This window comes from Aquaspirillum sp. LM1 (genome assembly GCF_002002905.1).
Classification (GTDB): Bacteria; Pseudomonadota; Gammaproteobacteria; order Burkholderiales; family Aquaspirillaceae; genus Rivihabitans.
On sequence record NZ_CP019509.1, the window covers coordinates 1,718,001 to 1,775,671 of the forward strand.

The following is a 57,671-nucleotide window of genomic DNA, read 5'->3' on the forward strand; positions in this document are numbered from 1 at the left end:
GGTTGTTCTGGTTTTGCGCGTGCATGGGGGGGATATTCACAGCCTGTGCGGCATCCCACCATTCGCCAGGGTTTGTGACGGTTCCATCGGGTTGGGTGACAGCCAAATCCAGGATTTTTTCATATGGCAGCAGCAATGCCGCCGCTCGCCATGTATTACCCTGCTTGATCGGGCGCAAAATCAGCGGGCTGGCCAAGCGTTCGCACACAACAGGCGACATGATGCTCTGGCCGGGGGTTTGCACGTATTTGACAGGCTGTAAAGAGAAATCAGACGGGTCTTGTCTGTCTTTGAAATGAAAAATAATCGGCATGCCAAATGCTGCACGCGGAAAGACATTACCTGCTGTATGTTCGGGAGCGTGATAGTTGTGATGGCGGCCTGTCAGGCGACGAATAGCATCTGCCTCTGGCCAATGGCTGCGGCCAGGATAGCGTGTCTCGCCCCTGTTGCGCCCTGGCTTGCCTTGCCGAAAATCACGCAAGGCTTTAATACCCAAGTTCCAAGCTTGCTGTGCATCATGCTTTTGGGTTCTATTTAAAATAAATTGACAGCCAGCCGCTTTTATTTCTTCATCAGTCACCACCGGTAGGCCAGACACCGATACCGCCCCAAACCCGCGCCGGGTTCGCGCTCCTACACCGCCAAAACTGGCCCACCAACGCACGGCGTCTGTTACCTCCTGTTTTTGCGTATCAGAGAGGGACAGACAGCAACCCATGCGCAAGACCCAAGGGGTGGGGCAATCATTTATCTTGACTTCATCTACCTTCCCACCGCCTAAAGCATAGGAATTAATATTTCCCGCCTCTGTGAGTTTTAGTGGTTTATCGTGCTTTACCTCCACCCACACTTGGCTTGCCTGCGGCGGCGTGCCCAAACCGCCCCACAGGGCGAATTCTTCCTCGCGCATCTTTTCAGTATTATTTTTCAGCCGCTTGCTGGCCAGCAGCCGCCACCAAAAGCGCAGTTGGCCGCGAATGGCGCTGGCGCGAATGGGCATGCGCTGATCCACCTGGCCGGCAACCACCCCGCCGCCAAATAACGGCGTCACCAGCTGGCATTCGTAACTTTCCCAGTGAATTGGCTCAGCGTCGCGGGCCTCTTGACTGTCCAGCCATGTTGTCTTGTTTTGGACTTCTTCCAGCGAAGCCACACGCAAGGCCGGTGGGGGGCTGGGCTCGGCACTGGAAATCGGGGGCAAACGGCGAAGCGGCATACAGGCCACCTTTGAAATAACAGGAATTCCGGTTGAAAAAAATCAATCCAGCCATTCGGCGTGCAGGCAGCCAAAGCCAAAGGTGGTTTTGCCGCCCAGTTGCAGCACCTCGCCCAGCGCCAGCAGGCCGCTGAGCGGGGCAAGCTCGCCGTGCAGCTCCAGCAGGCCGGTGAGGCCGCCAAACACCATATGCTGCTGGCTGCGCGAAGAGCGGCGGGCGATGTTGCGCCAGCTAAGCTGCGCCTGGCCCAGTTGCAGTGCGTCGGCGGCCTGGCGCTGGGCGGCCAGCTCGGCTTCGCTCAGCGGAAAAGGCTCGCCTGCCGCATCGCACAGCTGGCCCAGCCGGGTGTGCAGGCGGCGCACCAGCTGAGGGGCGTTCAACGACAGGCACAGTTGATTGTTATCTTTGATGCGCAGCGGGCTGCGCAAATGCAGACGCAGGCCGCGCGCCGGGCGGCGGCGGCTAAGCCAGTGCGCCGCCGGCAGCGTCTGCGGCCAGGCGGTCAGCCCATGGCTGGCTTGCCAGAACGGCGCAGGCGCGCCGGCCACGCTGGCGCTTTCCACCCGAAACAAGCCGCGCCCCTGGCCCAGCCCCAGCGCGCCCAGCGCGGCAAACGCCTGCACGCACAGCTGGGCGTGGGCGCTGGCCGGGCCAAACAGGGTAAAGCCCAGCGCAAACGGCTGCCCCGGCAACACGGGCGCTGTTGGCGTGTGCAGCGCATACAAACGCCCCAGACGCGCCTGCTCGGCAAACAGCAAATCAAACAAGGCCGGCAACTGGCGCTTGAGCGCCACCCCAAAGCCACTGCGCCACAGCGGGCCGGCAAAGTCATCCAGCCGCAAGCTGTCGGACACGCAACCCAACTGCACCGGCAAACAGTGTAAGCCGGTTTCTGCTGGGGCGGCGCTGGGTAAGAAGCGCATCGGTTTTTACCTGGTTGATGTGTCTGCACGCCTCGTGGCGTGCGGGAGAGGAGGGCTGCTTATGCATCGTACATTGATGGTGTTGGCATGACAAGCGGCCAGCAAAAGAAACTGTGGCGGGTAGACGGTGATAAGCGGACGAGAGGGAAGGCGATCGGGATGGCGGTGGAAGAGGGTCTGGATGTGATTGGCGTGGCGTGTTAGCGGATTTTTTATGTAAACAGGTTTATATGGGCAAGGAAAAACCAGGCGGTGGTGAGCGGGCCTGGTTGAAAGGACTAATCCCTTAGAGATCAGGGAAACCACTAGGGACGCGCTGATTTATTCAGAAAAACCGTTTTTGCCAAAAACAAAACCCAGCAAAATCAACACCCTGGATTCCCGCCTTCGCGGGAATGACGATTTTTTCAGCGTATCCCTAGAGCCATGGTTTTTCGTATGACCTGATTGCTTCTGGGTCTTAATCCCTTAGAGATCAGGGAAACCACTAGAGATCGTCGAGCGCATTAAGGCGGACGTTTCAACGTCTTAATCCCTTAGAGATCAGGGAAACCACTAGAGGGCATCATTTGCTTTGATGTAAATTCATTTACTGTCTTAATCCCTTAGAGATCAGGGAAACCACTAGAGGGCAACGAGAGACTAAAGGTAGCGTTAAAAACGTCTTAATCCCTTAGAGATCAGGGAAACCACTAGAGAAACGATTTTGTACGGGCACAGAACCAACTGAAGTCTTAATCCCTTAGAGATCAGGGAAACCACTAGAGTCTAAGAGTAATTTATAAATGTCAGCATAATGAGTCTTAATCCCTTAGAGATCAGGGAAACCACTAGAGAAAAATGCCCGGAGTGCAACAGCTCAGGCGTTGCGTCTTAATCCCTTAGAGATCAGGGAAACCACTAGAGAGCACCCCCTGTTTTTCCCTCACAAAATCAAAGCCTTGCAAGGGGCGTTCCCAACTTTTCGCCCACTCCGGCGAGATGTCTCTCCAGACCAGGCAAAAAGCGCCCTCATGATAGCGCTGGCCATGCTGTTTGCCTAGCAAAAAATTGGCGCTGGCCGGTTTTGTTGCCTGTTGCCCCAGTTGATCAGCCACGGTCGTCGATATCTTCGGCGTGCAGTTCCAGCGTGGGCAGGTAATGCGCTGGGGTGGCGTGTGGCTGGTATTCATAAATGGTCACGCCCAGCAGCAGGCGGCGCAGGTGTTGGCCCAGGCAGAAGGCCAGGGTGATGGGGGCGGCGATGAAAAGGTGCAGGTGGGGGCGTGGGGTGGCGGCGCTGGCGCGTTGGTGCAGTTCGCTGGCCAGTTGCCAGGCCAGGGCGCTGGCGTGGGGGCCGTGTTGTACGGCGATGGGGGAAGGCTCGGGCAGGTGGGCGTGAATCAGCCGGCTGATCGGCGGCGTGGGGGTGGTGTCCAGGTGCTGGCGCACGCTGGCGTCGATGCGGTGGGAGACCGACAGCGCCACCGCCCAGTGCGGGGCGGTGGGCTGGCGCGGGGTGTCGCTGTATTGCAGGCGCGGGGTGTCGGCGGGCAGTGTGGTGAGCTGGATGGGCCAGGCGCTTTCCGGGCCGTTGGCCGGGCGTTGTTCCAGCTCGATGGCGACGCCGGCTTGCCCGTGCAGCAGGGCACCGGCGGCAAAGCCGATGGCGTAGCCGGCATCCAGCCGCAGGCGCAGCGGATGGGGCGAGCCAGGCGGCACGGCGGGCAGCACGGTGTGGCGGATAAAGTGGCGCAGGGTGGGCCACCAGCCGGGCCGGGCGTTGGCCGGGGCGGCGTGTCGATCCAGCACGCACACCTGGGGGAGCGCCGCGTCGGCCGGGTGGCGCTCGGGGGGATGGCTTTGAATGACAAAGCGATACGGCCCCTGGTTGGCGATCACCCCATGCAGGTGGCGCAGCAGCTCGGCCACTTCGGCGCACAGGGCGTCTTGTGTTGGCTTGGCCAGCTGCACGCCTTGCCGGCGCGATAGCGCGGCGATGTCGGCGGGCAGCGGGTGGCTGCCTAGCTCGGCGGCCCCCGGCAGCCGCACCGGCACGACTGGCAGATACACGCGGCGCAGGGCGTGCGTCAGCTCGTGGCGCACCCAGTCCAGCTCGCCGTCCGCTTGATTGGCGCGGCGGTCTAATTCCTCGCCCCAGCCAGGGCCAATCAACGCCAGCACGGCGTCCACCTGGTTCAGCGCCTGGTCAATTTGCTGGTCAAACGGCAGGCCGGGCTGACAGGCGCGCACATCAAGAAACACCGAACCCGGCCCATGCTGGGCGCTCCATTGCTGGTCGATGACGTCGGCCAGCTGCACGCTGAACGGGTCGGCGCGGCGGTAAGAAATCAGCAGACGCGGCATGGTGGGCTCCGGGTGGCGTGGGAATGGGCCATTTTCTCATGAATTTCGCATAACTTGTGTGTGACAGGGGCTGGCAGCGCGGTGATGCAGGGCAATTGCATCACCGCTGGCCGACATCCTCTCCCGCCCTCCCCCGCTTGAAGGCGGGGGATTCCTACGCGCACCGGGTCAAGGCAAGGCCATCTCCTGCCAGCCCAGGCCAGCCAGCACCTGCATGAAATCTGCGCTGGGTGGGCAATGCAGCGCCAGCGGCGCGCCGCTGACCGGGTGGGGCACGGTTAGCGCGGTGCAGGCCAGCAGCAGGCGGGATACGCCAAACGTCTCGGCAAACCAGCGGTTATGCCGGCCTTTGCCGTGGGTGGCGTCGCCGATGATCGGGTGGCTGATATGCTTGAGATGGCGGCGCAGCTGATGGCGGCGGCCCGTGTGCGGCTGCAGCGCCACCAGCGCATAGCGGCTGGTGGGATAGCGGTCAATTGCCACCGGCAGCGTGACCGTGGCCAGCCGCTGGTAGTGGGTCAAGGCCTGCTGTGCCGGGGCGGGGGCATCGCGGGCGGGTTTGCCGTCGTCGTCCTGCCGGGTGAGTGGGTGGTCAATGTCGCCGGACTCTGCCGGCCAGCCGCGCACCACGGCCAGATAGCGCTTGTCCACCTGCTGGTGTTCAAACGCCTGCGACAGCGCCCGCCCGGCTTCTGGTGTCAGGCCAAACAGCAAAATACCCGACGTGCCCTTGTCCAGCCGATGCACCGCGTACACATGCCGGCCCAGCTGGTTGCGCACGGTCTGCACGGCAAACCGGGTTTCATGGCGGTCAATCATCGAACGGTGTACCAGCAGGCCGGATGGCTTATGCACTGCCACCAGATGCGCGTCCTGATAAACAATCGGCAGGGGTGGGTCGGGTTCGGCAAGGTTGGGAGAAAACATGGCGGCAGTCATCTTGTGCGAGGGGGGGTCAGGGGGCCAGGCGCTGTTTGCCCCATCCGCCCTGACCATCGGGCAGATACAGCACACGGTCGTGCAGGCGGCTGGGCCGGCCCTGCCAGAACTCCATCCGGTCTGGGGTGACGGCAAAGCCGCCCCAGTGTGGCGGGCGCGGCACGTCAATCAGGTATTGCGCGGCAAACTGGGCAAAGCGCGCCATGATGACCCCCTTGCCGCTGATGGGCTGGCTTTGCTCCGATGCCCACGCCCCCACCCGGCTTTTATATGGGCGGCTGGCAAAGTAATGGTCTGACGTGGCCTCATCCACCCGGCTGACTGTCCCTTCGATATTGACCTGACGTTCCAGCTCTGGCCAGAAAAACGTCAGGGCAATGTATGGCGTGCTGCCCAGATGGCGGCCCTTGCGGCTGTGATAATTGGTGTAAAACACCAGCTGCTGGTTGTCTACCCCCTTGAGCAGCACCACCCGTGCGGCAGGCCGCCCCTCGGGTGACACGGTGGACACCAGCATGGCGGTGGGCTCGGGCACTTCGGCGGCAATGGCGTCGTCCAGCCAGCGGGTGAACTGATCCACCGGGTGCGCCAGGCAGTCGTCCGGGTCGAGGGTCTGGCTGGCGTAGTCTTTACGGATATCGGCGAGGTTTTTCATCTTGGCTTCCATCATTCTGGCTGCCCGCATCGGACGCCGGCAGCGAGGCACAAGGATACGGGGGGTGATAGCCAGCGGCAAGGCGGGCGTGGGCAAGCGGCCATTCTGTCCCGCGTTGTCCCGCCTTCCTGGCTGAATTACAATGTGCTGCCCGGTGGTTTCAGGCATGCTGGGGCCTGAGTGGCCGCTGCGGTGCTCGGGAACCCTGGGCTGGCCGCCAGGGTCTGCCTGCGCAGGGCCGGCTGTTTTCCGGTAACTTTACCTGCCCGTGGGCGGATGCTCACGCGGCGACAGGCGCTATGACCTCATTCGAAACCCTGATCGGGCTGCGTTATCTGCGCGCCAAGCGGCGCAACAGTTTCATTTCGTTCATTTCCCTGATTTCCATTGTCGGCATTGCCCTTGGGGTGGCCGCGCTGATTATTGTGCTGTCGGTGATGAACGGCTTTCAAAAGGAAATCCGTGGGCGGATTCTTGGCGTGGCCTCGCACCTGGAAATCTCCGGGGTGAACAACCGGCTGGCCGACTGGCGCGGGGCCATGGCGGTGGCGCGGCAGGATCCGCGCGTGCTGGCCAGTGCGCCGTTTGTGTCGGCGCAGGGTTTGTTGTCTGCCGGGGCCAATGTGCGCGGCGTGCTGGTGCGCGGCGTGCTGCCGGCGCAGGAAAACACCGTGGTAGACGTGGGCCGGCAGATGATTACCGGCCAGCTGACCGACCTGCAACCCGGCGGCTACGGCATTGTGCTGGGGGTGGAGCTGGCGCGGCAGCTGGGCGTGGGGCGGGGCGACAAGGTGACGCTGATTACCCCGCAGGGGCAGATCACCCCGGCGGGGATGATGCCCAGGCTGAAGCAGTTCACCGTGGTGGGCGTGTTCAAGGTAGACATGTTTGAATACGATTCCTCGCTGGCGATGATTCAGCTGAAAGACGCGCAAACACTGTTCCGCCTGGACGACGCCGTGTCTGGCGTGCGGCTGAAGCTGACCGACCTGATGCAGGCACCGCAGGTTAAGCGCGCGCTGCTGCCCAAGCTGACCTACGACATGTACGTGAGCGACTGGACTGAACAGCACGCCAATTATTTCCGGGCGGTGCAAATCGAAAAACGCATGATGTTCATCATCCTCACCCTGATTGTGGCGGTGGCGGCATTCAATCTGGTGTCCACGCTGATCATGACGGTCACCGACAAGCAGGCCGATATTGCCATTCTGCGCACGCTGGGGGCCACGCCGCGCTCGATCATGCAGATTTTTGTCATTCAGGGCGCGCTGTCCGGGCTGATTGGCACGCTCAGTGGCGTAGGGGGCGGCGTGCTGGTGGCGCTGAACCTGGGCACGCTGGTGCCGGCGCTGGAGCGGCTGATTGGCGCGCAGATTTTTTCGTCGGAGGTGTATCTGATCGACAAACTGCCTTCTGATGTGCTGCTGTCCGATGTGCTGACCATCACGGTGATTTCTCTGGTGCTGGCCTTGCTGGCCACCCTGTATCCCAGCTGGCGGGCGGCACGTACCCAGCCGGCGGAGGCGCTGCGTCATGAATAAGCCCACTCCGGTATTGTCGGCCCGCCATCTGAGCCGCACCTATCAGGAAGGCCCGCTCAAGGTGGCGGTGCTGACCGACGTAAACCTGGACATCCAGCCCGGCGAACGGATGGCCATCATCGGCGCGTCCGGCTCGGGCAAGAGCACGCTGCTGCATCTGCTGGGCGGGCTGGATACCCCCAGCAGCGGCGAAATCTGGCTGCAGGGCCAGCAGCTGTCGGCGCTGGGCGAGGCGGCGCGCGGGGCGCTGCGCAATCAGGCGCTGGGCTTTGTTTACCAGTTTCATCACCTGCTGGCCGAATTCACCGCGCTGGAAAACGTAATGATGCCGCTGCTGATCCGCCGCCTGCCCGCCAGACAGGCCAGCGAACAGGCCGGGGCCATGCTGGAGCGGGTGGGCCTGGCAGCCCGCCTGCAGCATAAACCGGGCGAATTGTCTGGCGGCGAGCGTCAGCGCTGCGCACTGGCGCGGGCGCTGGTCACTTCGCCGGCCTGCGTGCTGGCCGACGAACCCACCGGCAACCTTGACCACACCACTGCCCGGCGGGTGTTTGAACTGATGCTGGAGCTGAACGCCAGCCTGAACACCAGCCTGGTGATTGTCACCCACGACCGCGACATGGCCCGGCAAACCGGGCGTGTGCTCACCCTGACCGCCGGGGTGCTGACTGAACAGGATGAAACGGCATGAGTGCGCTGAATCCCCGCCAGCTGAGCTTTGAACAATTGCTGGATTCGCTGGCGCAGCCGCAAGCCCAGCTCGACCTGGCGTTTGGCATGGCGCTCAGCGCGCTGGCCTGGTGGCTGGCCCGGCTGCTGTTTCGCCGCTATTTTCGTCAGCACCCGGAGCGGCTGGAGCAGTTTGCTCCCTATGTGCTGCAACGGCTGAGCTGGCCGCTGCTGGCCGCCGCCGGGCTGGGCGTGACCCACCTGCTGCATCGCCATCTGGGCGAGCCCAGCGGCTGGATGCTGATTCAAACCGCCGTCATGGGCTGGATGGCGCTCACCCGGCTGCTGGCCGCCGGGGTGAAGCAGCTGCTGCCGGCAGGCAAGCTGGAGCGCGGCACCGAGCAACTGGTGGCGTGGAGCTTGTGGGTTGGGTATATCAGCTGGGGGTTTGGCATTGACGACTTCCTGGTGGAATGGATGGATTCGATTGCCTTCCATGTGGGCAAAACCAAGCTGTCGGTGTGGATGCTGGTCAATGGCATTTTCTGGCTGATTGGCATTGTGCTGCTGTCGATGTGGGCGTCGCGGCTGATCGAGCGCCGGGTGCTGGGCTTCAATCACCTGGACATGAACTTCCGCATTGTGCTGGTCAACCTGTCGCGCACCCTGCTGGTGGTGGTGGGCGTGCTGGTGGCCCTGCCGGTGGTGGGCATCGACCTGACGGTGTTGTCAGTATTTGGCGGCGCGCTGGGCGTGGGCCTGGGTTTTGGCCTGCAAAAAATTGCCAGCAATTACGTCTCCGGCTTTATTATTTTGCTGGAACGCTCGATTCGCATTGGCGACCGGGTCAGCATCGAAAACCGGGTGGGCTACATCAGCCAGATTACCGCCCGCTATACCGTGCTCAAGGCCGCCGATGGCTCGGAAGCGCTGGTACCTAACGACACGCTGATTGCCAACACCGTGGTGAACCAGTCGTATACCGATTCGTCGATCTGGCTGTCGATTCCGGTGCAGGTGGCCTACGGCAGCGACCTGGAGCAGGCCTTGCAGGTGCTGCGCGACGCCGCCGCCGCCGTGCCACGGGTGCAGGCTACCCCGGCCCCGGCGGCGTTTGTGGCGGCGTTTGCCGAAAACGGCATCAATCTGGAGCTGGGCGTCTGGTGCGCCGACCCGGAAAACGGCCTGCTCAGCCTGCGTTCGGCAGTCAATCTGGAAATCTGGCACCGCTTTGCCGCAGCCGGCATTGCCATGCCGTTTCCGCAGCGTGAAGTGCGCATTCTCAACCCCTCACAGGCCGGGGCCGGCCATGTCCCGCCCGAGCCAGGAGCGCCCCAGCCATGAACCCGCGCAGTGTGGTGATTGTGGACGATGACGAGGCAGTGCGTGACGCCCTGTCCTGGCTGTTCAGCTCGAAAGGGCTGCACACCGAGTGTTTTGCCTCTGGCGAAGCATTGCTGGCGGCTTTCGACCTGGAGCGCATGGGCTGCCTGGTGCTGGATGTGCGCATGGCCCCGCTCACCGGCCTGGTGCTGTTTGAACAACTGCGCGCCGCCCACCCCTACTGCCCGCCGGCCATCTTTTTGACCGGTCACGCCGACGTGCCGCTGGCGGTGGCCGCGCTGAAAATGGGCGCGGCGGATTTTTTGGAAAAACCCTTCGACGACGCCATCCTGATCGAGCGGGTGGAAGCCGCGCTGGCGCGCGATGCCGCCGCCCGCGACAGCCTGGCCAGCCGCAGCCACCTGCAGGCGCAGCTGCGCCAGCTTACCGAGCGCGAACGCGAAGTGATGGCGCTGATTCTGGAAGGCAAGCTGAACAAGCAGATTGCCGAAGCGCTGGACATCAGCATCAAGACGGTAGAAGTCCACCGCGCCCGCGTGCTGGACAAAATGGCGGTCAAATCCGCCGTGGAACTGGCCGGGCGGCTGTCGCGCCTGCAGCAGGAGCCCTAAGCCATGGGCAACAAACAACCTGTTTCCGTACTGGTGGTGATTCACACCGCCGACCTGAACGTACTGCTGCTGGAACGCGCCGACTATCCTGGCTCGTGGCAGTCGGTCACCGGCAGCCGCGAAGGCGAGGAAACCCCGCTGCAAACCGCCCAGCGCGAAGTGCTGGAAGAAACCGGCCTGGACACCCGCCAGCACCCGCTATGCGACTGGCAGCAGCAAAACCGCTACGAAATCTACCCCAAATGGCGGCACCGCTACCCGGATGGCGTCACCCACAACACCGAGCACGTGCTCAGCCTGCTGCTGCCCACCGCGCAGCCGGTGCGTCTGGCCGAGAGCGAGCATCTGCGTTACTGCTGGCTGCCCTGGCAGGATGCCGCCGCCAAGGTGTTTTCTCCTTCCAACGCCGATGCCATCCGCTGCCTGCCCGAGCGCCTGGCCCGGCTTCGCCCCCAGCCCGCCTGATGACCGCCCACGCCCTGCACATTGCCACCTATAACATGCACAAGGGCTTGAGCCCGCTCAACACCCGCCTGCGCCTGCCCGACATTGCCCGCAGCCTGAAAACCCTGTCGGCGGACGTGGTGTTCCTGCAGGAAGTGCAAGGCCGCCACAGCGCCCACGCCCAGCGCTTTGCCAACTGGCCCGCCGAAAGCCAGCACCATTACCTGGCCCGCCAGTTGCAGGCCAAGGCCACCTACGGGCTGAACTGCACCTACGAACACGGCCATCACGGCAATGCCATCCTGTCGCGCATTCCGGTGGCGCAATGGTGCAACCGGGATATTTCGGTCAACCGCTTTGAATGCCGGGGCGTGCTGCACTGCGACCTCACCCCGCCCGGCTGGGCCATGCCGCTGACCGCGCTGTGCGTTCACCTCAACCTGCTGGCGCGCGACCGCAAAAAACAGTTTCTCGCCCTGCGCGACTATATCAACCACGCCGTACCCGCCGGCAATGCGCTGATTCTGGCCGGCGACTTTAACGACTGGCGTGCCCAGGCCAACCAGCTGCTGGCCAGCGAGCTGGGGCTGATCGAAGTGTTCCACAGCCTGCACGGTGCCCACGCGCGCAGCTACCCGGCACGGCTGCCGCTGCTGACCCTCGACCGGATTTATGTGCGCGGCGTGCGCGTGCAGCGTGCCGAAGTCCACCACGGCGCGCCGTGGGCGCAGTTGTCCGACCACCTGCCGCTGACCGCCACCCTGCTGCCGGAGCACTGAAGACGATGGGCCGTCTGCTGCGCCACAATGCGGTGACCCTGCTGTGCGACGGCGCAGAATTTTTTCCGGCGCTGCTGGCCTGCATCCACGCCGCCCAGCGGCAAATCCACCTGGAAACCTATATTTTTCGCATCGACGCCACCGGCCAGCGCATTGCCCAGGCGCTGATGGCCGCCGCCGGGCGCGGGGTGGAAGTCAACCTATTGCTGGACGGCTTTGGCAGCGCCAGTTTCCCCCTCGACTGGCAGGCGCGTCTGCGCCACGCCGGGGTGCATCTGCAGTTTTTTCGTCCGGAAGTCATGCGCTGGTGGCCACGCCGCAGCCGCCTGCGCCGCCTGCACCGCAAACTGGCGGTGATCGATGCCCACACCGCCTTTGTCGGCGGCATCAACCTGCACGACGACCGCGACAACGCCGGCCCCAACGACGCCCCGCGCTACGACTACGCCGTGCGTGTATGCGGCCCGGTGGTGGCCGACATCTACCACACCATGCGCCAGCTGTGGCTGCGCACCACCCATGGCCCACTGGCCCGGCTGCTGCCCGGCACCAACAGCGAGCTGCGCCCCGACACCCGCCCCGCCGGCATGTACTCGGCCCGGCTGGTGGTACGCGACAACACCCGCCACCGGTTGTCGATCGAGCAAAGCTATTTGCGCCAGATTCACCGCGCCCAGCAGGAAATCCTGATTGCCAACGCCTACTTTCTGCCCGGCCTGCGCCTGCGCCACGCACTGTGCGACGCCGCCCGCCGGGGGGTAAAAGTGAAAATCCTGCTGCAAGGCAAGGTGGACCACGCCATCCTGCATTACGCCACCCGCATGCTGTACCAGGATTTTCTCACTAGCGGCATCGAGCTGTACGAATACCAGGCCGGCTATATGCACGCCAAAGTGGCAGTGATCGACCGCCATTGGGCCATGGTGGGCTCGTCCAATATCGACCCATTCAGCCTGCTGCTGGCGCGTGAAGCCAATCTGCAAATCAAGCACCCGGATTTTGCCAAACCGCTGCGCCGGCATATGCTGGACAAGATCGAACGCCACAGCCGCCAGGTGGATCGGCAGCGCCTGGCACAAGCCCCGCTGCCGCAACGCGCACTGGTGTGGCTGTGCTACGGGCTGGTGCGGGCGGGGATTAGCATATCGGGGTATGGCGGTGGGTATTATCAGGAGTAATGGGGCGTTACGGTAATATTGGAAAAGGTACATAAAAAAAGCCGATGCGGAAGCGTCGGCTTTTTTATTTGGGTTTGAATCTCTTTGAGGTCAGGGAAACTACTTGAGTTTGGCCGGGCGTTCAGCATCAACTTCAGCGCGTCTTAATCCCTTAGAGATCAGGGAAACTACTTGAGAGGAAACTCTCCGAATACAATCGTTGAAGAAAAGTCTTAATCCCTTAGAGATCAGGGAAACTACTTGAGAGCACCCCCCTGTTTTTCTCTTGCAAAATCAGTATCTTGCAAGGGGTGTTCCCAACTTTTTCCGCCAGCCGGGGAGATGTCTCTCCAGCGGGGGAAAAAGTTGGGGCTATGATACGCCATGGCATGCTGTCTGGCTAGGGGGATTTGATCGATTGTCGGGACGGGCGGAGGGCATGGCGTGGCCCATGCACCGCCGCCCAATCGGGCTGTATTTTACCGGGTTACCGCGCGGGTCGGTGATGGCGGTTGCCATGCGCGGTGTGCTGGTTGGTAAAATAATGGGCGCACGGCTCATGGCACTGGTTCACGAGCAGGCAAGGATGGCTTTTATCTTACAATCCAATTCACTGCCTGTCGGCAAATTGGCCCCGGCAATAAATCTGGCAGCAAATTCTTCGAGGGACGCGCAGATTACTTCAGAAAAATTGTGCTTGTCAAAAGCAAAATCCATAAAAATCAACACCCTGGATTCCCGCCTTCGCGGGAATGACGATTTTTTCAGCGTATCCCTAGTAGCCAGTCACCATGATCTGAATCGACTGACAGGCGACTCGACCGTTTTCGGCATGAGTTTCATCTGACGTGTCGTTCCCGCGCAGGCGGGAACCCAGACCGCACCACAGTGTGCGCGGTGGGCATGGCGCAGGTAGCGCTGATGAGCGCTCACCCCGCTGTGCGCTGTGGACACGCCTGGATTCCCGCCTGCGCGGGAATGACGCGGTGGGGCGCGGCGAGTGGTTCGTCGTGGAACGTGAGCCATCGTGTTTCAACGTGACTGGCTACTAGCGCAAGACTGCTGTAGCGTGCGCCAACCCTTGGCAGGCTGGCACATGGCCGGTTATCAATCCCAGCTCAACGCCCCACCGCTCTGATATTCCGTCACCCGCGTTTCAAAGAAATTCTTCTCTTTCTTCAAATCGATCATCTCGCTCATCCACGGGAACGGGTTATTTTCTCCTGGGAACAGCTCGTTCAGCCCGATCTGGGTCATGCGGCGGTTGCAGATAAAGCGCAGGTATTCCTTGAACATCGGCGCATTCAGGCCCAGCACGCCGCGTGGCATGGTGTCTTCGGCGTAGGCGTATTCCAGGTCAACGGCGTGGCGGAACAGCTCGGTGATTTCGGCCTTGAAGGCTTCGGTCCACAGTTGCGGGTTTTCCAGCTTGATGGTGTTGATCAGGTCGATGCCAAAATTGCAGTGCATGGATTCGTCGCGCAGGATGTACTGGTACTGCTCGGCGGCACCGGTCATCTTGTTCTGACGGCCCAGGGCGAGGATTTGCACAAAGCCGACGTAGAAAAACAGGCCTTCCATGATGCAGGCAAACACGATCAGCGATTTCAGCAGCTGCTGGTCGGTTTCCAGCGTGCCGGTTTTGAATTCCGGGTTGGTCAGTGCGTCGATAAACGGAATGAGAAATTCATCTTTATCACGGATCGACTGCACTTCGTGGTAAGCATTGAACACTTCGCCTTCATCCAGGCCCAGGCTTTCCACAATATATTGGTAGGCGTGGGTGTGGATGGCTTCTTCAAATGCCTGGCGCAGCAGAAACTGGCGGCATTCCGGCGCGGTGATCTGGCGGTAGGTGCCCAGCACGATATTGTTGGCGGCCAGGCTGTCGGCGGTGACAAAAAAGCCCAGGTTGCGCTTGACCAGCCGGCGTTCGTCGTCGGTCAGGCCGTTGGGGCTTTTCCACAGTTCGATGTCGCGCTGCATATTCACTTCCTGCGGCATCCAGTGGTTGGCGCAGGTGGCCAGGTATTTTTCCCAGGCCCATTTGTATTTGAACGGCACCAGCTGGTTGACGTCGGTCTGGCCGTTGATGATGCGTTTGTCCACGGCGTTCACCCGGCCTGTGCCGTGGGCGGTCAATCCATTGGGGGTGGCGGTGGCGGAGGTGGCAAAGGCGTCATCAAAGCGCAGGTTCATGGTCAGGGGAGCTCCAGATAAAAAGTGTGGTATGTCGGTGATTCAGGTTTCGCGGTCGCCGCTGGGTGAGCGACGGGTCGATGGGTAAGCCGGCTGGGTGCAGTCGGCTTACCCATCGGCAGCGCACTGGGGCACGCTGCCGGAGGGCTGCGCCCGCGCGGCAGGCGCGCGGGTGAGCGGGTGCTTACTGGCAAGCCTCGCAATCCGGGTTGTCGATGCTGCAGAACTTGGCATCGGTGGCCGGCAGGTCGGCGTCGGTCTGGCTGGCCTGGTATTTCTCCGGGGCGGTGGCGGTCATGCCGCCGCTGATTGGCACGGCGTTGAGTTCGCCGCCACGGCCAGTGGATTTCTCGGCGCTGGATGCCGACAGGGTGCGCAGGTAGTAGGTGGTTTTCAGGCCACGTACCCAGGCGTGCTTGTACAGCTCATCCAGCTTCTTGCCCGAGGCACCGGCCATGTACAGGTTCAGGCTTTGCGCCTGGTCGATCCACTTTTGCCGGCGGCTGGCGGCTTCCACCAGCCAGCGCGGGTCGATTTCAAACGCGGTGGCGTAGATGTCGCGCAGGTCGGCCGGAATGCGGTCGATGCGGCTGACGTTGCCGTCAAAGTATTTCAGGTCGGCAATCATCACTTCGTCCCACAGGCCGGCGGTTTTCAGGTCGCGCACCAGGTAGTCGTTGACCACGGTGAACTCGCCGGACAGGTTGGATTTGACGAACAGGTTCTGGTAAGTGGGCTCAATGCTGGCCGACACGCCAATGATGTTGGCGATGGTGGCGGTGGGGGCAATGGCCACGCAGTTGGAGTTGCGCATGCCGTAGCTGGCAATGCGGCTGCGCAGCGCGGCCCAGTCCAGGGTTTCCGAGCGGTCCACGTCCAGATAGCCACCGCGCTCGGCAGCCAGCAGGTCGATGCTGTCCTGCGGCAGGATGCCACGATCCCACAGGCTGCCCTTGTACGACGGGTAGCGGCCACGTTCTTCGGCCAGTTCGGTGGAGGCCCAGTAGGCCTGATAGCAGACGGCTTCCATCGAGCGGTCGGCAAATTCCACGGCGGCAGGCGAGGCGTAAGGAATGCGCAGGGTGTGCAGGCAATCCTGGAAGCCCATGATGCCCATGCCCACCGGACGGTGTTTCAGGTTGGCGTTGCGGGCTTTTTTCACCGGGTAGAAGTTGATGTCAATCACGTTGTCGAGCATGCGCATGGCAGTGCGCACGGTGCGCGCCAGCTTGCCATGGTCAAGCTGACCATTGCTCAGGTGGTTGACCAGATTCACCGAACCCAGATTGCACACGGCAATTTCGTTGTCGTTGGTGTTCAGGGTGATTTCGGTGCACAGGTTGGAGCTGTGTACCACGCCCACATGCTGCTGCGGGCTGCGGATATTGCACGGGTCCTTGAAGGTGATCCACGGGTGGCCGGTTTCAAACAGCATGGTGAGAATCTTGCGCCACAGGCTCAGCGCCGGCATTTTTTTCGCCACGCGGATTTCGCCACGCTCGGCGCGGGCTTCGTAGCGCGCATAAGCTTCTTCAAAGGCGCGACCCGTCAGTTCGTGCAGATCGGGTACTTCGGAGGGCGAAAACAGCGTCCAGTCGGCCCCGTCCATCACCCGCTTCATAAACAGGTCGGGAATCCAGTTGGCGGTGTTCATGTCGTGTACGCGGCGGCGGTCGTCGCCGGTGTTCTTGCGCAGTTCGAGAAATTCTTCGATGTCGGCGTGCCAGGTTTCCAGGTAGGCGCAGACCGCGCCCTTGCGCTTGCCGCCATTGTGCGCCAGGCCGGCCACGGTGTGATAAGACTCGTCGGCGTCCACTTTCAAATCCACCACCAGTGCCTTGGGGGTAATCGGACGCACGGCGCGCACCCGCGAGAACACCATGCCCTGGTGTTCAATCCAGTGATGTTTGGCCAGCGCCTGGCATCCCAGGCGGGCGGCCAGTTCCGGCACAGCCGGAATACGCAGGTCGATGCTGGTGGATTCGCCGTCAAAGCGCGCCACCGAGCCGTCACTGCGCACGCCTTCGTGCTGATGCTGGCGGGTGCGTTTCTGGCCGGATACCGGCACGCCCAGGCGCAGCATCTGGTAGCGCAGGCCATACGCCAGTGCTTCAGAAGCGGAGGTGAAGGTCAGTTCCTTGCCGCGCGATACGCAGCCATCGGTTTCCAGCAAGCCTTGCACCAGCGCCAGCGTGTGCGCACGCGGCAGGTGCGAGAGGCGGCGGGCAATGCGCTTGGCGTGGTTCTGGTCGTACAGGTCATCGTAGCTAAACGGCAGGGTTGGTGCGCCAGCGCCGGTGATGCGGCCTGTGGTGCCATCGCGCAGCACACCCTGACCAGCCGCCCAGTGGATTTGTACATAGCTGTCGCCGCGCGCGGTTTCCCAGCTGTGGATGCCATGCGCAAGCAAGTAGGTGCGCACAAAATCCAGGTGCGCATCGCGCTGCGGATGGCCAGACACGCCCCATTGCATGCCATCTTTGGACAGATGACCATCGCCCAGCAAAATGCCGTACAGGCGGGCATCGTCTTCGCTCAGGTCGGGCACCGGTACAATTTCACGCGGGATGGCAAAGCCAATGTAGTCGCCAGCAGACAATTTGCCGGATTCCACCCAGGCTGGCTTGACCTTGCCCTTGGTCAGCGCGGCCTGAGTGCGATGGCCGGCCTGCCCCATCGGCACACCTTGCAGCGCCCAGAACGGGTGGGCATCGGTCACTTGCAGCGGCTCGATGCTGTGCTTGACGTCCAGTTCCAGCATCGGGTCGGTCTGGTTGTACACCATGCGCTCGGTCACTTCACGGTACTGGCCGCTGTGGCCCAGCACCAGGTCGCCAGGGCGGATGTCGCGGATGGGGCGCACGCCGTCGGCGGTTTGCACCAGCGTGTCGGGGGCAAAGCATTGGTTCACCGCCACGGCGGTGTCATTCACCACTTTCAGGAACGGCACCACGCCTTGCGATTTACCATTGGTGCCCTTGATATGGCTGCCCATGGCGCGCACGGGCGTCCAGTCGTTGCCCAGGCCGCCGGCAAACTTGGACAGCAGGGCGTTTTCCTTGATGCCTTCGTAAATGCCATCCAGATCGTCGGCAATGGTGGTCAGGTAGCACGACGACAGCTGGCTGCGGCGGGTGCCGGCGTTGAACAGCGTCGGGGTGGACGACATGAAGTCAAAGGTGGACAGCACATTGTAAAACTCGATGGCGCGGGCTTCGCGGTCGATTTCGTTCAGCGCCAGGCCCATGGCCACGCGCATGTAAAACGCCTGCGGCAGCTCGATGCGCTGGCCGTCGATATGCAGGAAGTACCGGTCGTACAGGGTTTGCAGGCCCAGATAGCCAAACTGGGTGTCGCGGCTGGCCACCAGCGCACGGCCCAGGCGTTCCAGATCGTATTCGCCCAGTTTTTCGTCCAGCAGCTCGGCGGCGATGCCACGCTTGATATAGCGGGGGAAATAGTCGGCGTAGCGCTCGGCCATGCTTTCCTGGCTGACGGTTTCACCGAGGATTTCCAGGCGGATGCTGTTGAGCAGCAGGCGGGCGGTCACCAGATTGTACGCCGGGTCTTTTTCGATCATGGCGCGGGCGGCCATGATGGCAGACTTGTTGACTTCGTCTTCGGCCACGCCGTCGTACAGGTTTTTCAGGGTTTCCGACAGGATGTGCTCGGCGTCGGTGTCGGCTTCCAGCCCGCTGCATGCCGATTTGATCAGCGCTTTCAGCGCGGCCACGTCGAGCAGCTCCAGGCTGTTGTCGGCTTTTTGCACATTGATGACGTGGGCCACGTCGGTTTCGCCGCGCAGCGCACGCTGGCGCGAGCGTTCTTCGCGGTACAGCACGTAGGCACGCGCCACGTCGTGTTCGCCCGAGCGCATCAGTGCCAGTTCCACCTGATCCTGGATTTCTTCAATGTGGATGGCACCGCCTTCCGGCTTGCGCCGCATCAGCGCGCCCACCACTTGTTCGGTCAGGTGAGCGACTTGCTCGCGGATACGGGCCGACGTGGACCCCTGGCTGCCGGCCACGGCCAGAAAGGCCTTGGACATGGCCACGGAAATCTTGCCTGGCTCAAATGCCACCACGCTGCCATTGCGGCGGATGGTTTTGAAATTGCCATAGGGGGTGTCGGTAGCGGGCAAAGCGTCGCTCGTGCTGTACATGGATCGGGATTCCTTCGTCATCTATCTGGGGTTGCCGGCCAGATGGGCCGGCCAGACCGTCACGCCTGTGGATAAAGGTGTGGACGGAATGTGCAGTATTTGCGCGATAAAACACAAGATGTGTTGGCGCGGTGGCTGCACAACCACAAATGCTAGTGGTTTGTTGGCGCAGATACAAGATTGACTTTTTGCCCGGTTTGCGGGCCAGCCCCTGCCAGATGGGCAGAATCTCCATTGCGGCAAGTACTTGCCGGCTTGTGACCAATAATGACGGGATGGCACAAAATTTTACCCAGGGTCAGTTCGCCGCACGCGGGCTGTTGTTTTCTTGCGACGCGGCAGAAAAAGCCCCAACAGGCACCCAATCTGCCACCCCCCGCCTTGGCCGCCGGGTGCCCGGCAGCCACCATGCCATGGGTCAGGCGCGCCACCCAAATGCCAGGCAACCGGCGCGGCAAACCACACGCCCAGGCCCCTGACTGGGAAATATTGCTGTTTGCCCTCGTTGCAGCGCGACATGCTGTGCTACAATTGCGCCTATTTTTCTCCACGCATTGAACCACTTATGTCCCGTAATCTGCGCAACATCGCTATCATCGCCCACGTTGACCACGGCAAGACCACCCTGGTTGACCAACTCCTCCGCCAATCCGGCACCTTCCGTGACAACCAGCAGGTTGATGAACGGGTGATGGACTCCAACGACCTGGAAAAAGAGCGCGGCATTACCATTCTGGCCAAGAACACTGCCATTGATTACCAAGGCACCCACATCAACATCGTGGACACCCCAGGCCACGCCGACTTCGGCGGCGAAGTGGAACGTGTGCTGGGCATGGTGGACGGCGTGGTGCTGCTGGTGGATGCGCAGGAAGGCCCGATGCCGCAAACCCGCTTTGTGACCAAAAAAGCCCTGGCGCTGGGCCTGCGCCCGATCGTGGTGATCAACAAGATCGACCGTCCGGGTGCCCGTCCGGACTGGGTGGTGGACCAAACCTTCGACCTGTTCGACAAGCTGGGTGCCACCGACGAGCAGCTGGACTTCCCGATTGTCTACGCTTCCGGCCTGAACGGCTTTGCCAAAATGGAGCTGGATCAAGAATCCAGCGACATGCGTCCGCTGTTTGACGTGGTGCTGGCCCATGTGCCCACCCCGCCGGGCGACCCGGATGCGCCGCTGCAACTGCAAATCTCCGCACTGGACTACTCCACCTACACGGGCCGCATGGGCGTGGGCCGCGTGCTCAATGGCCGCATCAAGCCGGGTCAGCAAGTGGTGGTGATGAACCACGAAGACCAGGTGGCACAAGGCCGCATCAACCAGGTGCTGGGTTTCCAGGGTCTGGACCGTGTGCCGGTGGAAGAAGCCGTGGCCGGCGACATCATCATCATTTCCGGTCTGGACGACATCGGTATCGGCGTCACCATCTGTGACAAGGAAAGCCCGATTGGCCTGCCGGTACTGGGGGTGGACGAGCCGACCCTGACCATGGACTTCATGGTGAACACCTCGCCGCTGGCCGGCACCGAAGGCAAGTTTGTCACCAGCCGTCAGATCCGCGACCGTCTGACCAAGGAACTGCTGGTCAACGTGGCACTGCGCGTGGAAGACACCGAAGATGCCGACGTGTTCCGCGTGTCGGGCCGTGGTGAGCTGCACCTCACCATCCTGCTGGAAAACATGCGCCGCGAAGGCTTTGAAATGGCCGTGGCCAAGCCGCGCGTGGTGTACAAGGACATCGACGGCCAGAAGTGCGAGCCGTATGAAAACCTGACCGTGGACGTGGAAGATGCCACCCAGGGTTCGGTGATGGAAGAGCTGGGTCGCCGTCGTGGCGAGCTGACCAATATGGAATCGGACGGCCAGGGCCGTACCCGTCTGGAATACCACATTCCGGCGCGTGGCCTGATTGGCTTCCAGGGCGACTTCATGACCATGACCCGTGGCACCGGCCTGATGAGCCATGTGTTTGACGATTACGCCCCGGTGAAGCCGGACATGCCGGGCCGTCACAACGGCGTGCTGATTTCCCAGGATAACGGCGTGGCCGTGGCCTACGCACTGTGGAAGCTGGAAGACCGTGGCCGCATGTTCCTGGCACCGGGCGACAAGCTGTATGAAGGCATGGTGATTGGCATCCACAGCCGCGAAAACGACCTGGTGGTCAACCCGATCAAGGGCAAGCAGCTGACCAACGTGCGCGCCTCGGGCACCGACGAAGCCGTGCGTCTGACCACGCCGATCAAGCTGACGCTGGAATCTGCCGTGGAGTTCATCGACGACGACGAACTGGTGGAAATCACCCCGCAATCCATCCGCATCCGCAAGCGTCACCTGAACGAAAACGACCGCAAGAAGGCCGTGCGCGGCCTGCTGTAATCTGCCGCTTAGCCCCCCTCACCGTTTCTGGTTTCAGGGGGGGGCGCAAGGGCAGGATTCAGGATTGCGGTAAAAACCCCCAGTTCCGGTGTGCCGGACTGGGGGTTTTTACCGATGGTGCGCTGCCGGTTCAGGGCCGTTGGCAGGCCAGCAGATAATTCACCTGGCTGTCTTCGCCCAAACGGTAAACCTGGCTGAGCGGGTTATAGCTCATGCCGGTGATGTCGCACACGTCCAGCCCGGCATGGCGGGCCATGCGCGCCAGTTCGGACGGCTTGAGAAAGCGGGCGTATTCGTGGGTGCCGCGTGGCAGCATGTTCAGCACATACTCGGCCCCGAGCACCGCCAGCGCATAGCTTTTCAGATTGCGGTTCAGCGTGGAAAAACACACGGTGCCGCCGGGTTTCACCAGCGTGGCGCAGGCGCGCACCACGCTTTGCGGGTCGGGCACGTGCTCAAGCATTTCCATGCAGGTCACCACGTCAAACTGGCCGGGCAGTTCTTCGGCCAGGTCTTCCACTGCCACACAGCGGTAGGCCACTTGCACGCCGGATTCCAGCGCGTGCAGTTGCGCCACTTTCAGCGATTTTTTGGCCAGATCAATACCCAGCACCTCGGCACCGGCGCAAGCCAGCCCTTCGGACAAAATCCCGCCACCGCAGCCCACATCCACCACCCGCTTGCCGGCCAGACCGCCGGCCTGCTGGCTGATATAGTCCAGCCGCAGCGGGTTGATGTCGTGCAGCGGCTTGAATTCGCTGCTGGTGTCCCACCACTTGTGGGCCACCTGGCTGAATTTTTCCAGTTCAACCTGATCGACGTTGCTCATCGTCGCATCCTCAAAAAACATCGGTAAAAGAATCAGGCGTCAGCATGCCGGATGATTGTCTTGCGCGTGCTGCGCTGGCGCAAGACTGGGGCAGTTAGGGATGCGCTGATTTATTCAGAAAAATCGTGTTTGCCAAAATCAAAACCTAGCAAAATCAACAACCTGGATTCCCGCCTTCGCGGGAATGACGATTTTTTCAGCGTATCCTTAGCGCCTAGCCCCGTTCCTGCTCCACTCAACCGGCAATCTTCACCCGCCAGGCTTCGGCTTTGCCCAGCAACTCGGCTTCGTTCACCGTCAGCAGGCTGCGCTCGCGCAGCAGGGCGCGGCCTGCCACCCAGACGTGGCTGACCTGTTCGCGACCGGCGGCGTACACAATATGCGAAATCGGGTCGAAGGCCGGGGCGGTTTCCAGGCTGCCCAGGTCCAGGGCAATCACGTCGGCGTCTTTGCCAACGGCCAGGCTGCCGGTGCGCTCAGCAATGCCCAACGCCTTGGCACCATTCAGCGTGGCCATGCGCAGTGCAGTGGCAGCAGGGACGGCGGTGGGGTCCTGGGTGCCCACCTTGGCCAGCAACGCGCTCATCCGGGTATCGGCCAGCATGTCCAGCTTGTTGTTGGAGGCGGCACCGTCGGTACCAATGCCGACATTCACCCCGGCAGCCAGCAGTTTTTGCACCGGGGCAATACCGGAAGCCAGCTTCATGTTCGAGGTCGGGTTATGCGCCACCGATACACCGTGATGGGCAGCCAGGGCAATCTCGTCGTCGTTCAGGTGCACCATATGCGCGGCCACCAGGCGCGGCGACAGCAGGCCCAGCGCGGCCAGGCGCGCCAGCGGGCGAACCTTGTGCTCGGTCAGGCTGCCGGCAATTTCGTCCTGGGTTTCGTGGATATGGCAGTGAATCGGCATGTCCAGCTGGTCGGCCAGGGTGATCACCTTGCGGAAGGTGGCGTCGCTGACGGTATACGGCGCGTGCGGGGCCAGGGTGAAGGTCACCAGCGGCTCGCCGACAAACTCATCGCGCTCTTTCAGGCCCTTGGCAATGTAGTCGTCGGCGTTCAGGCCATAATTGGTGGGAAATTCCAGAATCGAGCACCCCACAAAGGTACGCATGCCCGACGCCAGCCCGGCGCGCGCCACCGCCGAGTTGTAAAAGTACATGTCGTTGACCGTGGTGGTGCCGCTGCGAATCATCTCGGCCATGCCAATCAGCGAGCCTTCATAGACAAATTCGTCTGACACATGTTTGCCTTCGGCTGGCCAGATATGGTTTTGCAGCCAGTCCATCAGCGCCAGGTCGTCGGCGTAGCCGCGCAGCAGGGTCATGGCGGCGTGGCAGTGCAGGTTGACCAGGCCGGGCATCAGCACATGGCGATCCAGGCGCACGGTTTCCTTGGCGCTGACCGCCGCCACGCCTTCCGGCGGCACAATCGCCACGATTTTGCCATCGCGGATGGCCAGGGCGTGGTCGGCGAGCACTTCGCCATCGGTTTCAACGGGAACAATCCAGCGGGCCTGGATCAGCAGGTCTACGGTCAGGGACATGATGGCCTTGGTGAGAATAATCAGTAAAAGGTGGGCGGACGACTCACCCACGCCGGCAGTGGCTGCCAGGGCAAACGGGTGAATGAAACAGGCCGAATTTTACCTGAATCTGCCCCAGGAGGTGAGCCGCGACCGATCAGGCTGGCGGCATGCGCTGGGCCAGACTAGTAGCCAGTCACGTTGAAACACGATGGCTCACGTTCCACGACGAACCACTCGCCGCGCCCCACCGCGTCATTCCCGCGCAGGCGGGAATCCAGGCGTGTCCACAGCGTACAGCGGGGTGAGCGCTCATCAGCGCTACCTGCGCCATGCCCACCGCGCCCGCTGTGGCGCGGTCTGGGTTCCCGCCTTCGCGGGAACGACACCTGAGGTGAAACTCATGCCGAAAGCGCTCTAATCGCCTGTCAGTCGATTCAGATCATGGTGACTGGCTACTAGGGGCATCTGGTGCGGTGCCATGGGTTTGTCTTGGTCGGTTTGGTGCAGATTTCGCGGGGTTTTGCCCGATCTGTCCCGCCATGCGGGCCGGATGCGCCTGGATCAAACGCATGTTTGTTGCATTCTTGCTACAGAAGGGTGTTTGATTAATTCAACGCTTTATGAATTTATATTCATTTAAAATGCCCATTTTTGGTGCGTTTACGCACAAATAACGGGCGCACCCCCCGTATTTCTACCGAATTTCGTCGATAAGCTGGGTGGGTGAGTGGGCCTAGGGTGTTTAATGGATCAGCGTTTTGATAAATTTATTAAACACTCGCCGTTTTCTGGCATGCTTCTCGCTCTAAGCCCAGCCGTTGAGGCAACAGAGAGCAAACACCGCTTGACCCTCTGGCGGCAGGGCAAAAAGGCAGTGCTGATTTTCCGGTGAAGCCGGTTAATATCACCGCCAAGACGCTTTACAAGCGTGACTGCATCCCCGTAATCTTGCCTCACAAAAATAGAACATGATTCCGCATTGCGGAACAGCCGCTACCCCTAGAGGAGATCATTTCAGTGTCCGTAGCCTCCCCTGCTTCCGATGTGCTGGTCAGTTTTCGTGGCGTGCAAAAAAGCTACGATGGCGAAAACCTTATCGTCAAACACCTCGACCTCGACATCCGTCGTGGCGAATTCCTTACCCTGCTGGGGCCGTCCGGCTCGGGCAAAACCACCTGCCTGATGATGCTGGCCGGCTTTGAAACGCCCACCGCCGGCGAAATCCGCCTGGACGGCAAGCTGCTTAACCGCGTGCCACCGCACAAGCGCAACATCGGCATGGTGTTCCAGAACTATGCGCTGTTTCCGCACATGACCGTGGGCGAAAACCTGGCCTACCCGCTGAAAATCCGCAAACTGGCCGCCGGCGACATTGACGCCAAGGTCAAGCGCGCACTGGGCATGGTCAAGCTGGACAAGTTTGCCAACCGCTACCCCGGCCAGATGTCTGGTGGCCAGCAGCAGCGCGTGGCGCTGGCGCGGGCACTGGTATTTGAACCGCAGCTGGTGCTGATGGACGAGCCGCTGGGCGCGCTGGACAAGCAGCTGCGCGAACACATGCAGCTGGAAATCAAGCATATCCACGAAACCCTGGGCGTGACCGTGGTGTACGTTACCCACGATCAGTCCGAAGCACTGACCATGTCCGACCGCGTGGCGGTGTTCGACAAGGGTGAAATCCAGCAGATTGACACGGCCAAGGCGCTGTACGAAGCGCCGGTCAACAGCTTTGTGGCCAGCTTCATTGGCGAAAGCAACGCCCTGAGCGGCAAGGTGGACAGCGTGGCCGATGGCTTCTGCCGTGCCAGCCTGCCGGGCGGCAGCAGCGTGAGCGCCCGCGCCGTGTGTGTGGAGCGCGCTGGCCAGCCCACTACCCTGTCGATTCGTCCGGAGCGGGTGATGCTGGGCGCACGCAGCACCGACTGCGCCAACCGCTTTGACGCCACCATTGCCGAATTCATTTATCTGGGCGACCACCTGCGCCTGCGCCTGGACTTTGCCGGCAACAGCGGCTTTATGGTCAAGGTGCCGGTGCCGGAAGTTGACCCGTCCTGGCAGGTGGGCGACCGCCTGAGTATTGGCTGGCGCGCAGAAGATTTGCGAGCGCTGGATCCGCTGGCCATTTGATGTTGTACCTGTTGTATCCCCTGCACTAAATCCCACTGTCCCTCAAGAGGAGAGAACCGCATGAAAAAAATGATTCAGCTGGCTGCCGTGGCAGCTGTCGCCACCGCCTTTGCCGGTCAGGCTATGGCGCGTGATCTGGCTGTCGTGTCGTTTGGCGGCGCCAATAAAGAAGCTCAGGTGGCAGCGTTTTATCAGCCGTTTGAAAAAGCCACCGGCCAGAAAGTGGTGGGCGTGGATTACAACGGTGAAGTGGCCAAGGTCAAAGCCATGGTGGAAACCGGCAAGGTAACCTGGGACGTGGTGGAAGTCGAATCCCCGGAAGTGCTGCGTGGGTGTGACGAAGGCATCTACGAAAAGATCGACCCGAAACTGATCGGCGGCAAGGCAGCCTTCCTGCCGGGCACCGTGTCTGAATGTGGTGTGGGCATTTTTGTCTGGTCTACCGCCATTGCCTACAACGCCGACAAGCTGAAGGCTGCGCCGACCGGCTGGGCTGACTTCTGGGATGTGAAAAAATATCCGGGCAAGCGCGGCCTGCGCAAGGGTGCCAAGTACACCCTGGAATTTGCCCTGCTGGCTGACGGCGTAAAGCCGGCGGACGTGTACAAGGTGCTGGGCACCAAGGCTGGCGTGGAACGCGCCTTCAAGAAGCTGGACCAGCTCAAGCCGAGCATCCAGTGGTGGGAAGCCGGCGCACAGCCGCCGCAATTCCTGGCGTCTGGTGATGTGGTGATGAGCTCGGCCTACAATGGCCGCATCGACGCCGCCCAAAAAGAAGGCAAGAACCTGAAAATCGTCTGGAATGGCTCGATCTGGGACATCGACTCGTGGGTGATTCCGAAGGGCTCGCCGAACAAGGATCTGGCGCTGAAGTTTGTGCAGTTTGCCAGCAAGCCGGAAAGCCAGAAGAACTACTCGCACAAGATTGCCTACGGCCCGACCAACAAGGCCGCTACCGGCATGATCGACCCGAAAGTGCTGCCGACCCTGCCGACCGCACCGGCTAACCTGAGTGGCGCGCTGGGCATCAATGTGCAGTTCTGGGTTGACCACGGCGAAGAGCTGGAAGAGCGCTTCAACGCCTGGGCGTCCAAGTAATCCCGTCCCGCCCTGACCGGCGGGGAATTTCACCGGCTGGCCTGGCTGGCCGGATGAAATTGCATCATCTGTCTTAGGGAAGCGGTGGGGCCGCTTCCCGTCGGAGCCCCGTCGGGGGGCGGGGCTCCGGCACCTCCAGCCAAGATTGGAACGCCTGTTCATGAATAGCCTGACTGCTGATACCCCGCTGATTGCCGCCGATGGCGTGCCGCTGGCGGTAAAACTCAAGCGCGCCGAACGGCGTAAAAAAATCCGCGCCGCCTTGCTGGTGGCACCGCTGGCGGCATTTTTGCTGGCCACCTTCATTCTGCCGATTGCCTTGCTGCTCTATCGCAGCGTGGAAAACGGCGAGGTGCCCGCTGTGGTGCCCAAAACCGTGGCCGCACTGGCCCGCTGGCAGGGCTCGGGCATCCCCGACGACGCCACCTTGCGCGTGTTTGCCGACGAGCTGACCGCCGCCAAGGACAATAAACCGCTGATCGGCAATGCCGCCAAGCGACTGAATATGGAAATCAGCGGCTACCGCAGCCTGCTGACCAAAACCGTGCGCGCCATGCCGCTGGATCCGGCTGCCGGCCCGCTGCGCGAGCAGTTTGTCGCCCTCGACGAACGCTGGGCCGAGCCCGATTACTGGCGGGTACTGCGCCACCACGACAGCACGCTGACTTCGTTTTACCTGGCGTCTTCGCTTGACCTCAAGCGTGGTGCTGACGATAGCCTGCACCTGGCCGGTCCGGACGAGTCGATTTATCTGAAGATTTTTGGCCGCACGCTGTGGATGAGCGCCGTGGTCACCTTTTTCTGCTTTTTGCTGGGTTATCCGCTGGCCTACTGGCTGGTGAACCTGCCCACCCGCAAATCCAACCTGCTGATGATTGTGGTGCTGCTGCCGTTCTGGACTTCAGTGCTGGTGCGGGTGGCGGCGTGGATTGTGCTGCTGCAAAGCGAAGGCTTGATCAATAGTGCGTTGATGGTCATGGGCTTTGTCGATTCGCCGGTGCAGTTGGCGTTCAACCGCATTGGTGTGTACATCGCCATGGTGCACATCCTGCTGCCCTTCATGATTTTGCCGGTGTTCAGCGTGATGAAAGCCATTCCGCCCACTTATATGCGCGCCGCCGTGTCGCTGGGCAGCCACCCGATTCCGGCCTTCTGGAAGGTGTATTTCCCGCAAACCGTCGCCGGCGTGGGCGCGGGCGCGCTGCTGGTGTTCATCATGTCGATTGGCTATTACATCACCCCGGCACTGCTGGGCGGTCCGGACGATCAGATGGTCAGCTACTACGTGGCGTTCTACACCAATAACACCGTGAACTGGGGCATGGCCGCCGCGCTGGGCAGCCTGCTGCTGGCCGCCACCATGGCCTTGTATGCCCTGTATGCCCGCATTGTTGGCGCCAACCGCCTGAGCTTAGGTTAAGGAGCACTGTATGTTGCAACCCTACGCGACACCCCTGGAAAAACTCTGGTTTTACGCCTTCCGGCTGTTCTGCATTGGCGTGCTGGTGTTTTTGATTTTGCCGCTGCTGGTGATCATTCCGCTGTCGTTTTCGGCAGATTCGTTCCTGATGTATCCGATCAAGGGCGTGTCCCTGCGCTGGTACGAGGCGTTTTTCACCAGCAGTGAATGGGTGAATTCGCTGAAAAACAGCCTGATTGTTGCCCCTGCGGCCACCTTGCTGGCCACCGTGCTGGGCACGGTGGCTGCCGTGGGCCTGACCAGCGCCGACTTTCCCGGCAAGTCGTTCATGATGACGGTGCTGATTTCGCCGATGGTGGTGCCGGTGGTGATTGTCGGTGTGGGCGCGTATCTGTTTTTTGCCCCGCTTGGCCTGGCCAACAGCTATCTGGGCCTGGTGCTGGTGCATGCCGCCCTGGGCGTGCCGTTTGTGGTGATTACCGTCTCGGCCACCTTGCGCGGCTTCAACCCCAATCTGGTGCGCGCCAGTGCCAGCCTGGGCGGTAACCCGGTGTATACCTTTTTCCGTATCACCCTGCCGTTGATCGCCCCTGGGGTGATTTCCGGCGGCCTGTTTGCCTTTGCCGCCTCGTTTGATGAAGTGGTGGTCACCCTGTTCCTGGCCGGCCCGGATCAGACCACCCTGCCGCGCCAGATGTTTGCCGGCATCAAGGAAAACATCAGTCCCACCATTGCTGCCGCCGCCACCGTGCTGATTCTGTTCTCCATCGTGCTGCTGCTGACGCTGGAATGGCTGCGCGGGCGCAGCGAAAAAATGCGCACCGCCGCCTCGGCGGCCTGATGTGATGCCAGGCCGGCCCGCCTCCGGAAAGGGTGGGCTGGTCTGGCGGGATTGAGATTTATCGGTTTTAACGCGTTTTTTGTTCCACGTCTCACCGTTGTCAGTTTCCCTCCTTGGCACAACCGATGCCGTCCTGTTCAACAGGGCGGATAAGGTTGTGCTTTTTTTTGGCCCGAGACGACGGGCAAGCCTTATCGCCTGAACTGCTGCAAGCCCTCGCGCAACTGCCCGGCCACCTGCTTGAGCTGATCCACATCACTGGCGTTGCTGCTGACAATCTGGTGGGTGTCTTCGGCCATCTGGCTGATTTGCTCAATGGTGCGGGTAATGTTCTGGCTGGCGCTGCGCTGTTCCTGGGTGCCACCGGCAATGTTTTGCACCATCTTGACCGCGCTGGCGGTGTGCTGGTCGATGGTGTTCAATGCCGTGCCCGCCTGTTGGGCCAGCTCCACGCCGTGGCCTACCCGGCTGCGCACCGATTCCATCCGCTCGGCGGCCCGCTGGGTGTCGGTGACAATCGCCGTGATGGTGGCGGCAATTTCCTGGGTGGAACTGGTGGTGCGTTCGGCCAGCTTGCGCACTTCGTCAGCCACCACAGCAAATCCCCGGCCCTGTTCGCCTGCCCGCGCGGCCTCAATCGCCGCATTCAGCGCCAGCAGGTTGGTCTGGTCGGCAATGTCGCGGATCACGTCCACCACGGTGGAAATTTGCCGCGATTGCTCGCCCAGCGCCAGCACGGCATCGGCGGTCAGTTGCACGTCGTCCGCCATTTCGGTCATTTCGCTGGCGCTGCCCATCACCACGGTGTGGCCATCGTGGCAGCTTTGCAGCGCATTGGCACTCAGGCTGGCCGCGTGATGGGCGTGATCGGCCACCTGGCCAATGCTGCCGGACAGTTGTTCAATCGACACGGCAATGGCCGACGCCGCCTGCGCCTGGGCACCCGCGCGCTGCACCAGGTTGGCCGAGCGCTGTTCCAGCCGCTGGGCAGATTGATTGACCTGCTCGGCAGCCTGATCGATATTGCCCACCAGGCTGCGAATCTGCCCCACCGTGGTGTTCAGCGCATGGCCCAGCCGCTGCAGCTCGTTATCGCTGTCCGCCCGGCTGTTGGCCACGCTCACGTGCAAATCGCCCTGCCCCAATGCCGTCACCGCGTTCACCACCTGGCGCAGCGGACGCAGCCGCGAGCGAATCAGCAGGCCGATCAGCAGCGCACAGAGCAGCAGCCCGCTGGCGCTGACCCCGGCCAGAATCCAGCGCAGGCGCAGGCTTTCCGCCATGAATTCATCGGTCCAGCTGCCAATCGTCACCTGAAAATTCCACGCTTTTGACCAGCCTACCACCGCCATGCGTTCCCGCAGCACCTCGCCCTGCGGCCACAGGTACTGGCGCACGCCACCGGCAAAGTGAATATTGTCCAGCGCCGACTGACGCGTCGGGCCCTCCTTGACCACCTCGCCAATCACCTTGCCCTGAAATTTCGGGTGAACAATAAATTCGCCAATGGTTTTATCATCTCCGCTGGGGCGGACAATGGTGACATAGCCGCTTTTGCCGGCCACCACGCTGCCATACAGGGTGCGAATCCGCGCCAGCGCATCGCCCAGCTCAATGCGCACCGACAGCCCGGCAAATACCCGACCCTGACTGTCTTTCAGCGGCTGGATATTGCTGAAATAATACTTGCCATTGCGCACCACCAGACCCTGATAGCCTTCGCCCCGGTTCAGCGCCAGCGCCACCGGGTCGGAGTCGGCCAGCGTGGTGCCGTCCATGGACTTGCCATCACGCTTGAGCAGGGTGCTCAGGCGATACACCTTGCCCTGCTGAAACAGCAGGATGGCGCTTTCTTCATCGGTGAGTTTCTTGAACCGCTCCAGCACCTCGTGGTTGGCGTTGAGCATGCTGCCATTCACGGTCAGGATTGGCAGGTCCACCTCGCCGGTTTTGTGCGTGCCCTCGCCCAGCCGCACCGGCCCACCGAGAAACTGCTCAAAAAAACGCAACTGCCGCGCCCCACGTGTCTTGACGCTGTCAAACTCGCTGTCCAGCCCACCCACCACCAGCTTGACTTCGTTTTCCAGCTCCAGTTGTGATTGGGCCAGCGCGGCCCGTTCAGTCAGCCAGGCAGTCACGCCGATCATCACGGCAAACACCACCACCAGCATGGCAATGGCTGGCCATAGCAACTGCCGGCTGAGTGAAAAATCCCGATAGCGCATGGTGTGCTTCTCCTTGGTTCTGTCTTGGGTTCTGTGTTGTGATGGTGTGCCGGGCCTTGGCCAAATGGGGGGGGGGGGCGGCATGCAAAAAGACAATGCCAGATATATCGTCTGCGGCCCGATGGATTTGATTGGCTTCCTTATCCTGACATGGATTATCCGCCATCACTATGATCTGACTCAGAAAACCCGGACAAACCTGCCCCCCGGCAAACCGGCCAAGCCAGGCACGCACGAATGAGTGCGCCTGCACATTTCCCGCCCGCCGTGTGCCTCCCAGGGTTTGTGTACAATGGCAGCCTGTTCAATCCGTCATGGCAGAAGGTGATGAAATTTCGTTTTATTCTGGCCAGCAGCCTGGCCAGCCTGCTGGCCGCCTGCGGCACGGTGCAGCGGCCAGCCCCGGTGCAGCCCGCTGCGCCCATCAGCGTTCCGGTCACGCCAGTCAGCCCCACACCCACCTCGCCTACCGTACTGACGCCGCCCACGCCAGTCATCCCGCCCCCCCTGGTGTCGCCGCCCTTGGTATCGCCCTATCCGCTTTACCCCAACGAAGCCGCTGCCCGCGCCGCCGTCAGCCGCCTGCTGCCGGCCAGCGTGCGTGACAAAGCGGGCTGGAGCCAGGATATCACTGGCGCCTTTACCGGCCTGCGCCTGCCCTACCGCACTGATTTGTTTTGCGCCGCCATGGCGGTGATTGAACAGGAATCCACCTGGCAAGCCGACCCGGTGGTGCCGGGGCTGGGCGATATGGTGTGGAACAAGATTGCCGACAAAGCAGGTGGCCTGGTGCCGGTGGCGGCGCTGAAAGTGGCGTTTCTGAAACCATCGTCCACCGGCGAGAGCTATACCTCACGCATCAACCGCCTGCGCACCGAAAAAGAAATGAACACCCTGTTTGAAGACATGGTGGCCGACGCCCGCCGCCTGGGCCTGCCGGTGAACATGAAAAACCCGATCCGCACCGGCGGCCCGATGCAGGTCAGTGTGGAATTTGCCGAAGAACATGTGCGCAGCAAGGGCTACCCCTACCCGCGCAAAGGCGGCTGGCGCGATGAAGTATTCACCCGCCGTGGCGGGCTGTACTTTGGCATTGCCAATCTGCTGGACTTTCCTGCCGATTACCCGGACATGCGCTACCGCTTTGCCGACTTTAACGCTGGCCGCTACAGCAGCCGCAATGCCGCGTTTCAGGCCACCGTCGCCCGGCTGTCCGGCATCAGCCTGTCGCTGGATGGCGACTTGCTGATCTACCGGGATGGCGTGCCCAGCAGCAGCACCAGCAGTACCCAGCTGGCGCTGGAGCGATTGGAAGGCAGGCTGGGGCTGGGGCGCAACGAGGTGTTGCGCGACCTGAAACTGGAAAAATCTGCTGCGTTCAGCCACACCCCGCTCTACCAGAAAGTGTTTGCCCTGGCGGGCAGCCAGGCCCCCCGGGCGGTGATGCCACAGATTCGCCTGAGCAGCCCAAAAATCACCCGCAAGCTGACCACCGAATGGTTTGCCGACCGGGTGAATGGCCGCTACAAAACCTGCCTGGCGCGGGACGGCGTGCGCTAAACCGCGCCAGCCGGATCAATCAACATGGAGCCGAATAGCATGTATGTGGTGATTTTTCGGGCACAGGTGCGCGCGCTGGATGCGCAATACCAGCAGATGGCGGCGCGAATGCGCGAGCTGGCGCTGAATGAATTTGGCTGCCTGGCGTTTCACGCCGTCAGCGAAGGCGATCAAGAAGTCGCGCTGTCATACTGGCCCAGTGAACAGGCTATCCTGGCCTGGAAATCCCACCCGGAACACGGGCTGGCGCAAGCCGCCGGGCGGGCGCGCTGGTATCGTGGCTACTCGGTGGAAGTGGCCGAGGTCTGCCGGCATTACCAGCACCGCAGCGCCGACGAAGAAGCCGGTCAATAACTCCCCTGTGTGGCCCCCTGCCTCGGAGGGGGCCACACAGGCACAAGATCAATCCAGCCGTCAGTATGGTGCTTTGCGCTGGTTGGCCAACCCCTCCCCTCAATTTTGCCAGATCCCCTCCCCATCCCCCCAAAAAACTTCCTATTATTTCGATAATAGGAAATAGTGTGTAATAAACATTGTGTAAATCATGTAATACGTAATATATTTACACCTATCGCCACCAAGACCTCCATACCCAACCATGACCCCCCATTCCGCCAGTTATTTACGCATTGCCGACGTCGCCACCCAGTTGGTGGCAGAAGGCAAGTGGCCCACCGTGCTGGAAGTTCGTACCCGGCTGGGCAGTGGCTCCAACACCACCATCAACGAAGCACTCAAGGTGTGGCGGCAAACCTTCTTGTCGCGCCTATCCACCACAGGCCGGCGGCCCGACTGGCCAGTGGCCCTGCAGGAAGCGATGGAAAGCATCTGGCAGCAGGCGTGTCAGCAGGCCGACAGCGCACTGGACAGCGTGCGTGCCGAAGCGCTGGCCGACGCCGATGCGGCCCGTCAGCGCGCCAGCCAGGCCGAGCAGCGCCAGGCCGAGCTCGAACAGCAGCTGCATCAGCTGCAGCTCAACCATGACGCCACCCTGCAACGCGAACGCGGGCTGGAGCATGCGCTGGCCAGCGCCCAGGCGCAGGCCGAGGCGCTGGGTCAGCAATGCCAGGCCTTGCAGGCACAACAGGAAGACAGCCAGCGCCGTCAGGCCGAATGGCTGCAACGCCACCGCGAAGCACTGGCCGAGCAGGAAACGCAGGCACAGCAACGCCTGGATGCGGCGCTGGCCAGCGCCAAGCAGGACGCCGAGCAACGCGAAGCGCTGGCGTACGAGCGGCTGGATGGCCTGCGCGTGCATTTGTACGGACAAATCGAAGCCGAACGCGCCGGTCTGCGCGAAGCACGTCAACAATGGGAAATCAGCCAGAATCAGCTGCGGGAAGATATGGAAAAACGCGAACTGCGCCTGTCCGCCCAGCTCACCGCCTTGCACGGCGAGCGCGAACAGCTGCTGGCCCAATTGGCCGACAGCGAGCAGCAACACCAGCGCTGGCAGCAGCAATGCCAGCAACTCAATCAGCAGCAGCACGTCTTGCAGCAGCAACTGGGCGAGGCGCAACAGGCGCTGGCAGAAAGTCGGGGGCGGCAGGCGCTGCTGCAGGAATGGCTGAGCCAGTTCACCGGCCCGCCACGCAGCTTGATGGCGTCAGCCCAGACCACTGACGCCGGCCAGGGCTGAGCCTGGTAAGCGCCAGCGCCTTGCGCTCGCTCCCAAACCGGTTTCACCGGATAATTGCACCATGAACTCCATTGAACTGCCCCGCCCCTTTTCTGCGTTCAGCGCCGAGCTGGCCGAACGCCCGCTGACGGGCGGGCGGCCACGACTGATTGCCGCGCGCAGCGATGCCGAAGCGGTGATCACCTGGTTGCGCGAATATCAGGACTCGCCACATACCTTTAACAATTACCGCAAGGAGGCCGAGCGGCTGCTGCTGTGGTGCGAAGGCCGTGGCCAGGCGCTGGCCGGACTGGGACGGGAAGACGTGCTGGATTACCAGCAGTTTTTAGGCAACCCGCAGCCGGCAGCGCGCTGGATTGGCCCGGCACGGCCACGCCAGCACCCCGACTGGCGGCCATTTACCGGCGCGCTGGCAGCGTCCAGCGTGCGTCAGGCCATGACCATCCTCGGGGCGCTGTTTCAGTACCTGCTCGACGCCGGCTACCTGCATGCCAACCCGCTGGCGCTGGCCCGGCGCAGCAAACGCGCGCTGCAAGGCCCGCCCACCGTGGAGCGCTATCTGGAAGCATCCAGCTGGCGTGCGGTGCTGGACACGCTGGACGCACTGCCCCAGCATGGCCCGCGCGATATTCAGCACTACGAACGGGCGCGCTGGCTGCTGCACCTGCTGTATCTGACCGGGGCGCGTCGCTCCGAAGTGGCGCAGGCGGTGATGGGCGACTGGTTTCAGCGCAAGGGTTTGTGGTGGTGGCGGGTGGTGGGCAAGGGCAACAAGCAGGGCGATATTCCGGTCAGCGATGCGCTGCTGGCCGCGCTGCAGCGCTACCGCCAGCACTGTGGCCTGAGCGATTTACCCAGCCCTGGCGAACTCACCCCGCTGGTGGGCCGGGTCAACCGCCCTGGCGCGCTGGACACGCTGAGCGACAAGGCGATTTACCTGATTGTCAAACAAGTGTTCCGCCTGGCAGCCGAACGCTATCCGGCTCAGGCCGACACCCTGCTGGCCGCCTCCACCCACTGGCTACGCCATACCGCCGCCTCGCATCAGCTGGACGCTGGCGTGCCGCTGCTGGTGGTCAGCCAGAACTTGCGCCACAGCACCATTCAGACCACCCGGAAATACCTGCACACCGAAGACGACGCCCGCCACCAGGCCAGCCAGCTGCATGGCTTGCGCCGGCCAGAGTAGCGTCAAGGCCCCCATCACCCGCTGCGCACCGTGCAGCCACGCCAACCCCGCAAAAAGGAACATCCATGAGCCAAGGCGAAATCCGCATTACCCTGACCCAGCAGGCCGACTACCAGTTTCTGATTGATTTTGGCCCCAACCTGCCCAGCCTGCTGGCCGACGAACCAGAACCGCTGGGCCACGGCCTGGGTCCGGCACCCAGTCATCTGCTGGTGTCTGCCGCCGCCAACTGTCTGGCCGCCAGCCTGCTGTTTTCCCTGCGCAAATTCAAGCAAAACCCCGACCCGATCCGCGCTGAAGCCAGCGGGGTGATTGAACGCAATGAAGCAGGCCGCCTGCGCATGAGTACCATCAATGTGACCTTGCAACTGGGCCGCAAGGCGGTGGAAATGGAGCATCTGCAACGGGTGCTGGAGACATTCGAGAGTTTTTGCACCGTGTCGCAGAGCATTCAGAGCGGGGTACAGGTGAACGTGGTGGTCGAAGACGCCGACGGCGTGCGGGTGAAGTAAGCCGGCAGTACACCCGGCCCGGTGCGTCGCCGTGACAGACGCGACGCACCAGCTTGGGAGGCTGGTGCGTCGGCAATAAACCCATTGGCAGCGCAGCATGATTACGCAGCACACCCTCGCTGCCAAGCCGGTGTCCGAGTGCTATTGTGCCATGACAGGCAGGGGAATGTCGGGTAGAACTGTGGCCAGAAACATACACTTAAAACATTCGTTTGAAAAACAGTTGCCACTGCCCGGTTTTGCCATTACATTTACCCCGCCAACACGCCATCCAGCAAGGACGGCGAACCTACACGGAGAGACATCATGCCTGCATACAAAGCCCCGCTGCGCGATTTTGATTTTGTTCTGAACGAGGTGATTCAGGTTCAAAACGTGATTCCTTCCCTGCCTGGCTACGAAGAAGCCACGCAGGATGTGTTCGCGTCCTACCTGGAAGCTGCGGCCAAGTTCTGCGAAAACGAACTGGCCCCAATCAACCGCGCCGCCGACGAAGAGGGTTGCAGCTTCAACCCGGCTGACCACAGCGTCACCACCCCGACCGGTTTCAAGCACGCCTACCAGCAATACTGCGAGCTGGGCTTTACCGGCCTGGACTGTGACCCGGCCTATGGCGGCCAGGGCATGCCCAAGGTACTGGCTTTCCCGATGATGGAAATGCAATGCTCGGCCAACGTGGCCTGGTCGATGTACCCCGGCCTGAGCCACGGCGCTTACTCGGCCATCCACGCCCATGGCACGGAAGAACAAAAAGCTACTTACCTGCCAAAGCTGGTGGATGGCAGCTGGACCGGCACCATGTGCCTGACCGAACCACACTGCGGCACCGACCTGGGCCTGCTGAAAACCAAGGCCGAACCGAACGGTGACGGCAGCTACAGCATCACCGGCACCAAAATCTTCATCTCCGCCGGCGAGCACGACCTGAGCGACAACATCATTCACCTGGTGCTGGCCCGCCTGCCGGATTCTCCGAAGGACGTGAAGGGCATTTCGCTGTTTATCGTGCCGAAGTTCCACGCCGACGGCAGCCGCAATCCGGTGGCCTGCGGCGCGCTGGAACACAAGATGGGCATCAAGGCCAATGCCACGGCGGTGATCAACCTCGACGGTGCCAAGGGCTATCTGATTGGCGAACGCGACAAGGGCCTGGCCTGCATGTTCACCATGATGAACGCCGCCCGTCTGGGCTGCGGCATGCAAGGCCTGGGCCTGGGTGAAGCCGCCTTCCAGGGCGCGCTGACTTATGCTCGCGAACGCCTGCAGATGCGCGCACTGACCGGGCCGAAAGCCCCGGAAAAAGCCGCCGACCCGATCATCGTCCATCCGGACGTGCGTCGCATGCTGCTGACGCAAAAAGCCTACACCGAAGCGGGCCGCGCCATGACTGCCTGGCTGGCACTGCAACTGGACATCGAAGAAAAATCCGCTGACGAGCAAGCCCGCGCCGACGCCGCCGACCTGGTGGCACTGCTGACCCCGGTGGCCAAGGCCTTCATGACCGACAACGGCTACACCGCCACCAATATGGGCATGCAGGTGTTTGGCGGCCATGGCTTTATCCGCGAATGGGGCATGGAGCAGCTGGTGCGCGACTGCCGCATCTCGCAACTCTACGAAGGCACCAACGGGATCCAGGCCATCGACCTGCTGGGCCGCAAGGTGCTGATGGACCAAGGCCAGAAGCTGCGCAAGTTCACCAAGCAGGTGCACAAGTTCTGCGAAGCCAACAGCAACGACTCGCGTCTGAAAGACATGGTTGATGCACTGGCCAAGCTGTTGAAGGACGTAGGCGACGTGACCATGCATGTGGGCATGCAGTCGATGATGAACCGCGACGAAGCCGGCGCTGCCGCCACCGACTACCTGCGCCTGATTGGCCACCTGACCTATGGTTTCTTCTGGCTGTGGATGAGCAAGGTAGCGCTGGAAAAACTGGACGCCGGCAGCGGCGAAAAGGCTTTCTACGATGCCAAACTGACTACGGCCCGCTTCTACTTTGCCAAGCTGTTCCCGGAAGTGCACAGCCTGATGGTCACCCTGAAGGCCGGCGCCAAGCCGCTGATGGAGCTGGATGAAGCGCACTTTGCGTTTTAAATCCTGAATGCCTGTCGCCAGCATGGCGGCGGCAGGCTGTGTGCATCGTGTGTTGTGATGGACAACATGCCCTTGACACCGCGTTTCCGAGCATTTCGGCAGCGCGGTGTTTTTTTATCTGCCAGGGGTATGACAAGTAGTTTTACGAATTGCTCAGCGCATCCTCAACGCCTATACTGCCGCATCCGTTATTCCATTGGCGAATACCGGTCGGCGTCAACGTAACCGGTTCAGCCGCACGATGCGCCGTTTATCCGTGAGCGTTCTCATAGCCTAACTAAGGATGTCCATCATGCATGTTCCCTACTTTTGGTTCGTTCTGGCGGCATTTGCGCTGGTGATCGAGATGATATTTGGCACGTTCTACCTGCTGGTGGCCGGTGTGGCTGCCATGCTGGCCGGGCTGGCCGGCGTGGGGGGCTATCTCGACCTGCCTGGCCAAATATTTCTGACCATCAGTCTGACAGCCCTGGGTTGCTGGCAGCTGTGGCAATATCAGCTCAAACAGCAGCGCCGCCCGCTGGAAGCGCTGGAAGTCATCGGCCAAACCGTGGAAGTGGAGCAATGGCTCAGCCCGCAACAGGCCCGCGTGCAATGGCGTGGCGCGCACTGGGATGCCCGGCTGGCCAAGGGCCAGGCCAGCCAGAATGGCCAGGCCACTTACATCATCAGCGCTCAGGAAGGCAATCTGCTGTGGATTGAGCAGTTCTCCGAGCGCTGATGCCCTGCCGTGCGCGTGGGCTCGCCGTCTTTGAGCCTGCGCGCTTCACCCCACGCTGCGCCATGCTGGCCTGATGCAGCCTCACCGCCGCCGCCAGGGCTGTCGTATACTGCTCGTCCTGCTTATCTTCTTTATCTCGCGAGCGCCCGAGCCATGTCCGACCCCACCGCCCCCCTGCTTCATCTGCATCAGCTTGGCGTGCGCTTTGGCTCGGTCGATGTGGTGCGCGAGGTGTCGCTGACGGTGGCACATGGCGAAAAACTGGCGCTGGTGGGCGAATCCGGCTCGGGCAAAACCGTCACCGCGCAGGCCATTTTGCGGCTGAACCGCGATGTCGGCTATCAGGGCCAGATTCTGCTGGAAGGCCGTGATGTACTGGCCTTGCCAGAGCGGGCAATGCGCAGCGTGCGCGGGCGCGAGGTGGCGATGATTTTTCAGGAGCCAATGAGCGCGCTGAATCCGCTCTACACCATTGGCAACCAGATCACCGAAGCGCTGAGCGAACACCTGGGCATGAACGCCCGTCAGGCGCACACCGAAGCCATTGCCCTGCTGGCGCGCACCGGGATTCCCGAACCGGAGCGCAAGGTCAACAGCTATCCGTTTCAGCTGTCTGGTGGCCAGCGTCAACGGGCGATGATAGCCATGGCGCTGGCGTGCCGGCCCAAGCTGCTGATTGCCGACGAACCCACCACCGCGCTGGACGTGACTGTCCAGGCACAGATTCTGGCGCTGCTGGCCGATGTGCAGCGCGAGTTCGGCATGGCCGTGCTGCTGATTACCCACGACCTGAATCTGGTGCGCCGGTTTGCCGACCGGGTGGCGGTGATGCAAGCCGGGCAAATTGTGGAAACCGGTACAGTAACCGACGTGTTTGCCCGTCCGCAGCATCCCTACACCCGCCAGTTGCTCGACAGCCGCCCGCCTGCGCTGACCAACAGCGAAGGCACGCCGCAAGCCGCCGACGTGGTGCGCGCCGAATCGGTGTCGCTGGCGTTCAGCCAGCGCAGCGGCTGGTGGCGAACCCGGCAAACGCCGGTGCTGCACGATATTTCCCTGCGCCTGCGCGCCGGACACACCCTGGGCATTGTCGGTGAATCCGGCTCGGGTAAAACCACGCTGGGGCTGGCGCTGCTGCGCCTGCTGGAAAGCCGGCCCTCGGGCCGGGTGGTGGTGGCCGGGCAGGACGTGTCCACCTTGCCGGCCAAAGCCTTACGCGCCTTGCGCCGGCAGGCGCAGGTGGTGTTTCAGGATCCGTTTGCCAGCCTGTCGCCGCGGATGACGGTGGGCGAAATTGTAGGAGAAGGGCTGGCGCTGCACGAACCGCAGCTGGGGGCCGACGCCCGGCTGGCGCGGGTACGGGCGATGCTGGAAGAAGTGGGACTGGCGGCAGACTGCCTGCAACGCTATCCGCACGAGTTTTCCGGCGGGCAGCGCCAGCGGATTGCCATTGCCCGCGCGCTGATTTTGCGCCCGCAACTGTTGCTGCTGGATGAACCCACCTCGGCACTGGACGTGTCGATCCAGCATCAGGTGCTGACCCTGCTGCGCGAGGTGCAGCAGCGCTATGGCGTGGCCTATCTGTTCATCAGCCACGATCTGGCGGTGATCCGCTCGATGGCGCACGATGTGCTGGTGCTGCACCAGGGCCGGGTGGTGGAAAGCGGCCCGGCAGCGCAGGTGTTTGCCGCGCCACAAGCGGCATACACCCAGGCACTGCTGGCGGCGGCGCTGGGCTAAGAGCCGCTAGTCGCCCGTCACGTTGAAATACCAGGGTTTATACGAGCAAGTTTATGCAGGGTATCTCGGTTTAATTTCTGTTAAAACAAAACCTTACTCTGCCATAGCGAACCACCCACCGCGCCCCACCGCGTCATTCCCGCGCAGGCGGGAATCCAGGGGCATCCACAGCGTGCAGCGGGTATGAGCACTCACGACCGTCCCGCCATGCAGGCCCCCATGATGCACGCTGTGGCGCGGTCTGGGTTCCCGCCTGCGCGGGAACGACAAGTCGGGTGAGGTTCATGCCGAAAGCGGTCTAGCCGCCCGTCACGTTAAAATACCAGGATTCATACGAGCACGTTTATGCAGGGCATCTCGGTTTAATTTCTGTTAAAACAAAACCTTACTCTGCCACAGCGAACCACCCACCGCGCCCCACCGCGTCATTCCCGCGCAGGCGGGAATCCAGTAGCATCCACAGCGTGCAGCGGGTATGAGCACTCACGACCGTCCCGCCATGCAGGCCCCCGCGACGCACCGCTGTGGCGCGGTCTGGGCTCCCGCCAGTCAGTCAAACACCGTGCGTGCGCCCTCCAGCCGGTCGGCAAAGTAGCCGGAGGCCAGGGTGTCCACCCGGATATTGCTGTTGGTGCGCGGGGCGTGGATAAACTTGCCATCACCAATATAAATGCCCATATGGGAAAATGGCCGGTTCATGGTGTTGAAAAACACCATATCGCCCGCGCGCATTTTGCTCAGTGCAATCGGCTTGGTGCTCTCGGCAATTTGTTTGGCGTTGTGCGGCAGGCTGACATTCACGGCGTTTTTATAGATAAACGCCGCCATGCCACTGCAATCCAGCCCGGCTTCCGGGTTGCTGCCGCCAAACTTATAGCCCACATCCAGCAGGCCCAGCGCGTACATCACCACTTCACGCGCGTCGCCCGACGCCTGCAGATTGGCCAGGCTGCGGTTGGCGTTGGGCCTGGCGCTGGCGGTGCGCGGTGGTTTGGGCTTGCTGGCAGTGGGGGCGGGTTTGTGTGGCGGTGGGCTGCTGCTGGAGCAGGCCCCCAGGCCAAACAGCGCCAGCACGCCCAGCAGCATGGCCGCGCGCGGCCAGGCAGCGCTTAGCTGGCCCGGCTTTCCAGCGCATCCCAGCGCGCCAGTTTGTCCAGCAACAGGGTATCGATTTCGTTCACGCGGAGTTGCCATTCGTGCGCCTGTTTCGGGTCGGTTTTGTAGATATCCGGGTTGAGCAAGGCTTCCTGCAGCGCGGCCTGTTCGGCTTCCAGCTCGGCAATCTCATCCGGCAGGCGCTCCAGTTCGCGGGTTTCGTTGTAGCTGAGCTTATTGCTGTCGCGTCGGGCCGGGCGTGCCTTGTTGTCAGGCTTGTCGGCGGGTTTGTCGCTGACGCTGTTGACCGTCACCGTCCGGCTGGCCTGCGCGGCCAGTTCGGCCATGCGCGCCTGGGTGTTGACCCAGTCGCTGTAGCCGCCGGGGTATTCCATCAGTTGGCCATTGCCCTCAAAAGCAATCACCTGGGTGGCGACGTTATCCAGAAACGCCCGGTCATGGCTGACCAGAAACACCGTGCCGCCGTAATCGGCCAGTAATTGCTCCAGAAGTTCCAGCGTGTCGATATCCAGATCGTTGGTCGGTTCGTCCAGCACCAGCACATTGGCCGGGCGGGTAAACAGCTGGGCCAGCAACAGGCGGTTGCGTTCGCCGCCGGACAGCGAGCTGACCGGGCTTTTGGCCCGTGCCGGCGAGAACAGGAAATCTTCCAGATAGCTCATCACATGGCGACGCTGACCGCCGATTTCGACAAAATCCTTGCCGTCGCCAATCACATCAACAATGGCCATATTGTCGTCCAGCACACTGCGAAACTGGTCGAAATAAGCAATTTCCAGCTTGCTGCCCGGCTTGACCACACCGCTGTCCGGCTGGATTTCGCCCAGAATCAGCTTGAGCAGGGTGGTTTTACCCACGCCATTGGGGCCAATCAGGCCAATGCGGTCGCCACGCAGCAAACGGGTGGTGAAATCGCGAATCAGCAGCTTGCCATCATAGCCCTTGCTGACTTGCTCCAGCTCGGCTACCAGCTTGCCCGAGCGCTCGCCGGGGTCGAGGCGGAAATTCACCTGGCCGACACGTTCGCGACGGGCGGCGCGGTCGCGGCGCAATTGCTCCAGGCGCAGCACCCGGCCTTCGTTGCGGGTGCGCCGCGCCTCCACGCCCTTGCGGATCCACACTTCTTCCTGGGCCAGAAACTTGTCAAACTTGCGGCTTTGCTCGGCTTCCACCGCCAGTTCGTCGGCCTTGCGCGTCTGGTAGGCGCTGAAGCTGCCCGGATAGCTGCGCAAGATGCCCCGATCCAGCTCAATAATCCGGGTGGCGACATTGTCCAGAAAGCGCCGGTCGTGGGTAATCAGCAGCACGCTGCCGGCAAAGTTCTTCAGCAGGGTTTCCAGCCATTCAATGGCGGCAATGTCCAGGTGGTTGGTGGGTTCGTCCAGCAGCAGCACATCGGGCGAGCACACCAGCGCCTGCGCCAGCGCCACGCGCTTTTTCCAGCCGCCGGACAACTCGCCCACCCGCTGTTCGGTGGGCAGGCCCAGATGCGACAGGGTGGCTTCAATCAGGCTTTCCAGTTGCCAGCCCTGGCGCGCTTCCAGCTCGGTCTGGATCACCTGCATGGCAGCCAGCACGGCTTCGTGGTTGTCGTCGGACGGGGTGGACAGCGCCTGCACGGCGTGGTGATAGTCGGTCAGCAGCTGGCGCAAATCACCCAGCCCTTCGGCCACTGCTTCAAACACGGTGTGGGCCGGATCCAGCACCGGCTCTTGCGGCACGTAGGCCACACGGGCGTCGCTCTGGGCAATGATGCGGCCATCGTCGAGCTTGACGCTGCCGGCAATGGCCTTGAGCAGCGAGGACTTGCCCGCGCCGTTGCGGCCAATCAGGCCGACGCGCTCGCCGGGTTCGAGACTGAAATCAACCTGGTCGAGCAGGGGAACGTGCCCAAACGCCAGGCAGGCTTTTTCCACGGTAATCAGCGGCATGGTGGGGTGCTAAGGTTGGCAATGAAGGCGAAATTGTAGCATGCGCACCTGCTACAATACGCGCCAGCCGGATCGGTGCGCTGCACTGCGCCCGTCCCGATCTGCCCCCTGATCTGCCCTGGCCATCTGGCCGGGGGTTTGCCGGAGTATGACCATGTATTTTGTTGACCGCGCCGTGGCGGTAATCAAGCCGAAGCAACCGTTTGCCGACTGGCTCAATGCCGTGCCGGACAACGATATGGATTTGTCGCTGGACAGCCTGCGGGCCGACAGCACGGTGATCCTGATTCCGGAATTCGAAGAACCGGAAGAAGGCGTGGCCTATATTGATGAAATCTTTGAAACATTGTTTCAGATGGAACTCTCCAGCTGGTACGACGACGAAAGCCTGTGGCCACAAGACCGTTCGCTGAAAACCTTCTGGGAATGGTTCGACGTTGAAATTCACTCCACGGTGATTGATTCGCTGGACGATGCGCTGGAAAACACCTCCATCCACTGAGCACGCGTGGCGGTCGCAGGGCGCTCACGCCGACCTGACGCCGTTTACCGTGACGCTGACGCGTTCGTGCAATGCACTGGCGGTGCTGCTGGCCGTGCTGATACTGGCGGCACTGGTCGCTTGGCATGCGCCGCCCGCCAGCCTGCTGGCCGCGCCCCTGCTGCTGTGGCCCGCCTGGCGCGCCGCCCGGCAAAGCGGCTGGCTGGGTGCCGCCCTGCCCGAACTGGCGGTGACGGCCCGTGGCGAGCTGATCCTGCAGCATGCCGGCTACGCCGAAGCGGTGAGCGTGGCCGCCGACAGTTATGTCTCACCATGGCTGATGGTGCTGCAGCTGGACACCCTGCATGGCCGCCAGACGCTGCTGCTGACCGTGGACTCTGCCCCAGCCGACGCCTTGCGCCGGTTGCGGGTTTATTTGCGCTGGCGCATTGCGCCGCATTGTGGTGCTTCAGCCCACCCCTGACAGGAAAACATCCTAGATGACAACTGCTGCTTCCCTGGCCGACTGGCTGAGTCGGCTGGAATCCCTGAACATCAACAGCATCGACCTGGGCCTGAACCGGGTGGCCCAGGTCAAAGACGCCATGGGCCTGACGCCGCCCTGCCCGGTGATTACCGTCGCCGGCACCAATGGCAAAGGCTCGGTGGTGGCGATGCTGTCCACCATCCTGCACGCTGCCGGCTACCGGGTGGGCACCTTCACCTCGCCGCACCTGCTGGCCTACAACGAGCGGGTGGCCATCGACTTGCAGCCGGCCAGCGATGACTTGCTGATTGCCGGCTTTGCCGCCGTGGAAACCGGGCGCGGCGACACCCGGCTGACGTATTTCGAGTTTTCTGCGCTGGCGGCGATGTACACCTTTCTGGCCGCCAAGGTGGATGTGATTGTGCTGGAAGTGGGCCTGGGTGGCCGGCTGGACGCCGTCAATGCCTTTGACCCGGCTTGCGCGGTGGTGGTCAGCGTCGATCTGGACCATCTGGACTGGCTGGGCAGCAACCGCGAGGCGATTGGCCGGGAAAAGGCCGGGGTGTTTCGCACCGGCGTGCCAGCCATTTGCGCCGACAGCCGCCCGCCGCGCTCGGTGATTGAATACGCCCAGCAGATTGGTGCACCGCTGTGGTGCATTGGCCAGGACTTTGGCTACAGCAAGCACGACGACAGCCCGCAATGGAATTTCTGGCTGGGTGACACCCGCCGCTCTGCCCTGCCGATTCCGGCGCTGCGCGGCGGTTATCAGCTGGCCAACGCCAGCGCGGCGCTGGCGGCGCTGGAAGCGGTGCGCCAACAGCTGCCGGTAGGCATGGGTGACATCCGTCGCGGCCTGCTGGATGTAGAATGGCCGGGCCGTTTTCAGGTGCTGCCCGGCCGCCCGGTGGTGGTGCTTGACGTGGCGCACAACCCGCACGCCGCCCGCGCACTGGCCGGCAACACCCTGAGCCTGGGCTTTGCCGAGCACCGCTATGCGGTGTTTTCCATTCTGGGCGACAAAGACGCCGATGCAGTGATTGCTGCCATGCTGGAACATGTTGACACCTGGCTGATTGCCCCAGTGGACAGCCCACGCGCCTTGCCGCTAGACGTGCTGGCCGCCAAGCTGGCCGAGCACGGTGCCCGCGACGTGCGCCAACTGGCCAGTGTGGCCCAGGCCTGGCAGCTGGCTACATCGCAAGCCAGCGAAAATGATAGAATCACCGTGTTTGGATCGTTTTACACGGTGGCCGAGGTGATGAAAGCCCGCGCCGCCGAGAAGGCCGCCCAGCGGCGCTGACCCTGTCCCGACCCGGCCCGCCTGTCGCGCGCCGCTTGGCGGGACGTTTTGTTTGCACGTTTTACACAGGATTTCTGATGTCAGGATTGACCAGCCAACAGGACGAACTGGTGCTGTTACGCAAACGCGCCCGCCGCCGCTTGATCGGGGCAATCGTCATGAGCCTGGTCGCAAGCGGAGTGATGTTGCGGGTGCTGGACAGCAAACCCCAGCACGAGATGCGCCCGGAAACCGTGGACATCGTCAGCAACCTGCCCAGCGACAGCAAGCCCGCCACCAAACCGGCGGTGCCCGCCGGTGAAGCCAGCTCAACGCCAGCGGCGGATGCCCCGCCGGCCAGCGAGAAAACCGCCAGCGCCCCGACGCCTGCGGCGGCACCTGCCGACACTGCTGCGCCGGCCAGCCCCCCGGCTCCGCCCACCAGCACGGCCCCCGCCGCTGTACCTGCCGCCAGCCTGCCGGCAGCGCCGCCGCCTGCCCCCGCCCTAGCCGCCGCCATGCCTGCGCCGCCGCCGGCCAAATCGGTGGCTGCCGTCAGCCCGCCGCCGGTCCAGGATACGCCACCGCCCGCACCCAAGCCGGTGCCACGCCCAGAGCCAGCCAAGCCTGAGCCGGTGAAAGCCGACAAACCGGAAAAACCCGAAAAACCGGCGGAAAAACCCAGCAAGAAAGACAGCCACGACCCGGCTGCCATCTTGAGTGCCGACGCCAGCAAGACCAAAAAAGCGGAAAAGCCCGAGGTCAAACCCGAGCCCAAGCCTGAGCCCAAGGTAGAAAAAGCCGAAAAAGCCGACAAGGCCGAGAAAAAGCCGGAAAAAACCGAAAAACCGGAAAAACCGGAAAAACCGGAAAAACCGGAAAAACCCGTCACCAAGCCAGAAGACAAGCCGGCAGGCAAGGAAGGCAAGCAGCGCTATCTGATTCAGCTGGCAGCCCTGTCCGACCCGGCCAAGGCCGATGCGCTCAAGCAAAAACTGGCAGGCCTGGGCGTACATGCCTCGGTCAGCCGGGCCGAAACCAGCAAGGGTGAAATCCACCGCGTGCGGGTGGGGCCGTTTGCCTCGCAGGAAGAAGCCAAGGCGGTGATGAACAAGCTGGGTGCCGCTGGCGTGTCCGGCATCATGGTGCCGCAGTAATGAACGGTCTGGACTATCTGCTGCTGGCCGTGGCTGGCATCTCGGCGCTGATGGGCCTGCGCCGGGGCCTGGTGTCCGAGGTGCTGTCGCTGGCGGGCTGGGTGGTCAGCTTTATCCTGGCACGCCAGTTTGCCACCCAGGCCGGACAATGGCTGCCACTGCCGCTGCCTGGCGATGAGGTGCGCTGGCTGCTAGGCTTCATTGGTCTGATGCTGGCCAGCTGGCTGGGGTTTTTCATTGTGCGCCAGCTGCTGGCCGGCGTGCTGCGCGTCACCGGCCTATCCGGTCTGGACCGGTTTTTTGGCATGGGCTTTGGCCTGGCGCGCGGCCTGCTGGCAATCACCCTGGGCGTCTTGCTGGCCGGGCTGACCAGCTGGCCCAATCACCCGATGTGGCAGGCATCGGCGCTGGTCCGGCCCTTTGAACAGCTGGCGCTGGCCGCCCGGCCCTGGTTGCCGGGCGAGATGGCGGTGCGGGTCAAATACCCGCTGAACGCTGATAGCGCCTCGCTGCGTCAGCTGCTGCCAGAAGAACACGGCACGGTGCTGCCAGTGATGCCAGTCAGCCCGCCAACGCGCTATTGATTCACGCGATGGATTGCAGTCACACCGCACCGGGTCACCCGGTGCGGCAACAGGATGCGCCCGCAGGCAGACACCGCGAGCGCATCCGGTTTTTTTCTTGGTGGCCCGACCGATGGCGGGCCGTCTGATTCGGGCAGGTTCAGCCTGCCTTCTCAAGCATGTTGGGAAACTTCTGTTATGTGCGGAATTATTGGGGTAGTGGGACAAACACCGGTTAATCAGCTGTTGTACGACGGTCTGCAGGTGCTGCAGCATCGCGGCCAGGATGCTGCCGGCATTGTTACCGCCAACGGCAACAGCTTTCACATGCACAAGGGCAGTGGCATGGTGCGCGATGTGTTCCGCACCCGCAATATGCGCTCGCTGCTGGGCAAGGCCGGGATTGGCCATGTGCGCTACCCGACTGCCGGATCGGCGTCCAGTCTGGCCGAAGCGCAGCCGTTTTATGTCAACTCGCCCTTTGGCATTGTGCTGGCGCACAACGGCAACCTGACCAATACCGAGGCGCTCAAGCGCTCGGTGTTTGAAAAGGACCTGCGCCATATCAACACCCAGTCGGATTCGGAGGTGCTGCTGAATGTGTTTGCCCACGAGCTGGAGCAATACATTGAAGGCACCCAGTTGCCGGTGGATGCCATTTTCAAGGGCGTGGCCGGGGTGCACCGCCGCGCCAAAGGCGCTTATGCGGTGGTGGCGCTGATTGCCGACCATGGCCTGGTGGCGTTCCGCGATCCCTGCGGGATTCGTCCGCTGGTGCTGGGCCGCAACGATCTGGGCGAATACATGCTCGCCTCGGAATCGGTGGCACTGGACTGTTCCGGCTTTACCCTGGTGCGCGATATTGCCCCAGGCGAAGCGGTGTACATCACCTTTGATGGCCAGCTGCACGCCCGGCAATGCGCCGAGCACACCGTGCACGCACCGTGTCTGTTCGAATACGTCTATTTTGCCCGCCCGGATTCGATTATCGACGGCGCATCGGTGCATGCCGCCCGCCTGAACATGGGTGAAAAATTGGCAGAAAAAATCCGTGGCCTGAATATCGACCTGGATGTGGTGATTCCAATTCCGGACACCAGCCTGCCATCGGCGCTGGAGCTGGCCAAGTGCCTGAACCTGCCGTTCCGCATGGGCTTCATCAAGAACCGCTATGTGGGCCGCACCTTCATCATGCCGGGCCAGGCGGTGCGCAAAAAGTCGGTACGCCAGAAGCTCAACCCGATTGCCAGCGAATTTGCCGGCAAGAATGTGCTACTGGTGGACGATTCCATCGTGCGTGGCACCACCAGCCGCGAAATCGTGCAAATGGCACGCGACGCCGGGGCCAACAAAGTCTACTTTGCTTCCGCCGCGCCGGCGGTGCGTTTCCCCAATGTCTACGGGATTGACATGCCCACCCGCGCCGAATTGCTGGCCACCGGTCGCGATGACGGGCAGATTGCCGCTGAAATTGGCGCGGACGCGGTGATTTATCAGGAACTCGACGCGCTGAAACAGGCAGTCAGGGACGCCAGCGGCAAGGACAGTATTGTGCTGGACCAGTTTGAAACCTCGTGTTTCGACGGAAAGTATATTACCGGCGATATTGGCGAGGCATTTCTGGCGGTGATTGAATCGCGCCGTCAGGAATCGCTGGCCAGCCGCGAAGAATCCCAGGGCATGCTGGATTTGAACCTGAACGTGGCCGAGCAGAATCTGGTGCAATAAACCGCATACCGCATCGGGCGGGTTGTTGCTCTCGCGCACACGCCGCTGACTGACTTGGCTGAAAGACTCCACCAGGTTCAGTCAGCGGCGTGTGCGCATGTGGGCATCGCCAGCGTGATATCTGGACGGGCCAGCAGGCGGACACTGCCTCCGCTTCTGGCCCGCGTGCAATTTCAGATGGTAATTTCCCCGGTATTGGCTACACTTGACCCAACATCCATCGACATTTCTTTCAGCAGAGGCTTATTTGGACGCCATGAACCAAACAGAATCCGCCTATTGTGATATCGGCCAACGTCCGCCTGGTGTGGAAGCCTGCCAGGATTGTGGAATCAGTGACGCGCTGATGGGTCATCAACCTCGTTGCAGCAACCCGGTTTATCAAGCAGCCCGTGATGCCGGAGAACACAAGAAAGCTGCACAACTGGCTGTTTTATTAAGTCAATCCAGCACGGAGACGTCAGCAAATCCACCCTATTGAGATCTGATGCACATTTGACCAGAGAGGGCTGCGCAAGCAGCCCTCTCTGGTATTTGATTCACACGTCAAGCCGTCTGGGTGGCATTAGCCGGCAATCAGCTGGCTGGCGGCATCGCGCAGGGCCGTGCGCAGGCCTTCTTCCACCACCGGATGATAAAACGGCATGTCCAGCATCTGGCCGATGGTCAGTTGCTGCTGGCAGGCCCAGGCCAGCAAGTGGGCAATATGTTCGGCGCGCGGGCCGACCCATTCTGCCCCCAGCAAACGGCCACTGCCCTGTTCGGCGTACACATGCATCAGGCCACGGTTGCGCAGCATCACCCGGCTGCGGCCCTGGTCTTCAAAGCTGACCTTTCCCACCACATACTGCCCGGCAGGTAAATCAGCGTGGCGCAAGCCAACCATGGCAATCTGCGGTTGACATCCTCCCCCGCCTAAAGTCGGGGGATTCCTACGGCGCTCATCCCGGCATCGAGCCGGCATGAGTCGCTTCGGCGGGTTCCTGCTGCTGGCGGCATGACTGCACCGCTCACTTCACAGGCGATCCGGGCTGCGGTTTCCCGCCCGGCGGAAGCATCCGCCGTGTCCTGCCCTTCGTCTCGCAATCGTTGCATCCCGCGAGACAGGATGTTGATCGCGCCGACCAGATCGGCGTTTTCCTCGAAACTGCATTCCACACACTGGAACCGGGCCTGCATCTGGCGGTTGTCCGCCGACACATGGCCGCAGCACGGACACGTCCGGCTGGTGTTCTGCGCCGGCACTGCTATGAGATGTCCACCGTTCCACGCCAGTTTGTAGTCCAATTGGCAGCGGAACTCGGCCCATCCTTGATCGAGGATGGACTTGTTCAGGCCGGACTTGGCCCGAACCTGCTTCCCCGGCTTTTCGGGGCTGCCTGCTGCCGACTTGGACATGTTTCTCACTTGCAAGTCCTCGATACACACCATCGCGTGGTTTTGGCTGATCGTGGTCGTGGCTTTGTGCAGGAAGTCGCGGCGGGCGTTGCCGATGCGGGCGTGAATGCGCTGGATTCTGGACTTTGCCTTCTTCCAGTTGCTGCTGAATCTGGTCTTGCGGCTCATGGCCTGCTGCGCGCGGCGCAAGGCCGTCTCGTGTCGCTTGAAGCTGTTGAGCGGGGCATGGAACGTGCCGTCCGAGAGCGTGGCAAACCGTGCAATGCCCATGTCGATGCCGACTGCGCCACCCTGCGGGATGGGCTGCTCAATCTCGCGTTCGGTCTGGATGCTCACGAACCATTTGCCGCAAGACTGGCTCACGGTGATGTTCTTCACCGCGCCCAGCACCTCGCGGCTGTTGCGGTAGCGCAGCCAGCCGAGCTTGGGCAGGAACAGGCGGTTGTTGGCCTGATCAAGCTTGATCTGTTTTGGGTCGGGATAGCGGAAGCTGTTATGCTGCCCCTTCTTCTTGAAGCGCGGAAAATCAGCGCGTTTGGCGAAGAAGTTGGTGTAGGCCCGCTCCAAATCCTTGAGCGTCTGTTGCAAGGGATGAACCGGCGCATCGGCCAGCCATGCCGTTTCTGTGCTGTGGCGCCACTCGGTGAGCAGCTTGCACAGCCCTGCGTAGCCAAGCTTCTTCTTGCCTTGCTCGTAGCGCTCCTTTTGCAAGGCCAATGCCTTGTTGAACACGAAACGGCACGAGCCAGCAAAGCGGCGCATGTCGCGCTGCTGTTCGCCGGTCGGCATCAGTTCGTATTTGTAGGCTTGAAGGCGTTGCATACTGGTTTTTATACAGCCCATCCCCATCGACGGCAAGGACGGCTACGCCGTCCGCGCTATCCTTCCCCGCCCTGAACGGCGGGGCTTGCCGCGCACCGGGTCAACGTAGGCGTAGCCGCGTTCGCTGAGCAACTGCTTGGCGCGGGCGCAATGCGGGCAGCCCACCTTGCTGAACACCACCACCTGATCGGGCTTTTTTGCTGCCGGATTGACATAATCAAGCATGGTGTCGGCGTCAGACACTTTAAATGGGTCGCCCGGTTCTTCTGGCTCGATGAACATTTTCTCGATCACGCCGTCTTTCACCAGCATGGCGTAGCGCCAGCTGCGCTGGCCAAAGCCGATGTCCTGCTTGTCTACCAGCATGCCCATGCCGGCGGTAAATTCGCCATTGCCGTCTGGCACCATGGTCAGGTTTTGCGCTTCCTGATCCTTGGCCCACTCGTTCATCACAAAGGTGTCGTTGACCGACACACACAGAATGCTGTCCACCCCATTGGCAAAAAAGGTGGGGGCCAGCTCGTTGTAGCGCGGCAGGTGGGTGGACGAGCAGGTGGGGGTAAACGCGCCTGGCAGCGAGAACACCACCACGGTCTTGCCGTTGAACAGCCCGGCGCTGGTGAGGGTTTGCCAGTCGTTGCCGACGCGGATCGGGAACGACACATCGGGGACACGTTGGCCTTCGCGGTTTTGCAGCATGATGATCTCCTGGTTGAAGCGGTTTGATAGAGACGCCCTGGCGGGCGCTGTGGCCTGCACTGGAGTCGATGGCGTCAGTATCGGGCGAGCACGACCATTTGACTAATTTATTGTTAAAATGCTTTCGATTGTTTTTAGCTATACAAGTGTCTGCGCTGGCTGTGCCCACTGGCGCAATGGCTTAAAATGCGTCATTCATTTTGCGACAGGCGCACCCGCTGCCTGGCTGACGAGTCCCCCCATGAGAAAACTGCTTTATCTGGCCTGTCTGGCCACCCTGCCCGCCTGGGCCGCCCTTGATGCTGACCTGGTGGCCGCCCGCAGTGGCGGCCCGGCGCTGACCCAGGCAGTGGACAGCGCGCAAGGCAGCCTGCTGGAAAGTTACCCGCGCTACTGGGCACTGGCCCGCAATCTGGACCAGGCGGGCAGCGCCGAGGTGCAGGCGTTCTTGCAGCGCTACCCAGACAGCGTGCTGGCCGAACGGCTGCGGCTGGACTGGGCCAAGCGCCTGGCGCGTAGCGAATCCTGGGCCGAATTTGCCGTGGAATACGCCAGGCTACCGGCAGTGGCCCGCGATGAAGATGTGCAATGCTCGGACACCCTGCGCCGCCTACGCCAGGGCGATGGCGACGCCGTCAGCGAGGCGCGGGCGCGCTGGCTCAGCCAGCGCAGCAGCCCGGCAGGCTGCAGTGCGCTGTTTGATGCACTGGCCGCCAGCGGCAAGCTCAACGATGCCGAGCTGTGGAAGCGCGTGCGCCTGCTGTTGTCAGTGGGCAGTGTGAACAGCGCCCGCGCCATCAGCCAACTGGCAGGTCAGCCTTTGTCGGCTGCGCAGGTCAATAGCCCAGGCACTGCTGACCTGTCCAGCGTGGCTGGGCGGGAAAGCGCGCTGCTGGCGATTCAGCGCCAGGCCAAGAACGACCCGAACGGCGCTGCCCAGTTGCTGAATTCGCTGGCCAGCCGGCTGCCCAAAACCGACCAGGGCTACGCCTGGGGCCAGATTGGCCTGGCCGCCGCCAAGCGGATGGACATGTGGAACGCGCTGAGCGCCTACGCCAAGGCCGACCCGCGCCAGCTCAGCGACGAGCAGTGGGAATGGTGGGCGCGCGCGGCGCTGCGGCAAAACCAGTGGGACACCGTGGCCCAGGTCACTGCCGACATGCCGGACACGCTGCGCAACCTGCCCAGCTGGACCTACTGGCAAGGCCGGGCGCTGAAGCAGCGCGGCAAAACCACCGACGCCAACAGCCGCTTTGCCCGTATCAGCACGCTGAACAGTTTTTATGGCCTGCTGGCCCGCGAAGAGCTGGGCACCTCGGTGGGGGAAACCCCGGCGCGCTACACCCCGTCCGAGCGGGAAATCAGCAGCATGCGGCAAACCCCGTCGGTGGCACGCGCGCTGGCGCTGTTTGACATTGGCCAGCGCTTTGCCCGACCCGAATTCCGCGAAGACGCCAAGCGCGAATGGCGCTTTGCCATGCGCAACCAGCCTGATGAAAACCTGCTGGCTGCTGCCGAAGTGGGCCGGCAGGCCGGCTTTTACGACATGGCCATCTACAGCGCCGACCGCACCGCCAGCCTGCATGATTTCAGCCTGCGCTATCTGTCGCCCTACCGCGACATCACCCAGCGCTATGCCCGCCAGCTGAATCTGGACGAAGCCTGGGTGTACGGGCTGATTCGCCAGGAAAGCCGCTTTGTGCATATTGCCCGCTCGGGCGTGGGCGCGTCCGGCCTGATGCAGCTGATGCCGGCCACCGCCAAATGGGTGGCCAACAAGATTGGCCTGGGCAGTTTTTCGGTGAATGATATCGGCACCAATATCCAGCTGGGCACCTGGTATCTGCGCCATGTGTTTGACGGCCTGGACGACAACGCGGTGATGGCCACTGCGGCCTACAATGCCGGGCCGGGCCGCGCCCGCGCCTGGCAATCTGGCGAACCGCTGGAAGGGGCGATTTACGCGGAAACCATCCCGTTTACCGAAACCCGTGATTATGTGCAGAAGGTGATGGCCAATGCGGTGCATTACACCGCCAACTTTGGCGGCAGCGCCTTGCGGCTGAAAGAGCGCATGGGCTGGATTCCGGCCAGGTAAGCCTGGCGCATTGCCCGATCGTGTGTTGCGTCCCTCCAGAGAGGCGACGCAGCCTACCTGAGGATACGCTGAAAAAATCGTCATTCCCGCGCTGGATAAATCAGCGCGTCCCTCACTGAATGTCTCACCGCCGCGCCATACGCGGCCTGACCCTGGAGAGTTCCCATGTCCCTGCATCCGCAGCGCATTGCCCTGATTGGCGGCACCGGCTTTGTTGGCCAGCATCTGGCCGAGCAACTGGTGGGCCGCGAACGCCAGCTGACCCTGCTGACCCGTCGCCGTGAACGCAGCAAGGCGCTGGGCATGCTGCCTGGCGTGCGCCTGCTGGAAGGCGGCCCGGCGGCGCTGGACAGCCTGCTGGCCGGCCAGGATGCCGCCGTGCACATGGTGGGCATTCTGCATGGCAGCCGACGCGACTTCGAGCGCGCCCATGTGCAGCTGACCGAGCAGGTGATTGCCGCCTGCCAGCGCCAGGGCGTCAGGCGGCTGGTGCTGGTCAGCGCGCTGGGTGCCGGGCGCGATGCGCCGTCGGACTACCAGCAAACCAAGGCGCTGGCCGAAGAAAAACTGATAGCCAGCGGGCTGGACTGGACCATCATCCGCCCGTCAGTGATTTTTGGTCAGGGCGACAGTTTTCTTACCCTGTTTGCCCGCTTGCTGGTCATTGCCCCATGCCTGCCGCTGGCCGGGGCCAACACCCGCTTTCAGCCCGTGTGGGTGGAAGACGTGGTGCGGGTGATTGCCGACTGCCTGGACCGCCGCGACACCATCGGCCAGCGCTACGAGCTGACCGGACCGGAAACCTTCACCCTGGCCGAACTGGTGCGCTACGTTGGCCAGCTGACCGGCCATCCGCGCCCGGTATTCGGCCTGCCCAAGGGGCTGGCCATGCTGCAGGCGGCGCTGATGGAATGCCTGCCCAATCCGCCGATGTCACGCGACAATGTGCGCTCGCTGGCTTGCGACAATGTCAGCGTTGATGGGTTTCCGCAGGCGGTGTTTGGTTTTGCGCCCAGCGCGCTGACCAGCATTGCCCCTGGCTGGCTGGGCGGGCAGACGACGGCCAACCGGTATGACGCATTTCGCAGCCGGGCGCAGCGATGAGCCTGCAGTGTTACATCGTGGGCGGCGCGGTGCGCGACCGCCTGCTGGGCCGGCCCGTCAAGGACCGTGACTGGGTAGTGGTGGGGGCCACGCCCGAGGCGCTGCTGGCGCAGGGCTTTCGTCCGGTGGGACGGGATTTTCCGGTGTTTTTGCACCCGCACAGCCACGAGGAATACGCGCTGGCGCGCACCGAACGCAAAACCGGCAAGGGCTACCATGGCTTTGTCTGCCATGCTGCACCGGATGTCACCCTGGAAGAAGACCTCGCCCGTCGCGACCTCACCATCAACGCCATGGCGCAAACCGCCGACGGCGACATCATCGACCCCTACCACGGCCAGGACGACCTGCGCGCCGGCGTGCTGCGCCACGTCAGCCTGGCGTTTGCCGAAGACCCGGTGCGCATTTTGCGCCTGGCACGCTTTGCCGCCCGCTATGGCTTTACCGTGGCCGACGACACCCGCGCGCTGATGCGGCAGATGGTGGCCAACGGCGAGGCCGACGCGCTGGTGGCCGAACGGGTGTGGCAGGAACTGGCCAAGGGCCTGATGGAAACCACCCCCTCGGCCATGTTCACCGTGCTGCGCGACTGCGGCGCGCTGGCGCGCATCGCTCCGGAAATCGACGCGCTATGGGGCGTGCCGCAACGGGCGGATTACCACCCGGAAATCGACTGCGGCATCCACACCCTGCTGGTGCTGGACTACGCCGCGCAAGAAAACCAGCCGCTGCCGGTGCGCTTTGCCGCGCTCACCCACGACCTGGGCAAGGCGCTCACCCCGGCTGAGGTGCTGCCGCGCCATCTGATGCATGAGCAGCGCGGCCTGGCCCCGCTCAAAGCCCTGTGCGAGCGCCTGCGCGTGCCGGTGGAATGCCGCGAGCTGGCCTTGCTGATGTGTGCCGAACACACCCTGGTACACCGCGCCGCCGAACTGCGCGCCGACACCGTGCTGAAACTGTTCAAACGCACCGACGCGCTGCGCCGTCCGGCGCGCTTTGCCCAACTGCTGGCCGCCTGCCGCGCCGACGCCCGTGGCCGTACGGGCTTTGCCGACTGCGCCTATCCGCAGGCCGAGTATCTGGCCAGCCTGCTGGCGGCGGCACAAGCGGTGAATGCCGGGGAGATTGCCCGAGGCTGCCCGCAGCCCGGCGAGATTGCCCTGGCGGTGGACACAGCCAGGGTGGCGGCCATAGAGGCAGGCAAGCGGGCGTGGCAAGCCTAGTAGCCAGTCACGCTGAAACACAAGGGTTCATGTCGCCACGAAGAACTACTCGCCGCACGACACCGAGTCATTCCCGCGCAGGCGGGAATCCAGGCGTGTCCACAGCGCACAGCGGGGTGAGCGCTCATCAGCGCTTACCTGCGCCATGCCCACCGCGCCACAGCGTGCGCCGTGCAAGCTTAAGGCTGTGGGACAGTCGTAAGAGCACACACCTGCTGCACGCTGTGGATACCCCTGGATTCCCGCCTGCGCGGGAATGACGGGGTGGAGTGCGGCGGGTGGTTCGCTGTGGCAAGGTAAAGCTTTGTTTTAAAATAAATTAAACCAGAGCCACCATCGGAGGCCAGTCCTCTTCTGGCATGAGCTTCACCCACTTGTCGTTCCCGCGAAGGCGGGAACCCAGACCGCGCCACAGTGTGCGCCGTGGGTGTTGAGCGTTGTGGGGCAGTCGGGAGAACACGCACCTGCGGCACGCGGTGGATACCCCTGGATTCCCGCCTGCGCGGGAATGACGCGGTGGGGTGCGGCGGGTGGTTCGCTGTAGCAAGGTAAAGCTTTGTTTTAAAAGAAATTAAACCGAGATGCCCGGCATAAACTGGCTCGTATGAACCCTTGTGCTTCAAGGTGATGACGACTAGCCGGCTGGTTTTTCCCAGCAGACCAACCCGAAAATATCGCCCA

At 62.3% G+C, this 57,671-nt stretch carries 46 protein-coding genes, 1 pseudogene and 1 CRISPR repeat array (1 of these 48 only partly in view); of the genes and pseudogenes, 32 read left to right on the forward strand and 15 right to left on the reverse strand.

Going from position 1 to position 57,671, the window contains the following annotated elements:
- The 5 genes from cmr1 to pdxH all read right to left on the reverse strand — a co-directional run.
- Window positions 1-1,219 carry the 5' portion of a type III-B CRISPR module RAMP protein Cmr1 gene (gene cmr1 / locus BXU06_RS07350; protein ID WP_077298244.1) on the reverse strand. It extends 56 nt beyond the left edge of the window, so only the first 1,219 of its 1,275 coding nucleotides appear in the window; it begins with the start codon at window positions 1,217-1,219; the stop codon falls past the left edge of the window.
- A gap of 42 nt (window positions 1,220-1,261) precedes the next feature.
- The gene (gene cas6 / locus BXU06_RS07355; RefSeq protein ID WP_077298247.1) at window positions 1,262-2,143 is read right to left on the reverse strand and encodes a CRISPR system precrRNA processing endoribonuclease RAMP protein Cas6; all 882 of its coding nucleotides are present in this window, start codon (window positions 2,141-2,143) and stop codon (window positions 1,262-1,264) included.
- Between the two features lie 457 nt (window positions 2,144-2,600).
- A CRISPR array of direct repeats spans window positions 2,601-3,049; the repeat unit is 36 nt; unit sequence GTCTTAATCCCTTAGAGATCAGGGAAACCACTAGAG.
- Between the two features lie 183 nt (window positions 3,050-3,232).
- The gene (locus BXU06_RS07360; RefSeq protein WP_077298249.1) at window positions 3,233-4,489 is read right to left on the reverse strand and encodes an SAVED domain-containing protein; all 1,257 of its coding nucleotides are present in this window, start codon (window positions 4,487-4,489) and stop codon (window positions 3,233-3,235) included.
- Window positions 4,490-4,657: 168 nt separating this feature from the next.
- The gene (locus tag BXU06_RS07365; RefSeq protein WP_077298251.1) at window positions 4,658-5,416 is read right to left on the reverse strand and encodes a pseudouridine synthase; all 759 of its coding nucleotides are present in this window, start codon (window positions 5,414-5,416) and stop codon (window positions 4,658-4,660) included.
- Between the two features lie 28 nt (window positions 5,417-5,444).
- Window positions 5,445-6,083 (reverse strand): pyridoxamine 5'-phosphate oxidase, encoded by a 639-nt coding sequence (gene pdxH / locus BXU06_RS07370; RefSeq protein WP_077302736.1) that lies wholly within the window; start codon window positions 6,081-6,083, stop codon window positions 5,445-5,447.
- 299 nt (window positions 6,084-6,382) lie between these two features.
- On the opposite strand from pdxH, the gene BXU06_RS07375 reads away from it, so the two are divergent.
- The 8 genes from BXU06_RS07375 (at window position 6,383) to BXU06_RS07410 (ending at window position 13,478) form a co-directional block, all read left to right on the forward strand.
- Entirely contained in the window at window positions 6,383-7,627 is a 1,245-nt protein-coding gene (locus BXU06_RS07375; RefSeq protein ID WP_077298253.1) for a lipoprotein-releasing ABC transporter permease subunit, read from the forward strand.
- A complete protein-coding gene (gene lolD, locus BXU06_RS07380) occupies window positions 7,620-8,318 on the forward strand; it encodes a lipoprotein-releasing ABC transporter ATP-binding protein LolD (RefSeq protein WP_077298255.1) in 699 nt (232 codons plus the stop codon). Before BXU06_RS07375 ends, lolD begins: the two co-directional genes overlap by 8 nt.
- On the forward strand, window positions 8,315-9,640 hold the full coding sequence (locus BXU06_RS07385; protein ID WP_077298257.1) for a mechanosensitive ion channel family protein: 1,326 nt from the start codon (window positions 8,315-8,317) through the stop codon (window positions 9,638-9,640). The genes lolD and BXU06_RS07385 overlap by 4 nt, the downstream gene beginning before the upstream one ends.
- A complete protein-coding gene (locus BXU06_RS07390) occupies window positions 9,637-10,251 on the forward strand; it encodes a response regulator transcription factor (protein ID WP_077298259.1) in 615 nt (204 codons plus the stop codon). Before BXU06_RS07385 ends, BXU06_RS07390 begins: the two co-directional genes overlap by 4 nt.
- A gap of 3 nt (window positions 10,252-10,254) precedes the next feature.
- Window positions 10,255-10,716: a dihydroneopterin triphosphate diphosphatase gene (gene nudB, locus BXU06_RS07395; RefSeq protein WP_077298261.1), complete on the forward strand. Its 462-nt coding sequence runs from the start codon at window positions 10,255-10,257 to the stop codon at window positions 10,714-10,716.
- Window positions 10,716-11,474, forward strand: a complete 759-nt coding sequence (locus BXU06_RS07400) for an endonuclease/exonuclease/phosphatase family protein (protein ID WP_077298263.1) — start codon at window positions 10,716-10,718, stop codon at window positions 11,472-11,474. The genes nudB and BXU06_RS07400 overlap by 1 nt, the downstream gene beginning before the upstream one ends.
- Window positions 11,475-11,479: 5 nt before the next feature.
- Complete coding sequence (gene clsB, locus BXU06_RS07405) at window positions 11,480-12,652, forward strand: cardiolipin synthase ClsB (protein ID WP_077298265.1); 1,173 nt, start codon at window positions 11,480-11,482, stop codon at window positions 12,650-12,652.
- Between the two features lie 430 nt (window positions 12,653-13,082).
- On the forward strand, window positions 13,083-13,478 hold the full coding sequence (locus tag BXU06_RS07410) for a hypothetical protein (protein ID WP_077298267.1): 396 nt from the start codon (window positions 13,083-13,085) through the stop codon (window positions 13,476-13,478).
- Between the two features lie 260 nt (window positions 13,479-13,738).
- Here BXU06_RS07410 and BXU06_RS07415 read toward each other — a convergent pair whose 3' ends face one another.
- Both BXU06_RS07415 and BXU06_RS18115 read right to left on the reverse strand, forming a co-directional pair.
- Window positions 13,739-14,830: a ribonucleotide-diphosphate reductase subunit beta gene (locus BXU06_RS07415; RefSeq protein WP_077298269.1), complete on the reverse strand. Its 1,092-nt coding sequence runs from the start codon at window positions 14,828-14,830 to the stop codon at window positions 13,739-13,741.
- Between the two features lie 184 nt (window positions 14,831-15,014).
- Window positions 15,015-18,992 carry a ribonucleoside-diphosphate reductase subunit alpha gene (locus BXU06_RS18115; protein WP_253189548.1) on the reverse strand — a complete coding sequence of 1,326 codons (3,978 nt, stop codon included), beginning with the start codon at window positions 18,990-18,992 and terminating at the stop codon, window positions 15,015-15,017.
- A gap of 565 nt (window positions 18,993-19,557) precedes the next feature.
- On the opposite strand from BXU06_RS18115, the gene typA reads away from it, so the two are divergent.
- Entirely contained in the window at window positions 19,558-21,372 is a 1,815-nt protein-coding gene (typA, locus tag BXU06_RS07425) for a translational GTPase TypA (protein ID WP_077298273.1), read from the forward strand.
- A 130-nt stretch (window positions 21,373-21,502) separates the two neighbouring features.
- Here the strand turns inward: typA and ubiG are convergent, their stop codons facing one another.
- Window positions 21,503-22,201, reverse strand: a complete 699-nt coding sequence (gene ubiG, locus BXU06_RS07430) for a bifunctional 2-polyprenyl-6-hydroxyphenol methylase/3-demethylubiquinol 3-O-methyltransferase UbiG (RefSeq protein ID WP_077298275.1) — start codon at window positions 22,199-22,201, stop codon at window positions 21,503-21,505.
- Between the two features lie 235 nt (window positions 22,202-22,436).
- Window positions 22,437-23,750, reverse strand: a complete 1,314-nt coding sequence (locus BXU06_RS07435; protein ID WP_077298277.1) for a TRZ/ATZ family hydrolase — start codon at window positions 23,748-23,750, stop codon at window positions 22,437-22,439.
- 999 nt (window positions 23,751-24,749) lie between these two features.
- Here BXU06_RS07435 and BXU06_RS07440 point away from each other — a divergent pair.
- The 4 genes from BXU06_RS07440 to BXU06_RS07455 all read left to right on the forward strand — a co-directional run bounded on the left by BXU06_RS07440 (window position 24,750) and on the right by BXU06_RS07455 (window position 29,218).
- Window positions 24,750-25,859, forward strand: coding sequence for an ABC transporter ATP-binding protein (locus BXU06_RS07440; RefSeq protein WP_077298279.1), 1,110 nt, complete (start codon window positions 24,750-24,752; stop codon window positions 25,857-25,859).
- Between the two features lie 60 nt (window positions 25,860-25,919).
- Window positions 25,920-26,957, forward strand: a complete 1,038-nt coding sequence (locus tag BXU06_RS07445; protein ID WP_077298281.1) for an ABC transporter substrate-binding protein — start codon at window positions 25,920-25,922, stop codon at window positions 26,955-26,957.
- A 160-nt stretch (window positions 26,958-27,117) separates the two neighbouring features.
- Entirely contained in the window at window positions 27,118-28,377 is a 1,260-nt protein-coding gene (locus BXU06_RS07450; RefSeq protein ID WP_077298283.1) for an ABC transporter permease, read from the forward strand.
- 10 nt (window positions 28,378-28,387) lie between these two features.
- Window positions 28,388-29,218, forward strand: a complete 831-nt coding sequence (locus BXU06_RS07455; protein ID WP_077298285.1) for an ABC transporter permease — start codon at window positions 28,388-28,390, stop codon at window positions 29,216-29,218.
- Between the two features lie 191 nt (window positions 29,219-29,409).
- Here BXU06_RS07455 and BXU06_RS07460 read toward each other — a convergent pair whose 3' ends face one another.
- Window positions 29,410-31,443 carry a methyl-accepting chemotaxis protein gene (locus BXU06_RS07460; protein WP_171982148.1) on the reverse strand — a complete coding sequence of 678 codons (2,034 nt, stop codon included), beginning with the start codon at window positions 31,441-31,443 and terminating at the stop codon, window positions 29,410-29,412.
- Window positions 31,444-31,525: 82 nt separating this feature from the next.
- On the opposite strand from BXU06_RS07460, the gene BXU06_RS17680 reads away from it, so the two are divergent.
- The 9 genes from BXU06_RS17680 to BXU06_RS07500 all read left to right on the forward strand — a co-directional run bounded on the left by BXU06_RS17680 (window position 31,526) and on the right by BXU06_RS07500 (window position 40,901).
- On the forward strand, window positions 31,526-31,684 hold the full coding sequence (locus tag BXU06_RS17680; protein ID WP_171982149.1) for a hypothetical protein: 159 nt from the start codon (window positions 31,526-31,528) through the stop codon (window positions 31,682-31,684).
- A gap of 86 nt (window positions 31,685-31,770) precedes the next feature.
- Window positions 31,771-33,003, forward strand: coding sequence for a DUF1615 domain-containing protein (locus BXU06_RS07465; protein WP_077302738.1), 1,233 nt, complete (start codon window positions 31,771-31,773; stop codon window positions 33,001-33,003).
- Window positions 33,004-33,027: 24 nt separating this feature from the next.
- Window positions 33,028-33,357, forward strand: a complete 330-nt coding sequence (locus BXU06_RS07470; RefSeq protein ID WP_216352553.1) for an antibiotic biosynthesis monooxygenase — start codon at window positions 33,028-33,030, stop codon at window positions 33,355-33,357.
- A gap of 244 nt (window positions 33,358-33,601) precedes the next feature.
- A complete protein-coding gene (locus tag BXU06_RS07475; RefSeq protein WP_077298291.1) occupies window positions 33,602-34,642 on the forward strand; it encodes a DNA-binding protein in 1,041 nt (346 codons plus the stop codon).
- Window positions 34,643-34,703: 61 nt separating this feature from the next.
- Entirely contained in the window at window positions 34,704-35,831 is a 1,128-nt protein-coding gene (locus tag BXU06_RS07480) for a tyrosine-type recombinase/integrase (protein WP_077298294.1), read from the forward strand.
- A gap of 65 nt (window positions 35,832-35,896) precedes the next feature.
- Window positions 35,897-36,343 carry an OsmC family protein gene (locus tag BXU06_RS07485; protein ID WP_077298296.1) on the forward strand — a complete coding sequence of 149 codons (447 nt, stop codon included), beginning with the start codon at window positions 35,897-35,899 and terminating at the stop codon, window positions 36,341-36,343.
- Window positions 36,344-36,649: 306 nt separating this feature from the next.
- Window positions 36,650-38,440, forward strand: a complete 1,791-nt coding sequence (locus BXU06_RS07490; RefSeq protein ID WP_077298298.1) for an acyl-CoA dehydrogenase C-terminal domain-containing protein — start codon at window positions 36,650-36,652, stop codon at window positions 38,438-38,440.
- A 292-nt stretch (window positions 38,441-38,732) separates the two neighbouring features.
- Window positions 38,733-39,161 (forward strand): NfeD family protein, encoded by a 429-nt coding sequence (locus BXU06_RS07495; protein WP_171982150.1) that lies wholly within the window; start codon window positions 38,733-38,735, stop codon window positions 39,159-39,161.
- A 153-nt stretch (window positions 39,162-39,314) separates the two neighbouring features.
- Window positions 39,315-40,901, forward strand: a complete 1,587-nt coding sequence (locus BXU06_RS07500; RefSeq protein ID WP_077298302.1) for an ABC transporter ATP-binding protein — start codon at window positions 39,315-39,317, stop codon at window positions 40,899-40,901.
- A gap of 549 nt (window positions 40,902-41,450) precedes the next feature.
- On the opposite strand, the gene BXU06_RS07505 is transcribed toward BXU06_RS07500, so the two are convergent.
- A complete protein-coding gene (locus tag BXU06_RS07505) occupies window positions 41,451-41,987 on the reverse strand; it encodes a C40 family peptidase (RefSeq protein ID WP_077298304.1) in 537 nt (178 codons plus the stop codon).
- 23 nt (window positions 41,988-42,010) lie between these two features.
- Window positions 42,011-43,948 (reverse strand): ATP-binding cassette domain-containing protein, encoded by a 1,938-nt coding sequence (locus BXU06_RS07510; RefSeq protein WP_077298306.1) that lies wholly within the window; start codon window positions 43,946-43,948, stop codon window positions 42,011-42,013.
- Between the two features lie 154 nt (window positions 43,949-44,102).
- On the opposite strand from BXU06_RS07510, the gene BXU06_RS07515 reads away from it, so the two are divergent.
- From BXU06_RS07515 to BXU06_RS17345, 7 genes are all read left to right on the forward strand, one after another.
- Window positions 44,103-44,450: a hypothetical protein gene (locus tag BXU06_RS07515; protein WP_077298308.1), complete on the forward strand. Its 348-nt coding sequence runs from the start codon at window positions 44,103-44,105 to the stop codon at window positions 44,448-44,450.
- A 49-nt stretch (window positions 44,451-44,499) separates the two neighbouring features.
- Window positions 44,500-44,913, forward strand: coding sequence for a protein YgfX (locus BXU06_RS07520; protein ID WP_150125143.1), 414 nt, complete (start codon window positions 44,500-44,502; stop codon window positions 44,911-44,913).
- Between the two features lie 16 nt (window positions 44,914-44,929).
- Entirely contained in the window at window positions 44,930-46,219 is a 1,290-nt protein-coding gene (folC, locus tag BXU06_RS07525; RefSeq protein WP_077298312.1) for a bifunctional tetrahydrofolate synthase/dihydrofolate synthase, read from the forward strand.
- Window positions 46,220-46,296: 77 nt separating this feature from the next.
- Window positions 46,297-47,355, forward strand: a complete 1,059-nt coding sequence (locus BXU06_RS07530) for an SPOR domain-containing protein (protein ID WP_077298314.1) — start codon at window positions 46,297-46,299, stop codon at window positions 47,353-47,355.
- Window positions 47,355-47,939, forward strand: coding sequence for a CvpA family protein (locus BXU06_RS07535; protein WP_077298316.1), 585 nt, complete (start codon window positions 47,355-47,357; stop codon window positions 47,937-47,939). The genes BXU06_RS07530 and BXU06_RS07535 overlap by 1 nt, the downstream gene beginning before the upstream one ends.
- A 177-nt stretch (window positions 47,940-48,116) precedes the next feature.
- On the forward strand, window positions 48,117-49,646 hold the full coding sequence (purF, locus tag BXU06_RS07540; RefSeq protein ID WP_077298318.1) for an amidophosphoribosyltransferase: 1,530 nt from the start codon (window positions 48,117-48,119) through the stop codon (window positions 49,644-49,646).
- Window positions 49,647-49,902: 256 nt separating this feature from the next.
- Window positions 49,903-50,127: a hypothetical protein gene (locus tag BXU06_RS17345; protein WP_171982151.1), complete on the forward strand. Its 225-nt coding sequence runs from the start codon at window positions 49,903-49,905 to the stop codon at window positions 50,125-50,127.
- An 84-nt stretch (window positions 50,128-50,211) separates the two neighbouring features.
- On the opposite strand, the pseudogene BXU06_RS07545 reads toward BXU06_RS17345, so the two are convergent.
- From BXU06_RS07545 to BXU06_RS07555, 3 genes and pseudogenes are all read right to left on the reverse strand, one after another.
- Window positions 50,212-50,568, reverse strand: a pseudogene (locus tag BXU06_RS07545) (dihydrolipoyl dehydrogenase); the annotation flags it as partial.
- Entirely contained in the window at window positions 50,562-51,866 is a 1,305-nt protein-coding gene (locus BXU06_RS07550; protein ID WP_077302740.1) for an RNA-guided endonuclease TnpB family protein, read from the reverse strand. The gene BXU06_RS07550 and the pseudogene BXU06_RS07545, both read right to left, overlap by 7 nt.
- A gap of 42 nt (window positions 51,867-51,908) precedes the next feature.
- Window positions 51,909-52,568, reverse strand: coding sequence for a glutathione peroxidase (locus BXU06_RS07555; protein WP_216352585.1), 660 nt, complete (start codon window positions 52,566-52,568; stop codon window positions 51,909-51,911).
- 238 nt (window positions 52,569-52,806) lie between these two features.
- On the opposite strand from BXU06_RS07555, the gene BXU06_RS07560 reads away from it, so the two are divergent.
- From BXU06_RS07560 to BXU06_RS07570, 3 genes are all read left to right on the forward strand, one after another.
- Entirely contained in the window at window positions 52,807-54,663 is a 1,857-nt protein-coding gene (locus BXU06_RS07560; protein ID WP_077298322.1) for a lytic transglycosylase domain-containing protein, read from the forward strand.
- A gap of 165 nt (window positions 54,664-54,828) precedes the next feature.
- Window positions 54,829-55,767, forward strand: coding sequence for a complex I NDUFA9 subunit family protein (locus BXU06_RS07565; protein ID WP_077298324.1), 939 nt, complete (start codon window positions 54,829-54,831; stop codon window positions 55,765-55,767).
- 2 nt (window positions 55,768-55,769) lie between these two features.
- On the forward strand, window positions 55,770-56,990 hold the full coding sequence (locus BXU06_RS07570; RefSeq protein ID WP_077302742.1) for a multifunctional CCA addition/repair protein: 1,221 nt from the start codon (window positions 55,770-55,772) through the stop codon (window positions 56,988-56,990).
- The last annotated feature ends 681 nt before the right edge of the window (window positions 56,991-57,671 follow it).

Excerpts from the sequence above, each read along its gene's own strand:
- BXU06_RS07385 (WP_077298257.1), top strand. The coding sequence starts at position 8,315 with ATGAGTGCGCTGAATCCCCGCCAGCTGAGCTTTGAACAATTGCTGGAT.
- BXU06_RS07415 (WP_077298269.1), bottom strand. The coding sequence starts at position 14,830 with ATGAACCTGCGCTTTGATGACGCCTTTGCCACCTCCGCCACCGCCACC.
- BXU06_RS17345 (WP_171982151.1), top strand. The coding sequence starts at position 49,903 with ATGAACCAAACAGAATCCGCCTATTGTGATATCGGCCAACGTCCGCCT.
- BXU06_RS07515 (WP_077298308.1), top strand. The coding sequence starts at position 44,103 with ATGTATTTTGTTGACCGCGCCGTGGCGGTAATCAAGCCGAAGCAACCG.
- BXU06_RS07485 (WP_077298296.1), top strand. The coding sequence starts at position 35,897 with ATGAGCCAAGGCGAAATCCGCATTACCCTGACCCAGCAGGCCGACTAC.
- pdxH (WP_077302736.1), bottom strand. The coding sequence starts at position 6,083 with ATGAAAAACCTCGCCGATATCCGTAAAGACTACGCCAGCCAGACCCTC.
- BXU06_RS07410 (WP_077298267.1), top strand. The coding sequence starts at position 13,083 with ATGCACCGCCGCCCAATCGGGCTGTATTTTACCGGGTTACCGCGCGGG.
- BXU06_RS07400 (WP_077298263.1), top strand. The coding sequence starts at position 10,716 with ATGACCGCCCACGCCCTGCACATTGCCACCTATAACATGCACAAGGGC.
- BXU06_RS07535 (WP_077298316.1), top strand. The coding sequence starts at position 47,355 with ATGAACGGTCTGGACTATCTGCTGCTGGCCGTGGCTGGCATCTCGGCG.
- BXU06_RS07360 (WP_077298249.1), bottom strand. The coding sequence starts at position 4,489 with ATGCCGCGTCTGCTGATTTCTTACCGCCGCGCCGACCCGTTCAGCGTG.
- BXU06_RS07450 (WP_077298283.1), top strand. The coding sequence starts at position 27,118 with ATGAATAGCCTGACTGCTGATACCCCGCTGATTGCCGCCGATGGCGTG.
- BXU06_RS07560 (WP_077298322.1), top strand. The coding sequence starts at position 52,807 with ATGAGAAAACTGCTTTATCTGGCCTGTCTGGCCACCCTGCCCGCCTGG.
- BXU06_RS07565 (WP_077298324.1), top strand. The coding sequence starts at position 54,829 with ATGTCCCTGCATCCGCAGCGCATTGCCCTGATTGGCGGCACCGGCTTT.
- BXU06_RS07375 (WP_077298253.1), top strand. The coding sequence starts at position 6,383 with ATGACCTCATTCGAAACCCTGATCGGGCTGCGTTATCTGCGCGCCAAG.
- BXU06_RS07505 (WP_077298304.1), bottom strand. The coding sequence starts at position 41,987 with ATGCTGCTGGGCGTGCTGGCGCTGTTTGGCCTGGGGGCCTGCTCCAGC.
- BXU06_RS07455 (WP_077298285.1), top strand. The coding sequence starts at position 28,388 with ATGTTGCAACCCTACGCGACACCCCTGGAAAAACTCTGGTTTTACGCC.
- clsB (WP_077298265.1), top strand. The coding sequence starts at position 11,480 with ATGGGCCGTCTGCTGCGCCACAATGCGGTGACCCTGCTGTGCGACGGC.
- BXU06_RS07435 (WP_077298277.1), bottom strand. The coding sequence starts at position 23,750 with ATGTCCCTGACCGTAGACCTGCTGATCCAGGCCCGCTGGATTGTTCCC.
- ubiG (WP_077298275.1), bottom strand. The coding sequence starts at position 22,201 with ATGAGCAACGTCGATCAGGTTGAACTGGAAAAATTCAGCCAGGTGGCC.
- BXU06_RS07530 (WP_077298314.1), top strand. The coding sequence starts at position 46,297 with ATGTCAGGATTGACCAGCCAACAGGACGAACTGGTGCTGTTACGCAAA.
- BXU06_RS07390 (WP_077298259.1), top strand. The coding sequence starts at position 9,637 with ATGAACCCGCGCAGTGTGGTGATTGTGGACGATGACGAGGCAGTGCGT.
- BXU06_RS07470 (WP_216352553.1), top strand. The coding sequence starts at position 33,028 with ATGGAGCCGAATAGCATGTATGTGGTGATTTTTCGGGCACAGGTGCGC.
- folC (WP_077298312.1), top strand. The coding sequence starts at position 44,930 with ATGACAACTGCTGCTTCCCTGGCCGACTGGCTGAGTCGGCTGGAATCC.
- BXU06_RS07550 (WP_077302740.1), bottom strand. The coding sequence starts at position 51,866 with ATGCAACGCCTTCAAGCCTACAAATACGAACTGATGCCGACCGGCGAA.
- typA (WP_077298273.1), top strand. The coding sequence starts at position 19,558 with ATGTCCCGTAATCTGCGCAACATCGCTATCATCGCCCACGTTGACCAC.
- BXU06_RS07495 (WP_171982150.1), top strand. The coding sequence starts at position 38,733 with ATGCATGTTCCCTACTTTTGGTTCGTTCTGGCGGCATTTGCGCTGGTG.
- BXU06_RS17680 (WP_171982149.1), top strand. The coding sequence starts at position 31,526 with ATGCAAAAAGACAATGCCAGATATATCGTCTGCGGCCCGATGGATTTG.
- BXU06_RS18115 (WP_253189548.1), bottom strand. The coding sequence starts at position 18,992 with ATGTACAGCACGAGCGACGCTTTGCCCGCTACCGACACCCCCTATGGC.
- BXU06_RS07460 (WP_171982148.1), bottom strand. The coding sequence starts at position 31,443 with ATGCGCTATCGGGATTTTTCACTCAGCCGGCAGTTGCTATGGCCAGCC.
- lolD (WP_077298255.1), top strand. The coding sequence starts at position 7,620 with ATGAATAAGCCCACTCCGGTATTGTCGGCCCGCCATCTGAGCCGCACC.
- BXU06_RS07500 (WP_077298302.1), top strand. The coding sequence starts at position 39,315 with ATGTCCGACCCCACCGCCCCCCTGCTTCATCTGCATCAGCTTGGCGTG.
- nudB (WP_077298261.1), top strand. The coding sequence starts at position 10,255 with ATGGGCAACAAACAACCTGTTTCCGTACTGGTGGTGATTCACACCGCC.
- BXU06_RS07465 (WP_077302738.1), top strand. The coding sequence starts at position 31,771 with ATGAAATTTCGTTTTATTCTGGCCAGCAGCCTGGCCAGCCTGCTGGCC.
- BXU06_RS07365 (WP_077298251.1), bottom strand. The coding sequence starts at position 5,416 with ATGTTTTCTCCCAACCTTGCCGAACCCGACCCACCCCTGCCGATTGTT.
- BXU06_RS07510 (WP_077298306.1), bottom strand. The coding sequence starts at position 43,948 with ATGCCGCTGATTACCGTGGAAAAAGCCTGCCTGGCGTTTGGGCACGTT.
- BXU06_RS07490 (WP_077298298.1), top strand. The coding sequence starts at position 36,650 with ATGCCTGCATACAAAGCCCCGCTGCGCGATTTTGATTTTGTTCTGAAC.
- BXU06_RS07475 (WP_077298291.1), top strand. The coding sequence starts at position 33,602 with ATGACCCCCCATTCCGCCAGTTATTTACGCATTGCCGACGTCGCCACC.
- purF (WP_077298318.1), top strand. The coding sequence starts at position 48,117 with ATGTGCGGAATTATTGGGGTAGTGGGACAAACACCGGTTAATCAGCTG.
- BXU06_RS07480 (WP_077298294.1), top strand. The coding sequence starts at position 34,704 with ATGAACTCCATTGAACTGCCCCGCCCCTTTTCTGCGTTCAGCGCCGAG.
- BXU06_RS07445 (WP_077298281.1), top strand. The coding sequence starts at position 25,920 with ATGAAAAAAATGATTCAGCTGGCTGCCGTGGCAGCTGTCGCCACCGCC.
- cas6 (WP_077298247.1), bottom strand. The coding sequence starts at position 2,143 with ATGCGCTTCTTACCCAGCGCCGCCCCAGCAGAAACCGGCTTACACTGT.